We start from the raw sequence: 52,575 nt of genomic DNA, 5'->3' as shown, positions 1-52,575 counted from the left end.
GTTCTGGCTCGGCCTGAATCCGACGCTGCCGAACGAGGCCTTCGCCGAGATCGTGATCCTGACGAAGTCGATCGAGGGCCGAGAGCGCGTCAAGTCGCGCCTCGATGCCGCGATCGGCGCCGGCGCCTTGACCCAGGCGCGCGCGCGCGTCGACCGCTTCTCCTTCGGACCGCCTGTCGGCTTTCCCGTCCAGTTCCGCGTGATCGGCCCGGACCCGATGAAGGTGCGCGAGATCTCCTACCAGGTCCGCGACGCCGTTCGCACCAACAGGAACGCGGTCAACCCGCATCTGGACTGGAACGAGATGTCGCCCTCGGTGAGGCTGGTGGTCGATCAGGAGCGGGCCCGTGCCCTTGGGCTGAACGTGCGGGATGTCTCGCAGACGCTGCAGACCCTCGTCTCCGGGGCGACCGTCACGACCGTTCGCGACGGCGTCGAGCAAGTCGCCGTGGTCGCGCGGGCCGGCGAAAGCGAAAGGCTGGATCTCGGCCGTGTCGGCGACCTGACCATCGTCGCCCGCAACGGCGTCGCCGTTCCGCTGTCCCAGGTGGCAAGGCTCGACTATGTCCATGAGGATCCGATCCTGCGGCGGCGCAACCGCGACACCGTCATCACCGTGCGCGCCGACGTGGTGGACGGGGTCCAGCCGCCGGATGTGACGGCGCAGATCCTGCCGCGCCTGCAGTCGATCAAGAACAACCTGGAGCCGGGCTATCGCATCGAGACAGGAGGCGCAGTCGAGGAGTCGGAGAAGGCGAACGCCGCGCTGTTCGTGCTCTTCCCCATCATGTTTCTCGCGATGCTGACCCTGTTGATGATCCAGCTGCAGAACTTTTCCCGCCTGGCCCTGGTCTTCATGACGGCGCCGCTTGGCCTGATCGGGACATCGGCAAGTCTCAATCTCGCCCATCAGCCCTTTGGCTTCACCGCGCTGCTGGGGCTGATCGCACTCGCCGGCATGATCATGCGCAATACGCTCATCCTCGTCGACCAGATCGAGAGCGATGTCGCATCGGGATCRCACAGCCGGCGCGAGGCGATCGTCGACGCGACGGTCAGGCGGGCGCGGCCCGTGGTGCTGACGGCGCTTGCGGCGATCCTGGCCATGATCCCGCTGTCGTCGAGCGCATTTTGGAGCCCGATGGCCGTCACCATCATGGGTGGGCTCTTCGTCGCGACCTTTCTCACGATCCTGTTCTTGCCAGCGCTCTACGCGCTATGGTTCCGCAAGTCGCTGGATGAGCGTGGCGCGCCGGCGGGGTCGGAGCCAGTCACGCTTGTGCCGAGCTTCGCGACCTCGGTTGCCCACCAGATCATCGGACCGGAATCGTATCCGGCTCGACGATCGAACCTCACGACTGTCTTGGAGTAGCCTTGGTGACACATCCATCGCGTTACACGGCGCGCGTGACTGCCCAGAGCGAGAATGCGAGCCGGCGGCAGGACGGCATCGAGCCGCTGCAGGAGATTCTCGCGGTCGCCCGGCGGCTCTTCACGACCATTGGCTACCAGAAGACCACGGTCGCCGAGATCGCGGCCGAACTCGGTAAGAGCCCGGCACATGTCTACCGCTTCTTTGACAGCAAGAGGGCCATCAACGAGGCCGTCGCCGAGCTTCTGCTGGGTCAGATCGGCGACGAGCTCGCGGTGATCGCCGCCGGACAATCGTCCCCTCCCGAGCGTCTTGCCGCCTTCCTGCTTGCGCTCTCGGAGCTCAGCGAGCGGCATTTCATGACCAATAGCCGCGTGAACGACATGGTCGAGGACGCGATGGCTGAAAGCTGGGGCGTCTGTCTTCGCTACATCCAGCGCGTCGAAGGCCTGATCAGGACAATCGTCGAGGACGGCCAGTCTTCAGGCGATTTCAGCATCGAGGATGCGGCAGCCGGGGCAGCCTGTGTGAAGACGACCATGGTCTGCTTCATGCACCCGACGATGATGGCGCTGAGCGCGGAGCATGCGAGGCCCGAGATCGAACAGGTCATCGCCTATGCATTGCGGGGGCTCGGGGCCAAGCCCCGGCGCTGAGGAACGAAGCCCGCGCCGACCTGAGCGCCCAGTGCGTCGCCCGCAGATTGCGCAGGCGGCCGGCCGATCAGCGCAGCCGCCGGACCTCTTCCACCGTTACGGTCGGCTTCTGGCCGCCCCAGTTCGCCCGCAGCCAGTTGGAGAGGTCGGCGACCTCCTGGTCGCTGAGCTGCGCGGCAAAGCCCGGCATGGGCTGCATCCGCTCGAGCCCGGGAAAGCGCTGGGCCGGGATGCCGGTCAGGATGACCCGGTTCAGGTTGCGCGCATCCGCCAGCCGCAATGAGGCATTGGTCGCCAGCGGCACCACGACATGCGGGATGCCCTGCCCGTCCACGCCATGACAGCTGGCGCAGACGTCGAGATAGGTGGCGCGGGCCGATGCTGCCGTCTCGGCCGGAACGGCAACGGGCTGCGGCGGCACTGGGGGCGTCGCGCGCTCCGGCAGTGTGTCGAGATCGAACAGATAGGCCGACATCGCCGCAAGGTCGTCGGCGCTCAGATATTGCGTCGAGAAATGCACGACCTCGAACATCTGGTTGGTCATGGCGCCCTGCGCCGAGATGCCGGATTTCATGAAGCTTGCGAAGACCAGCGGATCAAAGCCCATGCGCGTCAGCCCGGCCTTGGTGATGTCGGGCGCTATGATGCCTTCCAGCTCCGAGCCCTGGAGATAGGCGCTCTCCTTCATGCCCATCGTCAGGTTGCGTGGCGTATGGCATTCGCCGCAATGGGCGAGCGCGTCGGTGAGATAGCGGCCGCGGTTCCAGGCCTCCGACCGCCCGGCCACCTCCGTCCTGGTGTCGCCCGACAGGTTGACGAGGTTCCAGAAGGTCAGCCCTTGCCGGATATTCATGGGGAAAGGCAGGTGGTTGGTGCGGTTTGCCACCTTCATCGGCTCGCGGCTCATCAGGAAGGCGTAGACCGCGTCGACATCCCCAGCCGTCAGCTTGCGATAGGAGGCGTAGGGCATCGCCGGATACAGATGGCCGTTCTTGCCGACGCCGTCGCGCACCGCGCGGTGGAACTCGGCGCGCGTCCAGGCGCCGATGCCGTGCTCCTTGTCGGGCGAGATATTGGTCGAGTAGATCGTCCCGAACGGCGTCTCGAAGGGCAGCCCGCCGGCCCAGGGCGCGCCGCCCTTGGTGACATGGCAGGCATAGCAATCGGCGGCGACGGCGACATAGGCGCCGCGCTTGACGAGCCCCTTCATCTGCTCCGCCGTCAGCGGTTGCTCGATCTCCTTGCCCACGACGCTGCGCTCCAGCAGGCCGAGGAAGACGGCTCCCGCCGCGAGCGCACCGATGAAGGCGACCGTCAGCACGGCCAGAAGCAGCTTCCTCGCCATGCGCGCTACGCCTTCACCAAGCCGGGTGTCCTGAGGACGAGATCGCGCACCGCCTCGAAATAGCGGACATAGCCGGTGCAGCGGCAGATATGCCGGTCGAGCGCCTCGCCGATCACCTGCTCCAGCGCCTCGCGCCGGACCGGGTTGCGCTTCAACTGGTCGAGCAGCACCGTCGCACCGGTGACGAAGCCGGGGGTGCAGTAGCCGCATTGGAAGGAGAAATGCTCGATGAAGGCCTGCTGAACCGGCGAGAGCTGCGTGATCGCGCCAGTGGCGTCGCGCTGGGCCTGCCCCTCCACMGTCCTCACCTTGCGGCCAGTGAACCAGTGGGCGCCGGTGATGCAGGTGCGCATTTCCTCGAGCGAGCCGTCGCCCTTCTCGACGATCACGGTGCAGGCATGGCAGATGCCCTGGCCGCAGCCCATGCGCGAGCCGGTCAGGTTGAGATACTCGTAGAGGAAATCCTGCATCATCATCGTCTCCGGCACGTCGATGGGACCGACGGCCTCGTCGTTGATGGTCAGGGAGAGCGTGCGGGTCGCGATGGTCATGCCAGCGCCTCTCGGATTTTCTCGGGCGTGATCGGCAGGCTGTAGAAGCGCTTGCCGATGGCGTGGGCGACCGCGTTCACGATCGCCGGCACGACCGCGATCATCACCACCTCGGCCATGCCCTTGGGCGGATCGGTCTCCGACAGCGGCGGCAGGATTTCGGCCGTCTGCGACCAGACCGCGACATCCCTGGATGTCGGCAGCTCGTAGCGGTTCCAGTTCCAGGTGCCGTTGCCCGGCCCGTCCTCGTAAAGCGGCAGATACTCCTTCAGGGCGTGGCCGATGCCCATGGCGAGCCCGCCCTGGATCTGGCCGGAGACCAGCTCCGGCACGATCTGGTTGCCGCATTCGAGGATGGAGTGATGCGACAGCAGGCTGACCTCGCCGCTGCCGGTATCGACGGTGATCTCGGCCAGCGTCGCCATCGGCGCGTAATAGGTGACGCCGGCATTGTTGCGCTGCGTCGGCGGGTAGGAGACCGAGGCCCGGTCGACGAAGTGCCAGCCTCCCTCCGTCATCAGGGCCTTGCGCTCGACTGGTGCTCCTTCGCCGTATTGCACCGCCAGCGCATCGATGGCGAAGCGGCGGCGCCCAGTGCCCGGCAGTTCGAACTCCGCTTCGGCCCATTGCCAGCGGTTAAAGCTGTGCACGGTGACGCCGGTGACGAGGCCGAGCCGGTGCGCCTCGGCCGCGACCTCGGCAAAGGACAAAGGCTGCATGGCCGCCGCATTGACCGTGCCGCGGATGATGCGCAGATCCTCGCGGCGCACCACTTCGGGCGCCAGCTGGCCGCCGCCGATGCCGCGCGACCAGAGCGAGCGCGCGGCGGGCCAGAGCGCGAGGTCGACAAGCGCGCGGGCCGCCTCGCGCGTCGCATGGCCGAGATAGTAGACGCTGTTGGAGGCGCTCATCGGCGAGGTGAAACTCGGCGTCCAGCGCGGGTTCGCCATGCGCCGGTCTTCCTCCTCCTGGGAGAGCGTATAGGGCTCGTCGCTGGTCTCGAGCGGCATCTGCGGCCAGCGCAGCTTGCCGAATTCGGTCTCGTCGGGTTGCCGGCCGAGGATGCCGGCGGCCATCACCGCCTGCGAGGTCGTGGCGCCCGTGCCGATCTCGTGCGCGACATGCGAGAGCTTAAGGCGGCCGCTCGCGTCGAATGCGAGCGCGCAGAGCGCCGCTTCGGCGCCGGTGCCGTAATCCTTGTGCACATGGCCGTAGCCGACGCCGTATTTCTTGCCGGGATTGGCGGCCTCGAAGGCGGCCTTGCGCTGGTGCCGGCCGGCCCAGAGCGGGTGCTTTTCCGCCCGCGCCAGGATCTCGTCATGCCGCAGCGCGCCTGAGGGAATCGCGCCCTGCGAGTTCTTCATGCCCGATTTCAGCGCATTGCGCCGCCGGAACTCCATGGCATCGAGGCCGAGCGCTTCGGCAGCCTCGTCGACCATCATCTCGGTCGCCGCCATGGTCTGCAAGGTGCCGTAGCCGCGCATCGAGCCGGCATCGACGGCGCGCGACGACAGGATCGCCGCGGAGAAGTCGCTCTTCGGCAGGTAATAGATCGACTGCGCCGCCGTCGCGCCGACCGTGCCGACCGAGACCGAAAAATTCTCGCGCCCGCCGCCATCATTGCGATAGCGCCCGGTCATCGCCCGGAACTTGCCGGTCTTGCGGTCGATGACCATGACCTTGTCCATCTGGAAGGCATGGCGCTTCAGCGCGGTCTGGAACTGCTCGTAACGGTCATTGGCGAGCCGGACCGGCCGGCCCTCGGCGTAAAGCCCGGCGAGCACGCAGTAGAACGGGAAGATCGCGTGGTCCTTGGTGCCGTAGCCGACGGTGTAGCCGATCTTCAGATCGATGCTCTTCAGCGGGAACGACGACTTCGAGACCATATGGGCCGCCATCTCGGCGACCTCGTGCGGGGATTGCGTGGCGATCAGGGCGTGCAGCATGCCGCTCGAACGCTCGTACCAGACATTGCCATTATCGGCCTCCATCGCCGAAGCATCGGCCGACTGGCTGGTAAAGCTGCGCCGCAGGACCAGCACGTCGTCACCGGCATTGGCGATCTCGCGCTCGATCTCGGCCGCCGCGGCCATGCCGCGCGCCATGGCGTCCCCGTCTCCGGCGGCGGGCCATTGCGGCTCCTCGCCCTTGAAGCCGGTGCGGATCGTCGTGTCCTTGAGCGCGGAATAGYGGTCCTCGGCCTCGGGCGTGCCGCCGTCGATCCGGACATAGCGCGCCGCGCCATAGGGGCCGGGCGTGGTGGACGGGCCCTCCGTGCCGTAGCGCACGACCTTGTCGTTGAAGCGCAGCCTGCGCTTGGCCGCGTCATAGCGGGCAAAATCGTGATAGATCAGCAGCGCGACCGGCTGGCCGAGCAGGCGTGCGGTCTGGCCCTTGGGGACGAAGAAGACATCGCCGTAGAAGCCGGGCGCCGGGATCGCGACGCCGTCCGCGACGAGGTCCTCGTGCAGCACCAGCCGATCCGGCCGGAGGTCTTCGCCGAGCAGGCTGAGATCGACGCTGTCGAAGACGCGGTCGACCCGCGTCGCATGGAGCATGAAGGCATGCGCCTGCTGCTTCGGCCAGCCTTCGAGGTCGCGGGCCCGGTAATCGCGCGTAAACGTCTTGCCGCCGGTGACCTTGGCGATGGCGTCGAGCCGGTATTTCGGCTTGCCGCCGGGGCCAAGCCAATCGGCTCCGGGATGCGGCGGCGTCTCGATCAGCTCCGCCTGGGTGGCCGAGGGCAGCAGCGAAATCCGGATGGCGACGCCGGCCACTGCGGCCTTGAGGACGGTTCTGCGGGATAGACCTGTCTTCATGCCGACACCCCGCTCGCTGACGAGCCGACTCTGCTCTCTCGCCGATAATATGGGCACAGCGCGGGCGCGTATATCGATATTCGAATTGGTCTGGTTTCAAGGATGGGGGATGTTTTACTGATCGGGAGTCGGCGGGCCGCGCTCGCGCGCGCGTCTGGCGCGATAACCGCATTCGTCGGCGGAGACTTTGGCCGGCGCCGACCGCTGCAGGGCGAACGATCACGCAGCCCCTTTCAAGTTCCGGTGGATGAAACCGGCGCCTGGCAGCCCCCAAGACCGTCGTTCCGGCTCCGGGAATAGCGGCGCAGCCCTTTCGGAGGCGCGAACGCTGGCTGCAGCTTCGCGCCACTTGCCGACATTCGACGCCCGCCGGAAAGCGGATGCTTGACGGCATTCGCTATGGGCGTCTGTCTGAGGCCTTAGAGGAGCGCGGCTATCCACTATCTAGCGTTTTGCACGGTGGGTGGTGCCGGCATTCCGGCCGAGCGGTGGTCAATCACGAACTGAGGCGGACATGGCGAAACTAGGCGGCAGGAGGGGAAACGCTTTGCGCACCCCGCTCATTCATAGTGCGGATGCCGTTCGCGGATTCTTCGCCCGGTCCGATGCGCTGGACTATCTGTGCCTGCGTCCACTGGACCATATCGCCTCGTCCTGGGAGGTCGTGTGGGACCGCGACGGCCTGCGCTGCGTCTCGGAGGAAGACAGTTTCGCGGCTGATCTCAACCTCTTCATCGACGAGATCGCAGGAGCTGTGCGACCCACTCGCTACCATGAGGACGAAGACGCGCTGATCGAGGCCTATCTGGGAGCAACCAAGTGGCCTCAGCAAAAGAAAGGCAACCGCTGGATAGTCGCTGACTACGCGTCGTTATTGGAGCAGGCGGCATCGGCCGATCTGCATGAAGCCCGACTTGTCAGTGCCGCGACCGGACGCGTTCATGCCGCGCTCGACTTCGGCCAGATGCATTTCGACAACATGGAAGAAGGGCACCGGCGCATCCTAGCGCAGGTCGTGACCATCATTCTCTACCAGCGCTATTGCGTTGGGACGTCGCTCTTCAACGATCGCGAACAAAGTGAAGCGCTATAGTGATCGTATGGTCGCCGATTATGCGTAGGTTCATGGATTAAGATCGCGTATGGCCCGATCGGCACGGCGTTCCAGCCGGCGTATCTGCCGCACGATGTCGCCCGCGCCGAAGGCTTTCTCCGCCCTGCGGCCATAGGCGGAGAAGTTCCTTACACCGACAGGATAGAACCGGCGCCTCAATCGTTTCGTGTAAATCTTATCGGCACGCCCATCGGCAATCGCCTGCTCGCCGAGCAGACGGGTCTTCTTGACGCTGTATTTCAACTTGCGGAATTGCCGCGCGAATGAGCTCGGCCGGATCGATGCTCCCTTCTCGGTGACATTGAATCCGAGATACTGGAAGCACGCCGTGCCGCTGGCATCGAATGCGGCCCGCTCGGTCTTCGTGCTGTTGATCTCCAGCTTCACGGCCTTGATGGCGTCAGTCAGGGCGTACTGGATCATCGCCTCGCACTCGGGCTTGCAGATCACGAGGATGTCGTCGGAGTAGCGCTGGTACAGCGCATCATTGTCACGGCAAAGGAACGCCATGGCCCGGTCGACATCGACCATGTAGAGGTTCGAGAACACGCTGCTGATCGGCGTGCCCTGCGGGATGCCGAAGGCGTTTGGATTCGAGGTGATCGCAATGCCAGCGGCCTTCACCTCGGCGATCGAGGCGACGGGTTCGGGCTTGCGCGACCTCAGTCGCGGCCCGATGTCCGGATTGGCCGCGAGGGCCGCGCGACTAACGTAGCGGAAGCGTGTCACGTGCCGAAATACGCCATACCAATCCTGGCTCAGCTCAGCGCTGCCGAGCAGTCGCTTCAACTGCTCCTTGAGCAGGCGGTGGTCGAGATTGTCGAAGAAGCCCGAGACATCGAAGCACAGCACGATACAGGAGGCATTGGCCTTCGCAAAACGAGCGGCGGCGGCGGCGAAATCGTAGTTCGACTTGCCAAGGCGGCGATAGCCGATGACGTGGTCCGTCAGGCCTTCGCGGTGGTAGAAATCATCAAGCCGCTGGGTCAGGTCCGCAGCGTATTTCGACAGGATGCAGGCGTCGCGGTGGGACGCGTACATGATCGGCCTGGGCTTGTAGACCGTCTTGCCGTCATCGCGCTTGTAGCGCTTGACCCGTTTTTCATAATGTATGAGCGGCGACCAGGCGTGCCGCTTGATACAGGCTCCAGCCTCAAGGTTCTTGGCATAGGCTTCGCCTACCGGCGCGTCGAAATGCTTGTATCCGCGCTTGCTGAACCAGGCCGGCCGCATCGCAATCCCATTCTAGCAGAGTCCGGGGAGCTAGCTCCGACCCAGAGCCCCGGTTTTGGCCGGACGCTCCCCAGACGCACGCCTCAATCCGTCAGCATCTTCCCGTTCTCGTCAGACCAGGTGTCCCCCAACGCGGGTCAAATAACGCTAGGCAGTATAGTGTAGTCGTGGAGGTCCGAGCGATGCTCGAAGTCTCGTCGATACAGATCGCGGCGATGATGCTGACGCTCGTCGGCATCGTCGATGCGGGCCTGTATGAGGTTGACAGTTTCAACGACCGTACCGACGGCCAATTCCGGCGGCCCGGCAGAGATGGAGGTCGCTAGCCTGTTCCGCAAGGGCATCTCGCGGCCTCTTCCCACTTTTCCCTTACGCAGGGGCCTGCGAGTTGCGTTTACTCGAACAACGAGCGTCGGCCGCTGCAGAGATCAGATCGGCGCTGAAAGCGGCTTCCTCTCTAGACAGCCGACCGCTCCGAGTAGCTGATCGATGCTATCAGCAAAGCAGTTTGTTGTTGATGGCCTGCGGTCCGGCTAGACCTGTAGCATGCACGAGATTCCCGACAACTTATTCGCGACCCAACAGATGCTGACCGAATTGATAGGGTCGAAGGCAGAGAGTCTCGGGTCGGTTTTTCACCCGTATGATTTGCGGGTCAGCGTTGCCGCTGCAGGCGGTCTGCTTACGGTTCCAAAACTTCAGGCGAACACGGTCAGACTTGAGGCAATTGCGCACCTGATTATCGCCAGCGCTTCTGGAAAGAAGAAGGCGAGCAAGCAGGATGCCGCCCGCTGGTTTAAGCAGGTGGGGCAAGCCTTCGCGCACATGGAGGATCCGGCTGAGGATGTGTTCGTTGGCAGCGTGCATGTCGAGGGACGTAATTACCGCGTGCTTGAGGGATTGGCAGAAGCAAACTGCCATCACTTGCAGCATATGCTCACGGCCGTCGAGAACATGCCCGACCGTGGCGTCTATGCCGCGCTTAAACAGTCTTGCCGCGCGATGCTTACGCTGTCCGACCTCGTCTGTGCTCGCTCAGGGTTGGAGGCCTTTTGCCGCGGTGGCGAATATGGTCTCGATGCGTTGCCGGTTAGTGACCTTCCGACGCTCAAGACGCTGGCTGCGCGTGTGACCTTTTCGCATGACGACCTGGTGCGTACTGGCATAAATCGCCGGTCGCTTGGTCGGTTTTGCTTACCACCGTCACAGCGCAATGTAGGTTTTGGAGGATATGGCGATAGCTGGCTGGAGAGGCAGCCGTTGATCGATTTTCAGGATGAGATCGTTGTTGCGCTGCCATCGGCCATAGGAACGGCCATACGGCGAGCAGTGATTGAGGCCTGTCACGGCGCCGGGGCAGGCTTCGCCTTGTGGACTGGCCTGCTTATTGCCCAAACCGAAGAACTTGCTTTGAACCCCGCTATTTCGCGTATCGGCATCCCTCCCACGGAGATGAAACGGGATTCCAATGTGGTTCCCTCCAAGCCGGTCGAGTTTCAGCCAGGCTTGTGGTTCCATCTCGTCCTTCTGACCGATGACTTCACCGGATTCAATGAGACAGGCTTCAGTAGGCCCAGCTCATCTAGCGACAAGATGAGGGCTGAACTACAGCAGGCCATAGATGCCGCTGCTGCAGACACCAAAGCCCAGCCCGGATTCAAACTCGGAATTTCGCTCATCGTCCTTTGCGGCTTCGGCAGGGCGCAAATGGTCGAATTTACCCGTCCCGCACATTGGCTGGCCGAAGGCATAAGCAGCTATGATCTCGATGTGTTGGGCTGGCGCCACGACTTCAATATCGCCGAACTGCTCAAGTTCCTTCTTGCCGAAGGCGCCGCGGGGCATATGGGTTTTCCATTGATGGCGATCAACGGGCTTCTGGCTCGTATCGGCTTTGCCTACGAGAACAATGGCCATGTGGTGCCCCATGAAGCCATGCCGGATGGCGCTGATGGTGYCACCCTCATGGTGCCCACCAACGCACATCTGCGGCTCAGGGCCGAGCACCATGCCCGCTTCGACAAGCACGCGGTAGGCGATCCGGCAGGCAAGGTGCTCGTTGTCCGCCGTAAGGATGGGGGCAAGCGTTCGCCGCAGAATACGCAGCGGGTTTATGTCTCGCATCTCGATGCTCGATCACTCCGCTATCGTGGAGTGTGGAGGTCGGGTAGCCGAACATGGTGGCTTGAAACCGTACCCTTGGAAGAACGCTCCGACCTCTACCCCGTCTTTGAAATGCAGATGGTCTGGATGGAGCGCCTTGCCCCTATATTGGTGGAGCACGTGCCGAGCCTCCCGGATTTTCTGACCTGGAAAATCGTCACGCCTGCATGGCCCGCTATCCGACCGGAAGAGCTCAATCCACCGCCCGTGGAAGAACTGAAGACAGCCATCAGGGCATCCTGCGATCAGGGCGCACGCGTTGTTGCCACGGAAATAGGGTTGCCGTTCTTCCACGGGCTTTCCCATCCCGACAACATCTCTGAAGTCACCTTGGTAGAGGTCTTCCTTGAACAGGTTGTTACGCTCGTAGAAGGCAAGGCGGTCGATGTTGACGCGCTTATGCGCAAGATCGTTCCCTCGGCCGAGGCTCGGCAGCTCCACGCGTTCGCGCCGCAGGATTTCCGCGATCATGTTCGCGACTCGGTTCCGAACGACGTCGTTGAGATAAGTCGGTTTGATGATGCCTCCCAGCGGCTKGGATTAGGGTGGCATGGGCTTCCCCGGCCCGGTGGTACGGTTCACGGACGTGATGAATGCACTAAGGTGCTCAATGCGATCACTACTGCCGCGGAGAAGATGTTCTGCGGGCATCTCAGGCAGTTTGAGAGACACGCCCTGATCCGCCGCGTGGTGGAAAATCACGAGGCATCGATTATCGGCAAGTCACGGTGGGAGCGAACCTCAAGTGCTGTTCTTGACCTTTCGGCCAACCCTCAGGAAGCCCACGAAGAAGTCTCCAAGAGCATTCAAAAGGCCAACGCCACCGGTTTAGCGAGCCGGATTATTCTAGAGGCGGCATTGTGCGAATGCCCGGTAGGTGCCGGCTTTGAGGTTGCAGATTTCGACCTATCCAATCTGATGGCCCTGGCGATGATGATCCATCATCTCGGCGGTTACTCCGATGCCATCCGTTACGAAGGCATGCGCCCCGAAATACGCATCTCGCCGGCCGGTGAGGTGCAGATTGATGTGTCGTTCTTCGAGGCCATCGTGACACCTGTGGGAGAGTCCTTTGTTACCGGGCAGATCGACAGAAGCCGCCGCGACTATTCGGAATTACTGCATAATCCCGAACCACTCACCGAAGAACAGGCGACCAGTCGAACTGACGCCCGCTTCGCCACCGCGTGGGAAGCGGAAATGGGCATTTCGCTCGGGAACTTTCGCACGGCGCTTGAAGCGCTGGAAAATCGACTGTTCAAGACCGGGAAGGCATCGGAGGTATTGCCCAGACCGGCATTGCTTCAATACCTCTCCAAGTCCGTCGATTGCGCCGAGCAGTTTATTGCCTCGCTCGAATTTCTGCCGCGAGACGGCTGGAAGAACGTCCCGCCGCCCTACACCGATCAGGATCGGCAGCCGTGGCGGTTCAGGCGGCGTTTGTCTGTCGCACAGCGTCCCATTCTTCGGCTCGAACCGTCCCCTAGTTCAGATGTCGTGATTGCGCCCGGCATGATCCGGGACGCTTTTCGTATTCAGCTTCATAATTTTTACTACGGCCAGTATGATCTCAGTTCGATTGCATCAAAAGAGATGCGAAGCTGGAGAGAGTACATCGTTGCGAAGGAAGCAGCGGAGTTTGAAGAACGTGTCGTTACGCGCTTAAAGCAACTCGGATGGCAGGCAAAACGAAGCGCAAAGTTCCCTCATATTCTTGGCCGCAAGCTATCCGAAGATCCCGGCGATATTGATGTACTTGCGTGGCATTCTGACGGACGTGTCATGCTCCTCGAATGCAAGGACCTCCAATTCGCCAAGACTTCCAGTGAAATTGCCAAGCAACTCTACAAATTTCGGGGCAAAACGGACGAAAAGGGACGCCCGGACCTTCTTCGTAAGCATCTTAAACGGATGGAGCTCGCACGAGAGAACGCGACCGCGTTTCAATCCCATCTTCAACTGCTTGAGGCGAAGATCGATGGCGCTCTGGTCTTCGCGCACACCGTCCCGATGAGCTTTGCAGCCGAGCGGATAGGCCACGACGTCAAACTGTTCACCCTTGCGCAGCTGGAATCGGCTCTTGAAAGCCCCGCACAGACGTAATGCCGCGCGACAGCTTGCGCGCTGCAAGGCCATGCGGCGGGCATCAGGTAGCTCTATTGCAAGCCTCTCTCCCGTCTGGCAGGAGCCCCCTAACCTGCCAGTCCGATCTCGGCCCCATATCGGCAGGCCCACCTGCGATGGTGAGTTTGCCGAAAGCGGACATGTGCCGCGTCAGCGAAGGGCCAACTCCGGCACCCAGACACCGTTCCTCAAGAGTCTCAAATCGAACTTCCCATTGCCCTCCCCCTAACTCAGCCCCGCTCGCCCCGGATCGAACGCCCCCACCGCCGCCTTGATCTCCAGCATCCTCGCCATCGCCGGCGGCTTCTTCAGCCTGCCGCTCGCATCGTCGCCTACGGTTCCGCAGACCGGCAGGATGCTGATCTCGTCGTCCATGGCGACCGCGGTGAGGCCGAAGCTGTAGTCGGGGAAGCGGGCCTTGAGATGAGCGAGCAGGCGAGGCTTGGCCGCGCCGAACTCCGCCTCGCGGCCGAGCGGCGGGAAGATGACGAACTGCGTGGCTTGCTCGAGCCCGTCGGTCCAATGGCGGTTCATGCGCTCCACCTGAAGGTCGGCACGAGGGTGATGGTCTTGCCGAGCCCGCCGCGCTCGCGGCAGACCGAGCAGGAGAGCCGATTGTCGGGGCGCATCAGGGTGCGCGTCCCCTGCCCGATCCCCTCCTGGCTCGCGCCCGGCCACATCCGCTTCGCGCGCCCGCCATCCTCGCATCGGATGTCCAGCAACGCCCTCGCCGCCGCTCTGATCTCCAGCAGCCGCGCCAGTGCCGGCGGCGTCTTCAGCCCTCCGCTGGCATCCCCGCCCGCGGGACTGACGCTGTTCTGGATGCACTCACGGATGGCGTTTCGCGCCTCGCCGGACAGGCCGATCGTCTCGGGCACGAAGCCCCCGAAGAACGGCGCGAACGCGACGGGGGTCTGATCGATCGGCGGGATGCTGCAGCATAGCTGCGGCATATGCCGGGGCACATGCTGCAGCATGTGCTGGGGCATTGCCGCGGCAGATGCTGCAGGCATGCCAATCACAATCACAATCACATACAACAGTATCTAACGATCCTGTTGTAGGGCGCGCCAGGGCGCCGCCGGCCATGTTCCGCTTCTGGACGGCCTGCAGTCGGTTCGCTGGAATAGTCATGCGCTCCTCCTGAAGATCGGCACGAGGGTGATGTTCTTGCCGAGCCCGCCGCGCTCGCGGCAGACCGAGCAGGAGAGCCGGCTGTGCAGGCCCATCAGGGTGCGCGTCCCCTGCCCGATCACCTCCTGGATTGCGCCCGGCCACATCCGCTTCGTGCGCCCGCAATCCTCGCATTGGATGTCCAGCGACGCGACGTAAGACAGTTCGGGCCGCTCACCACTTCCCGAATAGGCCAGGCTCATCACACATCCCTTTCGTTCCTGTTTCGTTCTCATTTAAGCCAGAGGGCGGAGGACAAGTCGAGTCGGTTTCGACGGCTCGCCCCCCGCCGATTTCGATAACCTTCATTATTGACATGGCGATAATTTAAGTTATCGTTTCGACATCGAACGGAGAGGCGCGCCGCCCATCGGGCAGGCAGCGCCCTCCCCGGAGGAGAGCGGGATGATGGGGATGAGCGAGATCAATTTGGTCACCACGGACGGCGAAGGGGCGCGCATCGGGCGGCTGGCGGCTGATCTCTCGCCGCGCTGCGCCAGCCTCGTCGCCGCACCGGTCGGGGCCTGAGATGGCCCGCAGCTTCCCGGTGAGTATCGAGACGCTGGAGCTCGGCCATGACGACCGGTCGGAGGGGTTTTACGAGCTGGTCATCGGCACCGACGCGGACGCCACCTTCTTCGATCTCCAGGCGATGACCAGCGACGGCAAGACTGTCCGAGCCGAGGACTGGCGCTGGGGCATGGCGCAGGAATGGATCGCGATCCAGGCGCTACGAAAATTCAGCCAGCTGCATGAGGCGATGATCGAGGCGACGAGCCCCGATGCCCGCGCCGCAGCTTACGCCGATTTCACCCGCGCCCGGCGCCTTGAGGCCGCGGAGTGAGCGCCATGGCGATGACGAGCCTTCCAGCCCTTCCCCCAGAGGATTCGCAGATGACGCCGATCGCCATCAGGAGCGCTTTACGCACCATTGCGGGGGAAGCCGGGCCTGCGGCCTGGGCCGATCTCTCGGTCAGCACCGAGCACCCGGATGAATCGGCCGTGCGCGGCGTGCTCTACCCCGAGGGGATCGCTGCCGGCCACTGCATCCATGGCCGTGGGCCAAGTTTTGCCGAGGCGCTGGAGGATCTCCGCAGCAACTGGGCGCAGGCCCGTTCGCTCGCGGACACAAACAGCATCCGCAGGATGGCGCTCGCGATCATCGAGATCACCGGCGACCAGGGCGAATGCGCTGATGCGGCGCTGCGCGGCGCCGGCTTCGACCAGCAGCAGATCGCGCGCCTTGGCGCCCTCGCCTGCTCGGAGGCGACGCGGCTCGCCGCCGGCGGGCCGTTCCGGATCATCACCATGACGGGTGCGAATGCGCAGGCCGCCGGCCTGCCCGTGCCGTTCCGCGCCGACATCCCCCACGCTCTGCCGCTTGGAGGCTGACCGATGGCACCGACCATCCTGGAATATCTGATCGCCGCGCTGGTCGCCCTGATCCTCCTGGGGGCGCTGCTGATGCTGTTCATCCGCGTGCTGTTCTGGAAGCCGATCCCCGACGAGGACTGGTCGCAGCACAGCGACGAGCGGCGGTTCGACCAGCGCTATCGCGACGCGGGTGAATGAGCGCCGCGCGATAGCGCAATCCTCCCGGCTATCCCCGCGCCCTGCCGCAGCCTCAGAGCCGGCAGAGCTTGCTACCCAACGGCGCGTCGAGGCGTATGATGGGGAGCCGCCGGTGTCCGGCATATCATTCGACGAGTGGCCTTCCTCTGTTCAAGTCCGAGACCTGGCGGGCGCGGCGCCGACGGGGCTCTGTGGAGTGACCGATGAAGCCAAGCTGGCGTCTCGCTTTCAGCCCCGTCCTCCTGGCCGGCCTTGTTCTGTTGGTCAGCCTCGTTCTTCCCGGCAATTCCGCCCATGCGCAAACGGGGCGCAAGCCCGCCCGGATCGGCTGGATTTCCCTGTTTCCGCTGGCTCAGGTCGAGAGCTATCTTGGCGCCTTCCGAAGCGGCCTCGCGGCCGAAGGCTATATCGAGGGCCGGAATATCGAAGTCCTCGCGCACTCGGCCGACGGGAATCCGGAACGGCTGTCGGCCGTCGTCGACGAGCTCATCGGCCTCAGGCCCGATGTGATCATCGCTCAAGGCACGGCCATTTTCGGCCTGCGGGGGCTGACCGAGATCCCCGTCGTCTATGGCTTCAGCGGCGACCCCGTCGCGGCTGAACTCACCGACAGCCTGGCCCGCCCGAGCCGGAACCTGACCGGTGTCAGCTTCATGGCGATCGAGTTGAACGAGAAGCGGCTCGATCTGCTGCGGATGGCTGCGCCACAGGCCAGGAGTGTCGTCCTGATGGGCGACCCCGTCCATCCCGGCGCCGCGCTCGAAATCGCCGCGTCCCAGGCCATGGCACGCCAGCTCGGGATGGAGCTTCGGTGGGTTCCGACGCGCAATGTCCAGGAGGTCGGCGACCTGCTTGCAAGCCTCGCCGGGCATCCGCCGGACGCGCTCGTGGTGCTGCCTGACAGCGTCATGCTGCAGAGCCAGAAGCAGATTGCCGCGTTCGCCTCGGCGCACCGGATCCCGGCCCTATCCGGCTGGAGCACGTTTGCCCGCAGTGGCGGGCTCCTGACCTTCGGTCCTCGCCTCGAGGAGAGCTTCAAGAGGCTGGCCTATTATGCCGCTCGCATCCTCAAGGGAGCCAAGCCCTCCGAGCTGCCGGTTGAACGATCCTCCGAGTTCGAACTCGTGCTCAACCTCAGGACGGCAAGGCAGATCGGTCTGATCATACCCGATGCCTTGATCGCCCTGGCCGACGAAATCATCGACTGATCTCGCAGCGAGGCTGCCACGCAGGTGAGGCCGACCCGAAGCGGGCACGTGCCGATGCGCGTGGCAAGACTGCAACGGCTCCCGGCCGTATCAAGGGCCGCGTCGTATATCCCCTGAAGCCGCTTTGAAAATCGACAGTTGCACCGGACTATGCTGAGCTTGTCGCTGTCGGGTCGCGGGGGCTTGAGTCGCCATGAGAAGTCAGGCCTTGCTCGCGCTGGCGCTGGGGGCGGCCCTGTCGGGCTGCGCCAATTCCGTGCTGATCGATATTCCCGACGGCATCAATGCCCCGACCGGGCCGATCAAGTACTCGGTCGAGAAGCTCGGCCTCTACAGCCATCTCCTGAAGATCCATACCAAGCGCGAATTCGACGAGCCGCGCGCCTCGGTGGTGCTGCGCATGGATTCCTTCGCGAACCGCTATGCGTCGACGATCTGTCCATACGGTTTCGACTTCAACGACAATTCCGATCCGCCGGGCGGCCTGACCGACCGCCTGCTGCAGACCCAGAAAACCTATACCTTCACCTGCTTCTGAGGCGGAGCGGAGGGCGGCTGCCCCCCTGCCCCGCGGACAGGGCCCGCTGCTCAGAGCGTTCTCGTGCTCTTCACCCCAAAATAGCAGATGCCTTCGCCGGGCTTGGCCGTCGTGCTCGGGAAGATGATGTAGCCGTCCTCCGGCGCCGTCACGGCCTCGCCATTGGCGCGGCGCGCGATCACCTGGCCCTTGGCGAGCGCGTCGCCGGTCTTCCAGTCGCCCTCGACCTTGTCGCCCTCGGCTTCGCAGATGATCACCTGCGTGATGTGGATGACGGTTCGGCCCGCGGTGGTCGGTGCCGGGGCATCGATCAGGCCGAGATGGGCGAGCGCGTTCAGGATCGCGGCATAGCCGATCTCGATCGAAGCCGGGTCGTCATGCGAGCCGCATTCGAGCGTCACGCCATAGCCGCCGGCAAAGCGCATATATTCGGTCGTGCCATAGCCCTCGGTGACCGAGAGGCGCGGCAGGTTCAATTCCTCGCGCGCCGCGATCAGCCTGGCGTAATTGTCGAGCCAGCCATGGATCACCACCGGCACGCCGAGGCAGGCGGCAAAGGCGCCTTCGGCCTGCGCCTGGCGGAACGGCTCGAGCTCTCCCCGGTTATCCTCTGGTCCGAAGAAGACGAAGGGCTCGCCCTCGCCCCGGAAGGAATGGACGTCGAGCAGGACCTCATGCTGGCGCAGCAGCGCGCAGATGTGGTTGCCGATCCGGTCCTCGTAATTCGCCGGCAGCGGCTTCTCGCGCATGTCGCGGTTGAGGTTGCGGTCGCCTTCGCGGGTCTTCAGGCGGTAGGCCTTGGGATTGGCGATCGGCAGGAAGGTGACCTCGCCACGGCGAATGACCAGCTTGCCGGAGCGGCACTCCTCGATGACGCGGCGGATGGCGTTGGGGCCGCAGGTCTCGTTGCCATGGACGGCGCCGAGCACGATCAGCTTTGGGCCGGCGTTGAGGCCGGTGAAACGGATGCTCTCGAGCGGCCCGTCATCGAGGCCCGCAGTCGCCTGAGGCGCGGAATGGTTCGGCATGGGTTTCGCCATGGTTCTTATGTCCTTCGGATGATCAACGATGCCGTCGCGGTTGTTTGCATCGGCTTTGTCCCGAAAACCGCAATCCACTTTTCGGGCCGATGCTTTAGGGCCGCTCAGACGAGTTCTGCGGCCCTGATGCAGCGGACCTCATGCCCGCCTCCGATCGGGGCCAGCGGCGGCGTCGGCTGGGCGCGGCAGCCCTCGCGCATCTCCGGGCAGCGCGGGTGGAAGCGGCAGCCGGAGGGCGGCTCCAGCGGGTTCGGTACCTCGCCCGACATTTTTACCGCCAGCCCGTGGTTGAACGGGTCGGGGATCGCGGCGATCAGCGCGCGGGTATAGGGGTGGCGCGGCTCAGTGAAGATCGTGTGCCAGTCGCCGGTCTCGACGATCCGGCCGAGATACATCACCGCGACGCGGTCGCTCATATGCTCGACGACCCCGAGATCATGGCTGATCATGATGTAGGAGAGCGAGAGCGTGTCCTTGAGCTCGAGCAGCAGGTTGATGATCTGCGCCCGGATCGAGACGTCGAGCGCCGAAACCGGTTCGTCCAGCACCACGATCTTCGGCTTCAGGATCAGCGCACGCGCGATGCCGATGCGCTGGCGCTGGCCGCCGGAGAATTCATGCGGATAGCGCTCGGCCTGCTCCGCCCGCAGGCCGACATGGCGCATGATCTCGGCGATGCGGTCGTCGACCTCGCTCTTCGTCGTCACGCCGTGCATGCGCAGCGGCGTTTCCAGCGTCCGCCGCACCGACTGGCGCGGGTTCAGCGAGGAATACGGGTCCTGGAACACCATCTGCGCGATGCGGGCGCGGGCCTTGCGGTCGACGCCGGGCGCGGCGATATCCTGCCCGTCGAGAATGACGCGGCCACGCGTCGGCGCCTGCAGGCCGAGGATCGAGAGCGCCAGCGTCGATTTTCCGCAGCCGGATTCCCCGACGAGCCCGAGGCACTCGCCCTTGCGCAGCACGAGATCGACACCGTCGACGGCATGGACCGTGCGGCGCTTGCCGCCGAACAGCCCGCCGCCGAGATCGAACTTCACCTCGAGGTCCTCGACCTTGAGGATGGTCTGGTCGCCCGTGTCACTCATGATGATGGCACCTCACCAGGCCGTCATGCGGCAGCGGCGTCTCTCCGGGATCCTGCGCCACGCAGATCTCGGTCCTGGCATAGCAGCGCGGATTGAAGCGGCACCCGTCCGGGAAAGCCGTCACCGCCGGCACGACGCCGGTGATCTCCTTGAGCTTGTGGCGGCCATGGCGGGCGCGCGCGCCCAGCAGCGGCAAGGAGGCGACGAGGCCCTTGGTATAGGGGTGGCTCGGCGTGCGAAAAACCTCCTGCGCCGGGCGCTGCTCGACCAGGCGGCCGGCATACATCACGCCGACGCGGGCGCACATATTGGCGATCAGGCCGAGATCATGGCTGATCATCAGCACCGCCGTGCCCTGCGCCGCCGAGAGATCGCGGATCAGGTCGAGGATCTCGGCCTGGACGGTGACGTCGAGCGCCGTCGTCGGCTCGTCGGCCAGGAGCAGGTCCGGCCGGCAAGCGAGCGCGATCGCGATCATCACGCGCTGGCGCATGCCGCCCGAGAGCTGGTGCGGGAAATCCTTGACGCGCCGGTCCGGCGCCGGGACGCGGACATTGGCGAGCGCCTCGACAGCCTTGCGCTCGGCCTCGTGCCAGGTCGCGCCCTTGTGCAGCACGAACATCTCGGCGATCTGGCGCCCGACCGGCGAGAGCGGGTTCAGCGCCGTCATCGGTTCCTGGAAGATCATCGAGATGGCGTTGCCGCGCAGCTTGCGCATTTCATTGGCCGAGAGGTTCTGGATCTCGCGGCCCTTGAAGCGGATCTTGCCGCCGCCGATGGCCAGCGGATGCCTGAGCAGGCCGATCAGCGAGAGCGCGGTGATGCTCTTGCCGCAGCCGGATTCGCCGACGAGGCCGAGCGTCTCGCCGCGGCCGATGGTGAAGGAGACATCCTTCACCGCCGGAAAGCGCCTGGTGCCGACGATCAGGTCGAGCCGCAGGTTCTCGACTTCGAGAAGCGCCTCGCCACTCATGCCCGTCCCATTCATGCGCGTCGCGCCCGTGACTGCGGATCGAGGATGTCGCGCAAGCCGTCACCGAGCAGGTTCAGCCCGAGCACGGTGACGAAGATCGCCAAGCCCGGGAAGACCGAGATCCAGGGCGCGGTGGTGATCTGGTCGCGGGCATCCGACAGCATGCTGCCCCAGCTCGGGAAGGGCGGACGGATGCCGAGCCCGAGGAAGGAGAGCGACGCTTCCGCCAGGACCGCGCCGCCCATGCCAAGCGTGCCGATGACGATGATCGGCCCCAGGATATTCGGCAGGATCTGCGTCACCATGATGCGGATATCGCTGTAGCCCAGCACCTTGGCCGCCTGGACATAGCCCTGGTTCTTGAGCGAGAGCGTCGAGGCGCGCGAGAGCCGGCAGGTATAGGACCAGTTGGTCAGGCCGAGCGCGATCAGGAGGCTGGTCAGGCCCGGGGTCAGGATCGCCATGATCGCCAGCGCGAAGATCAGCGAGGGGATCGCCAGCATCATGTTGGTCAGGCCGCTGACGAGATCGTCCCACCAGCCGCCCCAGTAGCCGGCCGACAGGCCAAGCGCGACGCCGATCACCGTGTTGATCAACTGCGAGACGATGCCGACCGTCAGCGAGATGCGCGCGCCGTGCAGCACGCGGCTGTAGATGTCGCGCCCCTGCGCATCGGTGCCGAACCAGAATTCGCTGCCGGGCGGGATCTCGGCATTCATCAGGTTGGCGTCCATGACCGGGTCGGTATGGGCGAGGAACGGGGCGAAGGTACCGGCGACGACGACGGCCGCGAACAGCACGCCCCCCAACACGAGATTGGCTCTGAATTTCATCGGCACCCTCAGGTGTATCTGATGCGGGGGTCGATGATCGCGGCGAGAACGTCCACGAGCATGTTGACCAGCAGGAAGAAGAGCACGATCACCAGGATGCAGCCCTGCACCACGGGGATATCGCGCAGCGAGACGCTGTCGACGAGCAGCGAGCCGAGACCCGGCCAGGCGAAGAGCTTTTCGACCACGACGGCCTGGCCGATCACCGAGCCGAATTGCAGGCCGACCGTGGTGAGCACGATGACGAGCGCATTGCGCGCCAGGTGCCATTGCACGACGCGGCGCTCGCTCATGCCCTTGGAACGGGCGGTGCGGACGAAATCGGCGTTCATGATCTCAAGCACGGAGGCGCGCGTGGTGCGCGCCAGCAGGGCGAGCGGCGCGACGCCGAGCGCGATCGAGGGCAGGATCAGGTTCTTCAGCGAACCGTCGCCATAGCCGAAGCTCGGCAGCCAGCCCAAGGTCAGCGCGAAGAGATACATCAGCATCAGGCCGAGCCAGAACTTTGGCAGGGAGAGGCCGGAGACGGCGGCGACCATCGAGACCATGTCGATCCAGCTGCCAGGCCGCAATGCCGCCAGGAAGCCCAAGGGGACGCCGATCGCGATCGCAAACAGCATCGAGGCGAAGGCGAGCTGCAAGGTCGGCCAGAGACGTTCGGCAATCAGGTGCCAGACCGGCTGGCGGGTGCGGAACGAGGTGCCGAGATCGAGCGTCACCAATTGCCCGATATATTTCACGAACCGGGTCGCGACGGGCTGGTCGAGCCCGAATTGCTGGTTCATGCGGGCGACGGCTTCCGCGTCCATGACGGTGCGCCCGTCAGCCATCTGGCTGGAGGCGAAGCTGCCAGGAATGACGCTGAACAGCAGGAAGATCAGCGCCGCGACAGCGAGCAGAATCGGGATCGCCTGCAGCAGGCGCCGAAAGACATAAGACAGCATGCAGAACTCCTGGCCACGAACCCTTGGCCGCGAACTCTTGGCCGCGAACTCTTGGCCGCGAACGCCCGGCAGCGAAGGCCGCCGGGCGCCGGGGTTTTAGAGATTACTTCGCGGCCGGGGACGACGCGTCGACCCAGAGATCCTCGTAGTACTGCAGGGCGAGTTCCGTCGCGTTGGGCTGCAAGCCCTTCAGCCAGGGCTGATAGGCCATGACTGCCTTGTTGTAGTTGAAGAACCAGACCGGGGCGTCTTCATAGACGATGCCGTTGGCCTTCTTCAGCAGGTCGATGCGCTTGGCCGCATCGTCCGTCGCGGCGGCTTCGTCGATCAGCTTGTCGACGGCCGGGTTCTTGTAGGTGGTGTAGTTGCAGGCGCTCTGCGGGGTCGCGGAGTAGAAGCACTTCATCTGCGTCAGCGGATCGGGACCAGAGGTGTTCGACCAGATATAGGCCTGGAAATCACCCTTCGAGACGATGCCGCCGAGCGCCGAGCCTTCGACCGGCTTGATCTTCACCTTGACGCCGACCTTGGCCAGCATCGGGATCACGGCCTCGACGATCGGAACGCCCCAGCTCTCGTTCGGGGAAGCGGTCCATTCGAACTCGAAGCCATCGGGATAGCCGGCCTCGGTCAGGAGCTTCTTCGCCTTCTCCGGATTGAAGTCGTAGGGCTTCATGTCCTTGTCATAGGCCGGCGAGGAGAGCGGCAGCCAGCCGGTGGCGCGATAGGCCTTGTCGCGGACGAGGCGCTTGATGATCAGGTCGCTGTCGATCGCGTGATTGATCGCCTGGCGCACCCGCTTGTCGGAGAAGGGCTTGAAGTTCGGGTTCATGCCCATGTTGCGGGTGAAGACTTCCGCGACTTCGAGAATGCCCTTCTTCAGGTTCGGATCGGCCTGGTAGGCGACATATTGCGTCGGTCCCAGGATCGAGACGTCGATCTCCTTGTTGCGGAAGGCGATGTCGCGGGCAGCCGCCTCACCCATCGGCGAGATCACGACCTTGTCGGCATAGGGCTTGCCGGCCTGGTAGAACTTCTCCCAGCGCTCCAGCACCATGCGCGAGCCCGGAACATGCTCGACGAACTTGAACGGACCCAGACCGATCGGCTTGTTGAAGAAATCGGGTTCCTGCGCTTCCTTGGCCGGGAAGATCGAGGTGATCGCGGTGCGGAACAGGAAGCCGGGATCGGCCTTCTCGATCAGCGTGATCTCGAGGGTGAAATCATCGATCTTCTTCAGGCCGGAGATTTCCTTGGCCTCGCCCTTCTGGAATTCCTGGGCGCCCTTGACGCGCCGGACAAAGGCCGCGCCGGGATAGTTCTTCGTGGGATCCATCAGCCGGGTGTAGGTCCAGATGATGTCGTCAGCCGTCATCTTGCGGCCGTTATGGAAAAGCGCGTCGTCGCGCAGCTTGAAGGTGTGGACCGTGCCATCGGCGGAGGCGGTCACGCTCTTGGCGAGCTCCAGCACCGGCTTGTTGTTGGTCGAGTCCCACTTGTAGAGCGCGCGGTGCAGCGCGTTACCATAGATCTCGTCCTGGATCTGGTTCGAGACATGGCTGTCATTGCTGACGAAGGATGCGGCATAGGGCGCCGTGAAGCGGATCGTGCCGCCGCGGCGCGGTTCCTGCGCCTGGGCCGAGAACGCCATCGTCAGCGTCAGGGCAGTGGTCAAAGCCAGTCGTTTCAACACGTCAAATCCTCCCAAATTTCCCGTTGATCTTTTTGGTGGCGCCCCCCTTTTCAAGGGCGGCGCCGGTCAGTCCCGTACGGAACCTTACTTGGTTTTTCCGGTCTGTCTCCGTCGTCTAGCCGGCTGTCCCCGAGCAATTATCCGGTCAGGCATTCTGCGCGGCGCGGTCGAACACGACCTTGCCGTTCAGGATGGTGAGATCGCAGCGCGTGTCCTTCAGGATCTCTTCGGGCGCTGCGGTCAAAAGGTTGCGTGAGAACACGGCAACGTCGGCGAGATAGCCCGGCACGAGCCGGCCCTTCAYGGCCTCCTGCTTCTGCGAGAAGGCGCCGAATTCGGTATAGGCCTGCAGCGCCTCGTCGATCGAGACGCACTGGGCCTCATCCATCACCGTGCCGCGCCAGGTCTTGCGGGTCAGCATGGTGTAGAAGTTCGGGAACGGATTGGGGTCGCAGACCGGTGCGTCGCTGCCCGTCGCCGGCTTCAGGCCGAGATCGAACCAGGTCCGCAAGGGGTAGCTCGACAGCGCCCGCTCCCGCCCGAGCACCTTCACATAGGCATCGCCGAAATCGTAGATGAAGACCTGCTGCGGGCAGGGATAGATGCCGGCCGCGACCATGCGTTCATGCTGCTCGGGCGTCGAGAAGCCGCAATGCTCGATGCGGTGGCGGCGGTCCGGATCGGGATGGGCGGCGAGCGCCTTCTCATAGGCCGTGATCAGCTGCTCGATCGCGGCATCGCCAATGGCGTGGCAGGCGAGCTGATAGCCCTTCACATGGGCGTCCATGACCTGGCGCTCGACATCCGCGTTCGAGCACATCTGCACGCCGGTGGTCTTGTCCTCGCCGAGATAGGGCGCGTTCATCCAGGCGGTGCGCCCGCCGGCCGAGCCGTCGAGGAAGAGCTTGACCGCGCCGACCATCAGCATGTCGTCGCCGGTGCCGGAGATCAGCCCGGCCTCGTAGCATTGCGGCACGACCGAGCGGCCTTCGTCGCCGAGCAGGGTCAGCCAGGTCCGCACCGGCAGGCGGCCGTCGCGCTTGGCGCGGTGATAGGCCGAGATCTCGCCGAAGGCGCCGCGCTGGCCGACCGCCGCATCCATGCAGCTGGTGATGCCGAGCGAGAGCAGGTAATTGCCGCCGCGTTCGATGCCGGTGACGAGGTCTTCCTCGGTCGGGCGCGGGATCGCGGCCCAGACCGGCGCGCGGGCGTTTTCCGCCAGCATGCCGGTGAGCCGACCGTTCTGCTGTTCGATCAGGCCGCCGGGCGGGGTCGGCGAGGCCTCGTCGATGCCCGCGAGCTCCAGCGCCATCGAATTGCAGATCGAGACATGGCCGCAGGTCCGGATCAGCATGACCGGATTGTTCGGCGCGGCGCGGTCGAGTTCCTCGCGATAGGGATGCCGGCCGGTATCGAGCTTGGTCTGGTCGTAGCCGCGCGACAGGATCCAGTCGCCGGGCTTGGTGCCGGCGGCACGCTTTGCGATGGCATCGAGCAGGGAGGCGAGATCGGGCGCGACCGCCGGGCGGGCGTCGACCCAGTCCATGGTCATGCCGAGCGAGACGAGGTGCAGGTGGGAATCGTTCAGGCCGGGCGTGGCGAGCCGGCCCTCGAGATCGATCACCTTGGTCCCGGGGCCGATCAGGGCGGCGATCTCGGCATCGCTGCCGGTGGCGAGCACCCTGCCCTGCCAGATCGCCAGGGCCTCGACGACCCCGTCCTCGCGGCCGCACCAGATCGGGCCGTTCCTGAGGACGAGATCGGCCTGCGGCCGGGCGCGGTGAGCCGGGGTTTGAGCGGAGAGCGTCATGGAAACTCCGAATTCATGTCAGGGCTTTAGTCCGAACGTCACGCCGGAGGCCAAAGCCCCCGGCTCGATCATCGGACCGGATTTCCTATTCGGTTCGATGATCTAACCTTCTGTGTTCGCATCGGTTTTCCCGAAAACCGCAATCCACTTTTCGGGCCGATGCTTTAGGCGCTAGATGTCGTCGAGCGGGAAGATCGGCCGGCGAACGCTCTTGTAGGGGCGCTCCTTGAAATTGCGCGTCGCCAGCGCGCCGGTATCGACCTCGACCACTTCGCGGGCGATCGGCTCGAAGGCGGCCCGGAAATGCTGCATCGACTTGACGATCACCGTCGATTTCCGCGTCGGGTCGACGCCGAGCGAGGTGAACTGCGCGAGGTCGGTCGCCTGGCCGTTATGGGTGATGATGACGAGCTCGACGCCGCCGATGCGCAGCATGACGCTGAGCCCGTAGCTGCGCCAGGCACCGCCGCCCATCGGGCCATAAGCGATGAAATGGCCGTCGGTGATCGAGACGACCCGGCCGGTGACCTCGAGCGGGCCGCCGCCCATGTTCGGATCGACCTTGCCGCCGAGCATCAGCGTCACGGTGTTGCCGACGCCGGCAGCCTGCGCCTGCAGCGCAGCCTCGCCGTCGCAGATCGCGTGGAAAGCGACATTCTCCAGGCCGGTGGCCAGGACCGCGCGCAGCAGGTTCGTGGCGTCGCCATAGGCGCCGGCGCCGGGATTGTCGGAATAATCGGAGATCACCAGCGGCTTGCCGGCCTTACCCTCGCCGTTCTGGCCCTCACCATTCTTCGCCTTCACCATGGCCTCGGCCACGGGCGTGAAATGGATCGAGGAGAAATGCCGCTGCTCCCAGGCATAATCCATCAGCTCTTCGGCGATGGCCTGGGCCTTGTTGCGGTCATTGGCGGTGACGACGACGGAGGGGCCGATATCGTGGACGTCGGCCGAGGAGAAGCCGGCCTGGACGCTGACGACCAGCGCCTCGCCCTTCGCCTCGAGCTCGTCGCCGCGGCGCAGCAGCTCCTTGAACGGGGGCGAGGTCGTGCGCCCGCCATCGAGAGCGTAGAGGATGGGCCGGCGGGCAACGGCGGCGGTCGGCGTGATCTCGCCATCCATCGCCTTCTGCAGCAGCTCGGCCGCCTGCCAGGTCCGCTCATACTGGTCGATATGCGGATAGGTCCGGTAGGAGATCAGCGCATTGGCGCTGTCGGCCATCAGCTGGGTGAGCGTCGCGTGCAGATCGAGCACCGCGACGACCGGAACGGAGGGGCCGACCTTGGCGCGGATGCGGGAGAGCAGCTCGCCCTCACCGTCATCGGAGCTTTCCGTCGCCATGGCGCCGTGGAGATGCAGCAGCACACCGTCGACGCCGGCGCAGGCCGCGACGATCTTGCCTGCGCATAGCTCGAAGGCCGCATCGGTGACGCGGCCTGAAGGGTTGGCATGGGCGACGATGGGGTGGGTCAGGCTCCAGCCGAACTTCTCGGCCGCCTCGAAGGCTGCGCCGAGCGATGTCCGCGTGCCGCTGAAAGCCGGGGGAATCTCGTTGTCGAGATAGAGGCCGGCGTTGCGAAAGACCTCTTCTCCGGTGAGCTGAACACTGAATGTGTTCGTCTCATGCATGAACTCTGCGACCAGARCGCGTCGTGCCATAATCCTCGTGTCCCTCCCGGACCCTTTTCGACTCTTTTTAACGGTCGTTCGGGTCTATGCCAGATGTGTATACAGCATGCGCTCCCTGCGTGGAGCGCCTGCCGTTCGTCGCAAGCGCGGCCTTAGGCCGCGCTGCGTCTGGACGAAATCGCCCAGACGCAGAAAACGTGATCGAACCTCATAGTCATGCGAAAAACCGTTGCCGCTTTTTCGCAGAATGCTCTAGGCCGCGCGGCTGCGCTCGATTTCGCCCTTGCCCGGGGTGCCGTCCTCGGCCCGCGCATAGGCCTTGCCGAAGCGGTTGGCGAGGAAGGAATCGAGCGTGATCTCTTCCTGGCGGACAAATCCCTGCTGCGGCAGCTTGCCCTGCGCCAGCATGTCCAGCACCGCGCAGATGCCCGAAGCGGTGGTGATCTGGATGGCGCTGCGCGTCACGCCGCCGACGGTCGCGCTGTAGACCTTGTTGGCATAGGTCTGCTGCAGCAGGCGGCCATCTTTCATGCCGCTGACGGTGACGAAGATCACCACGACGTCCTGCAGGGTGCTCGGCAGGGCGTTCTCAAAAATGTCCTTCAGCACGTCGCGGCGATCGGCCAGGCGCAGGTCCTGGAGCAGCGCCTTCATGATCGCGCAATGGCCGGGATAGCGAATCGTGCGGTAGTTCAGCGTCCGGACCTTGCCGGCCAGCGTCTCGCAGAGCGTGCCGAGGCCGCCAGAGGTGTTGAACGCCTCATAGGTGACGCCGTCGAGCGAGAATTCCTCGCGCTCTTCCATCGCCGGGACGAGGGTCAACTCGCCGTTGACGACCGCTTCGCAGGGTTCGCAATACTCGTTGATGACCCCGTCCGTGCTCCAGGTCAGGTTGTAGTTGAGCGCGTTGGAGGGGTATTGCGGCAGGGCGCCGACGCGCAGCCTGAGGCTGTCGAGCGTGTCGAAATCACGCGCCAGATCGGCGGCGACGATCGAGATGAAGCCCGGCGCCAGGCCGCATTGCGGAATGAGGGCTGCCTTCGCCGTCTTGGCGAGTTCCTTGACGCGCCTCGTGCTGGCGACATCCTCGGTCAGGTCGAGATAATGGACGCCAAGCGGGGCCGCGACTTCGGCGATCCGCGTCGTCAGATCGAAGGGGGCTGCGCTCAGCACGGCGAAACGGCCTTCGAGCAGGGCGGTCAGCGCCTCCTTGTCGGCGATATCGACCTTGCGGGTCGAAACCGTGGCGCTGGTGCGGATGCCGGCGAGCTGCGCCTCGGAGCGGTCGGCGACCGTGACGCGGTAATCCCCGCTGCTGCCGAGCATGTCGGCGATGGTCTGGCCGATCTTACCCGCGCCAATAACGACGATTTCCTTCATTGTGGCGCTCCGTGCGTTCGTTGATGTCCTATGCTGGCTGACGATTTCGTCGAATAGAAGCGGCCATCACGACGATTCATATGGGATTTTACGGCGATCTGCCGTAAGTACTCAGCATCATGCCGATCGACCGCACAGACAGACAGCTCCTTATCCTGCTGACCGAGAACGCCCGGGCGCCGGTGGCCGAGCTCGGCCGCCAGCTCGGCCTCTCACGCACGACGGTGCAAAGCCGGATCGAACGGCTGGAGCGGCGCGGCGTCATCACCGGCTACACGGCGCGGCTCTCCGACGAGCATGAGCGCGGGCAGGTCAAGGCCCATGTCCTGATCACCGCACTGACCAAGCTCGCTCCCAGGGTCGAGGCGGAACTGCGCCGCATTCCGGAGGTCCGGACCCTTCATTCGGTCAGCGGTCATTTCGACATGATCGCGATCGTGATCGCGCCGTCGATCGGCGAACTCGACGAGCTGATCGACCGGATCGGCGCGCTCGACGGTGTCGAGCGGACGATGTCGYCGATCATTCTCTCGACCCGCGTCGAGCGCTGAGCCCTCGCCTGCTCCCGGCAATCGCGCGCTCGTATCCCGCCACAATCAGGCGTACACTCACGACCAGGGGAAAACTGCGGTGGGAGAAGAAGATGGCAGGTGACGACCGTCGGCCACGCGTCTGGCATGACGTACACAGCGTGCAGGAGGCCCCGCGCGAAAGGCAGAAGGCCAGCGGGCGAATCGCAGCTGAAGAGGCTGCGGCACGCAAGAAGATCGAGGCCTTGCGGGCGCAGCGGCTGGCGAAGGAAGCAACTGAGCCGCCGCCCGAGCCCAAGCCGGCTGCACGCAGCAAGCCGAAGGCGACAGCGCCCTAGGACTGACTCGAACGGCAGCAGGGCCGTCATCCGGACGCCCGGGAGTTACGAGATTCGGCCCCGGATCCATCGAACGCCGCAGGGCGTTGCGACGGATCCGGGGTCTTTGTTTGTGCCGGAACGGCGCCCCCAATGCAGAGCGCCGATTCGCCGAGGCGTTCAGGCCTGGTCGAGCCAGGCGGTGAGCAGGCCGATATCGGCCTGCGACAGGCCATGGCCCGCCGGTAGGATGCGGTGCTCGACCGTCGCGCCATTGCCCGACAGAGTCGCGGCAAGCCGTGCGGCGTCGGCGGCCGGAATGATCGGGTCCTGCGCTCCCGACAGCATCAGCACGCGTTTGCCGGCGAGATCGGCCTTTGGTGGCTCCCGGAAGGGCGACATCGCCCGCAGCAGCGCCGCCCCGGCCAGCACCTCTGGGCGCAGCAACAGCAGGCTCGCCGCGATATTCGCCCCGTTCGAGAAGCCGACGGCAATCGGCGCGGCAAGATCATAGCGTCGGCGCGCATCCTCGATGAAATCCGCCAGCTCATGGGTGCGGCGGCTCAGATCGGCCTCGTCGAAGACGCCTTCGGCGAGCCTGCGGAAGAAACGGGGCATCGTGCCTTCCAGCACCTGGCCGCGCGGCGAGAGCAAGGCGGCGCCGGGCGCGACCATGCGGCCGAGCGGCAGCAGGTCATGCTCGTTGCCGCCGGTGCCATGGAGCAGCAGCAGGGGCTTGCGGGCGGTATCGCTGCCCGGCTCGAACGCATGGATGAAGGGTGTGGTCGCGACGGCGTCCAGCATGGGTCACTCCTCGATAATGCAGGGGACGGCCCTGCCCCGTCAGCGCGGCGAGGCAGGGCGTCTTGTTTGGTCAGGTGTCGTCAGGCGAGTTCCGGCAGCACGGCCTCGATACGGCTGCGCTGCGCCTCGTATTGYGGCGGCAGCTTCAGCGCCTGGCCGAGGCTCTCGCTCGCCTCGTCGATGCCGAAGCCCGGCGCGTCGGTGGCGATCTCGAACAGGACCCGGCCGGGCTCGCGGAAATAGACAGAGCGGAAATAGTTCCGGTCCCGCTGCTCCGTGGCGCGGATGCCATGGTTCTCCTTTAGGCGGCGCACCATCGCTTCCTGCTCGGCATCACCCGCCGCCCGGAAGGCGATATGGTGCACCGAGCCGGCCCCCTGGCGTGCCGGCAGGAAGCCGCCGGCGGTGCGCAGATCGACAATCCCGCCGCATGCCGCGCCCTCAGTCCGGAAGCGGGTCACGCTGCCTTCCCTCGCGATCTCGGCAAAGCCGAAGATGTCACTGAGGATCGCACCGGTCGGCGCCGCATCCTCGAGCAGCAGGCTGACGGAGTGGAAGCCGCGGATCGCATGCTCGGCCGGAATCGCGCCGCCCGTCCAGGCCGGCTCGGCGGCAATGCCGGGCAGGCCGATCAGGGCAAGCCGCATCCCGTCCGGATCCCGGAAGGGCAGCACGGTGTCGCCGAAGCGCTTCTGCGGCGCCTCATGGGCGACGCCAAGCTCGACGAAGCGATGCGTCCAGTAGCCGATTGCCCCCTCCGGCACGCGGAAGGCGGTTTCCTGGGTCTCGCCGACGCCGAGCCGGCCCGGAGCGGCGTGCTCCCAGGGGAAGAAGGTCAGGATCGTGCCGGGCGAGCCGCCCTCGTCGCCGTAATAGAGATGATAGCTGCTCGGATCGTCGAAATTGACGGTCTTCTTGACCAGGCGCAGCCCCAGCACGCGACCGTAGAAATCAAGATTGCGGCGCGCGGGGCCGGAAATGGCGGTGACGTGGTGGATGCCGTTGATCTGCATGGCCTGTCCTCCGAAAGGGCTTGAGGCGGGGCGCCTCGTTCCGGCCAAAGATCGGAGTGCGGCAGGCAAAGCACCAGCCCGGTATCATTGCACGGAAGCAATGAAAGTCTTGGCATCTAACAATTTGCATTGCGCCGGAGAGAGGGCATTTTCAGTGCCGAGACCAACCCGGTCCCCTGCTTCTGGAGATGCAATCATGATCGACAATCGCCTCGCCCCTTACGGCGCCCTCGGCCTGCGTGTCGCGCTCGGCCTGATGTTCATCGCCCATGCCTATCTCAAGCTCGCCGTGTTCACTCCCGCAGGCTTCGCCGGCTTTCTGGGCCAGGTCGGCTTGCCCGGCTTCCTCGCCTGGCCGATCATCCTGGCCGAGTTCATTGGCGGCGTCGCCATCCTGACCGGCTTCTACGGCCGTCTCGTCTCGCTGGCACTGCTGCCGGTCCTGCTGGGTGCCCTGATGGTGCATGCTCCGAATGGCTGGCTCTTCACCGCGGCCAATGGCGGCTGGGAATATCCCGCCTTCCTGGCGCTGACGGCGCTGGCCCACGGCCTGATCGGCGACGGCGCCCTGGCCCTGCGCCCTGTGCGCTTCAGCCCCCGCGCTGCGGTCGCCACCGCCTGAGCGCAGTCGACTATCGGTGAGCGCGGCCCAAGGGCCCGCGCCACGTCTTCCCGATCGCCGCCGCATGGCTTACAGCATCCGACCGGGCATCCGGCCGGATGCTGTAGCGCATTGTTCTTGCATCGGCTTCTTCCGAAAACCGGTATCCAATTCCCGGGCCGATGCTCTGGCGCCATGACGGCGGCGGACGCATGAAAGGACGAAAAGCGGATGAGCGGCACGAGCAAGACCCTCGCCTGGGACGATTTCCGGCTGATCAAGGCGATCGCCGAAGCCCGCGCCCTGCCGGCCGCCGCCAGCCTGATCGGCCTGAACCATTCCACGGTGTTTCGCCGCCTCGGCCAGATCGAGGACGGGCTCGGCCTGAAACTGTTCGAGCGGCACCGCAGCGGCTATGTGCCGACGCCCGCCGGCGAGGAAATGGTGCAGCTCGCCGGGCGGCTGGACGAGGACATTACCGCCTTCACCCGCAAGCTCGCCGGGCAGGAAATCCAGCCCGCCGGCGAATTGCGCGTCACCACCAACGACACCCTGCTGGTCGACCTGCTGACCCCGGTCTTCGCGGCCTTCCTGCAGCAATGTCCCGAGATCCGCCTCGACATCCTGCTCAGCAACCAGGCGCTCAACCTTTCCAAGCGCGACGCCGATGTCGCGATYAGGGCGACCGATAATCCGCCCGAGACCCTGGTCGGCCGGCGCGGCGCCCGCATCGCCTGGGCGCTCTACGGGCTGGCGAGCCGCTTCCCGCCCGATGCCGATACCAGCATGGAGACGCTCCGGGACCAGAACTGGATTTCGCTCGGCGACCAGTTCGCCTGGCTGAAGGCCGTCCGCTTCCTGCAGGATTACGTGCCGCCGGAGCGCATCGTCTACAAGGTCAACACGGTGCTCGGCCTGGCCGAGGCCGTCGAGGCGGGCATCGGCATYGGCTTCCTGCCCTGCTTCATTGCAGACACCAAGCCGGCCCTCGTCCGCCTGGCGGCGCCCGATCCCGAATTCGCGGCCGATCTCTGGCTCTTGACCCATCCCGATCTCAGGCACTCGCCGCGCGTGCGGCTGTTCCTCGATTTCATGGCGGCCGAGATCGGCCGGATGAAGCCGCTGATCGAAGGCGAGCGGGCCGTCGCGGCGCGCGGCGGCTGAGCCGCGTTCAGGAGCACAGTCGGGTTCCCTTACGGCGCAGCCGGCGCTAGGCTCTCGTCATGGAGATGCTTATCCCCCTCGCGATCGGGCTCAGCCTGATCTGGCTGATCGGCCGCGGCGCGCCCTGGAACGCCAAGCTGATCACATTGGCGATCACGCTCGCCGTGGTCCTGCTGATCGTGCTGCTCGAAAGAAGCGGCAACTGGCCTGACGCCTTCCGCAGATGACACCGGTCAGACGGTGACGCTGGCCAGAACGTGACGCTGGTCAGGAGACCAGCTTAAGCCCGACGATCCCCGCCACGATGAGCGAGATGCAGGCAAGCCGCAGGGCGCCTGCCGGCTCGCCGAGCAGCACGATGCCGAGCGCCGCCGTCCCGATCGTGCCGATGCCCGTCCAGACCGCATAGGCTGTGCCTACCGGCAGCGTCTTCAGCGCCAGACCGAGCAGGCCGAGGCTGACGACCATGCTGGCGAGCGTCAGCAGGGTCGGGACGAGGCGGGTGAAGCCTTGCGTGTATTTGAGGCCGATCGCCCAGCCGACCTCGAACAGGCCTGCGACGAAGAGATAGAGCCAGGCCATGGCAGCGCGCTCCGCATGAGAAGGGGCCAGTCGAAACAAGGCGAGGTCGTCCACGCCCCGGGACGCGGCAGGAGACGCCGCCCTTAGCCCAAACTAGGCCGCGCCTCTGCCGGTTGGGAAGGAGCGCGCCACCGCTGACCTCTGCATGGCTCTCATGGCCAGCTCCTTCGCGGGAGCCCGACCGACATACCCCTACGTTAGTCTTGTGCATAAGGCTCGTGCCGCCCCCAGGAGTTCCGCCTGCGGCATGGCGCCCCGTTCGGGCGCTGACTACGGGCATTGCACCGGCATTGCCGGTGGGGGCAACAAGGGGCCAAGCAAAGATGAATCTGGGGAAATGGGTGGGCTTGATTGCGGTCGCCGCGGCGTTGGGCGGCTGCGCCACCGTCACACGGGGTACGACAAGCCAGGTTACGATCGACAGCATTCCGCCGGGCGCAGACGCACGCACCTCGACCGGGCATAGCTGCCCATCGACGCCCTGCACGATCGAGGTCAGCCGCAAGTCGGAGTTCACGGTCAGCTACAGCAAGCGCGGCTTCCACGACGCCCAGATTCCGGTCGCGACCCGGGTCGCCGGGGCCGGGGCCGCCGGTTTCGCTGGAAACGTCATCGTCGGAGGCATCGTCGGAATGGGCGTCGACGCCGCGACGGGCTCGACGCTGGAGCACTATCCCAATCCCGTCGTCGCCACGCTGGTGCCGACCTCGAGGATCGAAAGCCGCACGCGCAGCTCGCGCTTCAGCCGCCGCCTGCGCGCGGCACGGGCCACGCCGGTTTCCTGATCTCTGGGAAGACAGCCAATCGCGATGCGGGCCTCTCAGCCCGCGTCGCCGCCGAGCTCCGGCTGCAGCACGCCGCGCAGGACGCGCTGGCATTCCGTCATTTCGACGAGCGCGGCTCTCAGCAGGACAAGATCCTCGCCGAACTCGGCCCGGTGATCGGGCTCCTCCGGCTGCGCCGGCTCCATATCGAGCTGCCAGGGCAATTCATCGTCGGAGCCTTCCGGTGCGTTCGCCGGCGCGGGCCGACGCGGCGCCGGCACGGGTGCGGCAACCGCGGCGGGAGCCTGCCCGCCGATCGGCCCGCCCCGGCCAATGGCCTGGACATGGCGCGGCCCCTGATCCTTCAGGATCCGCTGCAAGCCCTTGATGGTATAGCCCTCGCCGTAAAGCAGCCGGCGAATGCCCTTCAGGAGGGCGACATCGTCCGGCCGGTAATAGCGCCGGCCGCCACCGCGCTTGAGTGGCTTGATCTGGGTAAAGCGCGTTTCCCAGAAACGCAGGACATGCTGGGGGATGTCGAGGTCGTCTGCGACCTCGCTGATTGTCCGGAAGGCATCTGGGCTCTTGGTGTCCAATTCGGCCTCTACGTTGCCGGTGTGGAACTCCAGACTCACTCCTCGTCGCCCTCGCCCGCCTGCCCGTTGATGCGCGCCTTCATCACATTCGAAGGCTTGAACACCATCACGCGACGCGGCTCGATGGGGACCTCAACGCCCGTTTTCGGATTACGCCCGATTCGCTCGCCTTTGTCTCGCACGACGAACGAGCCAAAGGACGATAATTTCACATTCTCGCCGCGCGCGACCGCATCGCAGATCTCGTCGAGCACCGCTTCGACAAGTTTCGACGACTCTGTCCGCGACAGACCGATCTTCTGATACACAGCCTCGCACAAATCGGCGCGAGTGACCGTTTGCCCCGCCATTCATAGCCTCCAAGGCGTTCATGGGCCGGTGACCTCGTCACCAGCCTTGCGCCATTACGGACGCCGGACGCTATGCGTCCCGGACGGTCCGGTCAATCCTCGAGCGCCGTTTAGTAGCGCCCTCGGTCGAAATGGCAAAAAAAGGGAAGAGAAACTGTCCTAAGTGCCAGCGTTCTCAGCTGAAATGCTCACCAGCGGATCAAGGCCGACCCCCAGGTGAAGCCGCCGCCCATCGCCTCGATCAGGACGAGCTGGCCGGGCTGGATTCGCCCGTCGTGATGGGCCTCCGCCAGAGCCAGCGGAATCGAGGCGGCCGAGGTGTTGCCGTGCCTGTCGACGGTCACCACGACGCGGTCATGCGCGATGCCGAGCTTGTCGGCGGTGGCATCGATGATGCGCCGGTTGGCCTGGTGCGGCACGAACCAGTCGATGTCGTTGCCGCTGAGCCCGGTCGCGGCGAAGGTGTGGCGGACGGTATCGGCGAGGTTCTGCACCGCATGGCGGAAGACCTCCTTGCCCTCCATGCGCAGGAAACCGACCGTCTTGGTCGAGCCTGCGCCGCCATCGACATAGAGCTTGTTCTTGTAGCGCCCGTCGGAGCGGATATGCGTTGTCAGRACACCGCGGTCGGCCAGCGTGCCCTCCCCCTGCTCCGCCTTGAGCACGACGGCACCGGCGCCATCGCCGAACAGGACGCAGGTGGTGCGGTCTTCCCAGTCGAGAATCCGGGAGAAGGTCTCGGCGCCGATCACGAGCGCGGCGCGGGCACTGCCCGTCTTGATGAAATTATCCGCGGTCGCGAGGCCGAAGACGAAGCCGGAGCAGACCGCCTGCAGGTCGAAGGCCGCGCCTTCGGTGATGCCCAGCGCCGCCTGGATCTGGGTCGCGGTTGCCGGAAAGGTATGGTCCGGCGTCGCGGTCGCGACGATGATCAGGTCGATCTCGGAGGCATCCATGCCGGCATCGGCCAGGGCCGCCTGCGCCGCCCTGAGGCCGACGACCGAGGTCGGCTCGTCATCGGCCGCAATATGGCGCTGGCGGATACCGGTGCGCTGGACGATCCACTCGTCGGTCGTGTCGACGCGCTCGGCAAGCTCGGCATTGGTGACGATGCGCTCCGGCAGATAGGAGCCGCATCCGCAAACCACAGATCGCAGAATGGACAAGTCAGAGATCCCTATTCGACGGCAGCGGCCTGAGGCGCCGTCTCCGGCTGCACCGAGGCAGCCACCATCTCGCGCAGCTTGGCCATCAGGTCATCGCGCGCCATCTCATAAGCCAGTTCGGTCGCGCTGGCGAAACCGATCGCGTCCGTCCCGCCATGGCTCTTGATGACGATGCCTTCGAGCCCGAGGAAGACGCCGCCATTGACCTTGCGCGGATCCATCTTGTCCTTCAACGCGGCAAATGCGCCACGTGCGAAGAGATAGCCGATCTTGGCCATCAGCGACCGGCTCATCGCGGCGCGCAGATACTCGCCGATCTGCCGGGCGGTGCCCTCGGCCGTCTTCAGGGCGATGTTGCCGGTGAAGCCCTCGGTCACCACGACGTCGACCGTGCCCTTGCCGAGGTCGTCGCCCTCGACGAAGCCGCGATAGTCGAGATGCGGCAGGTTGCCCTCGCGCAGGATGCGACCGGCCTCCTTGACGGCCTCGACGCCCTTGATCTCCTCGACTCCGACATTGAGCAGGCCGACGGTCGGCCGGTCGAGATCGAAGACGACGCGGGCCATGGCCGCGCCCATCACCGCGAGATCGACGAGATGGCGCGCATCGGCGCCGATCGTCGCGCCGACATCGAGCACCACGCTCTCGCCGCGCACCGTCGGCCAGAGCGCCGCGATCGCCGGGCGGTCGACCTGCGGCATCGACTTCAGGCAGAATTTCGACATCGCCATCAGCGCGCCGGTATTGCCGGCCGAGACCGTGACATCGGCCTCTCCGGTCTTGGTCGCGTCGATGGCACGCCACATCGAGGACTTGTAACGGCCATAGCGCAGGGCCTGGCTCGGCTTGTCGTCCATCTTCACCGACACTTCGGTGTGGTGGAAGGTCGTCACCGCCTTGAGCTTCGGGTGGGCCTCCAGAAGCGGCAGGACCTGGGCCTGATCGCCGAAGATGACGAAGCGCGCGTCGGGCCGCCGCTCGAKGGTCAGCGCCGCGCCTGGCACGACGACGGCAGGGCCATGGTCCCCGCCCATCGCATCGAGCGCGATTGTAACTGGTCGTTTCATTGGGTGCTGATTGTTCCCGAGGGGCTCGGCCGCTGTGGCGCAAAATAGGGCGGCGGCGGASAATAGCGACTTGGCGAGCCGCCGCAAGCCACTGCGCGTGCCGGTAAAGCCGTCATTCGCCGCGTTTCAGTTTGGCCAGGGCCGCAAAGGGCGATGCAAGCGCCGGGTCGTCGACCTGCGCTTCGAAATTCACTCCGGGCTTGCGCGGATAGGGATCGAGCCCGAGCGCCAGGAACTCGAGGGTGATCGCGCCAAGGTCGATCATGCCGTCGATGATCGGCTCCGGCGGGTCCTCCTCGTTGAGCATGACCTCGATGTCGATCTCGCCCTTCTTCTCGTCCTCCTCCTCGCGGCGGGCGGCGGCGAGAACCTCGGCCTCCGGCGCGAAATCGAGTTTCACGGGCAGCTTGATGCTGACCGGGAAGGCCTCGAGCGTGATGATGCAGGTCTGATGCAGCTGCGCCGCGATCTCGCCCTCCAGCTTCACGCGCTCGCCATTGCGGGCGAGTTCATAGCGCGCCTCGAGCGCTTCGATCGAAGGCAGGTCGAGCGCACGGGCGAGCCCGACGAGCGCAGAGCCCTCGGGCCTGACCACGATATGGGTGCCACGCGGCTTGATCGTCTCGACGCGGACGGGCTGGCTCAGCGGCAAGGCACGAGCGGAATCAGACACTGGGGGTACTTTCGTGAACCGGGAATGCAGGAAAGAGAGTCTCCTGCCCCAAAATTGCGTCAAGATCGAGCTGCGACAGACGTTCCAGCGCCTGGCCGACATAATCGGCCAGGGCTGTCGCCCCCTCGCCCGGGCTGACATTGCGGCGCAAGGCCTCGGCCAGCGCGCCCGGCTCAGGCGCAGCGAGCGCACTCTCATAGGCCTTGATGCGGCCGTAGAAGCTCTGCCCGATCTTCTTCATGCGCTTGGGCACGGCGATGTCGCTGATCCCGCCCTGGCGGAAGCCGAGCTCAAGATAGGCGAAGCAGGCATCGACGAAATCCTGCGCCAGATCGCTGGCCGGCGCCGGAAGTTCGCGCAGGCGCCGCAGAATCAGGAAGGCATGCAGCGTCAGCGATTCGAAGCGCCCTTCGAACGTGTCGGGGATGCCGCCGCCGATATAAAGACCGGGCTGGCGCGACGCGTCAGCCACGCGGGCCAGCAGCGCCTCGACCGGCGCGAGCCTTTTTGCGCGTTTTCCGAACAAGCCGAAGATCACCAGCGCATCTCCGCTCGCCGCCACTGCCTTGCCAAAGCCATTCTCGGGCGTTACGCCAACCTCTACCCGTTTGACAAGCGGCTTCGGATACCTCCTTGCCCACTCTGCTCCTGGATTCTCCCGCATGATCGACATGACCCGCCGCGCGGCCCTCTTCGGCCTTCTCGCGACCTCGTCACTCGCTCTAGCCGGATGCGGAGCAGATCGGGGCGGATTCGTCCTGCCGACATCGGCGGGGCTGAACGAACAATACACCCGCGGCTTCGTCATGGACGAGCGCCTGGTCGCGCAGATCAAGACCGGCATGGACGTGCAGCAGGTGCTGACCATACTGGGCACGCCCTCGACGACCTCGACCGTCGGGAACCGGACCTTCTACTATATCAGCCAGACGGTGCGCCGGCGCTTCCAGTTCCAGGAACCCAGCGTCATCGACCAGAAGGTGCTGGTGATCTATTTCAACAAGTCCTTCAAGGTCGAGCGCATCGCCCAGTACGGCCTCCAGGACGGCGTGATCTTCGACTTCATCAGCCGCACCACCGTCACCGGCGGCGAGGAGCAGAGCTTCCTGCGCAACCTCTTCCGCGGCGTCACCAAGTTCTCGCCGCTCGGCGGCCTGGGCGGGGCCAGCAACTGAGCCGACCCGACCGGAATGACCGAACACGAGAAACCCCTGCGGCCCACGCCGCAGGGGTTTTTCTTTGGGTTGCGGCATTCGCCAGAGCATCGGACCGAAAGGTGGAATCCGGTTTTCGGAAAAATCCGATGCTTGACCAAAGAGCTCGATCGCCGCTCCTGCGTCCGAATGGACGCACGGCGATCTGGGCCGGCTGCGCCAGCTTGCGCTCGGGCAGCGTCATCGCGATCACGCCCAGGATGACCAGGGTGAGCCCCACCCAGGCCGTCGGGCTCAGGCGCTCGCCGAGGAAGACGATGCCGATCGCGACGCCGACCGGCACGCGCAGATAGGACACCGCCGTGGTGCCGACGGGACCAAGCGTCCGGATCAGCCGGAAATAGATGGCGAAGGCGAGCGCGGTCGAGACCGCCGCCAGCGCCAGGAGCGCGATCAGCGAATCCTGCGAAGGGCTCAGCGTCCAGGGCCGGTCGACGACCAGCGCGACCGGCGTGAGCAGGGCTGCCCCGCAGATCAGCGAACCGGCGGCGGGGATGAGCGGATCGAAGCCGGTGAAGTTGCGGCCGAACAGGGCAGCGCAGGCATAGCAGACCGTGGCAAGTACGATGGCGATCTGCGCGGCCAGTTCGCTGCCGAACCCGCCCAGCGTCTGCATGCCGACCACCAGGGTGATGCCAGCAAGCCCGGCTGCGACGCCGAAGGCCTTGCGCAGGTCGACCTCCCGGCTCCGCGTCAGCGCCAGCGTGATCAGGAAGACGAAGACCGGGGTCGTCGCATTCAGGATCGCGGCAAGGCCGGCATCGACGCTGCGCTCGGCCCAGGCGATCAGGGTGAAGGGAACGGCGCTGTTCAGGCAGGCCTGGAACAGGAACTTGCGCCAGCTGTCGAGGTCGCGCGGCAGCCTCAGGCCGCAGCAGCGGATGACCGCCAACAGGATCACGCCTGCGATCAGGGTACGCCCGGCAATCAGGGTCAGCGGCGGAATCGTCTCCACGCCGATCTTGATGAAGGTGTAGGAGCCGCCCCAGAGGGTGGCGAGCAGGACCAGCAGGGCAAGCTCGACGGCGTGCCCGGACTCGACCTCCCCGGACTTGACCTCGGCGGGTGCAGCAGCGGCCTGGATCGTCATGATGGCTCTCCTTCTGTTGGAGAGACCATGCCATCGCGGGCCGCCCGGAGCTTGCAGGAACGCTACGGTCCCGGCCGTAGCTTCAGATCCTGATTCAAGTGGTCGCCATCCTGATTCAAGACGGGCCGCCAAGCCGTTGCAACATCAAGGGAAAGCCCTTGAGCGATCAAAGAAGAACCCCGCGGATTGCTCCGCGGGGCAGTGTCTCCGTGCCGTGCCGACCGGCTCAGGAATGCGCCAGGATCGCCAGCAGCAGCAGCGCGATGATGTTGGTGATCTTGATCGCGGGGTTCACCGCCGGGCCGGCGGTATCCTTGTAGGGGTCGCCGACGGTGTCGCCGGTCACCGAGGCCTTGTGCGCCTCGGAGCCCTTCATGTGGCGCACGCCGTCCTTGTCGACGAAGCCGTCCTCGAAGCTCTTCTTGGCGTTGTCCCAGGCGCCGCCGCCCGAGGTCATCGAGATGGCGACGAAGATGCCGGTGACGATGACGCCCATCAGCATGGCACCGACCGAGGCGAAGGCCTGGTTGCGGCCGGCAATGGCGTTGATGGCGAAGAAGGTGACGATCGGCGCAAGGACCGGCAGCAGCGAGGGCACGATCATCTCCTTGATCGCGGCCTTGGTCAGCATGTCGACGGCGCGGCCGTAATCCGGCCTGTCCGTACCCAGCATGATGCCGGGCTTCTCCTTGAACTGGCGACGCACCTCCTCGACGACGGAGCCGGCGGCGCGGCCGACCGCGGTCATGCCCATGCCGCCGAAGAGGAAGGGGATGAGGCCGCCGAGCAGCAGGCCGACGACGACGAAGGGGTTGGACAGGCTGAAATCGACCGTGACGCCCYTGAAGTACTGGAAGCTGGTCGAGCCCGCCTTGTTGGCCTCGGCGATGAAGAAGTTCAGGTCCGAGGTGTAGGCTGCAAACAGCACCAGGGCGCCGAGACCGGCGGAGCCGATCGCATAGCCCTTGGTGACGGCCTTGGTGGTGTTGCCGACCGCATCGAGCGCATCGGTGGAGTGGCGCACCTCCTTGGGCAGGCCCGCCATCTCGGCGATGCCGCCGGCATTGTCGGTGACCGGGCCGAAGGCATCGAGCGCGACGACGACGCCGGCCAGCGCCAGCATGGCCGTGGTGGCGATTGCGATGCCGAACAGGCCGGCCAGCGTGTAGGAGACGATGATGCCGGCGATGATCACGATGGTCGGCGCCGCGGTCGATTCCAGCGAGACCGCGAGGCCCTGGATGACGTTGGTGCCATGGCCGGTGACCGACGCCTGGGCGATCGAGACCACCGGGCGCTTGCCGGTGCCGGTGTAGTATTCGGTGATGACGACGATGAAGAGCGTCACCGCGAGGCCGACCAGCGCGCAGCCGAACAGGTTGGCGGAGGTGAAGCTGACGCCCTGCCCCGTCGTGAACGCGGTGGAGAAGCTGCCGAACATCAGCCAGTTGACGATGGCGATCGCGCCGACCGACAACACGCCGGCGGCGATGAAGCCCTTGTAGAGCGCGCCCATGATCGACTGGTTGGCGCCGAGCTTGACGAAGAAGGTGCCGATGATCGAGGTTACGATGCAGGCCGCCCCGATCGCCATCGGATAGAGCATCATCGTGCCGAGCACCGGCTGGCCGGCGAAGAAGATCGCCGAGAGCACCATGGTGGCAACCAGCGTCACGGCATAGGTCTCGAACAGGTCGGCGGCCATGCCGGCGCAGTCGCCGACATTGTCACCGACATTGTCGGCGATGGTCGCGGGGTTGCGCGGATCATCCTCGGGAATGCCGGCTTCGACCTTGCCGACGAGATCGGCGCCAACATCCGCGCCCTTGGTGAAGATACCGCCGCCGAGGCGGGCGAAAATCGAGATCAGCGAGGCACCGAAGCCCAGCGCCACGAGCGAGTCGATGACGGTGCGGCTCGATGGGGAGAAGCCGAGGAACGAGGTCAGGACGCCGTAATAGACGGCGACGCCGAGCAGGGCGAGGCCGGCGACCAGCATGCCGGTGACCGCGCCCGCCTTGAAGGCGACATCGAGCCCGTCACCGAGCGACTTCATCGCCGCCTGCGCGGTGCGGACATTGGCACGGACCGAGACGTTCATGCCGATGAAGCCGGCCGCGCCGGAGAGGACGGCGCCGATCAGGAAGCCGATGCCGACCCATTGGCCGAGCAGATAGGTCAGGACCACGAAAAGCACCGCGCCGACCATGGCAATCGTAACGTATTGACGCTTCAGATAGGCCTGCGCGCCCTCGGCAACCGCGCCGGAGATTTCCTGCATGCGCTGGTTGCCGGCGTCGCGCTTCATGACATCGCCATAGGCCCAGATGCCGTAGGCTATCGATAGCGCACTCAAAACTATGATGATGAGCAAGGCTGACATTCGGGATTCCTGACCTCGAGCTTCCGTCCAACGGGGCTTCAGACCCCGAATTCATTCGGTTTCTTGGGTCCGGAGACGAAGAATACGGGTCGAGGGAATCGCGCCCGCGTCGCGCATCGCCAGTACCGGCCAACTTTCTGCCAAGCTTTCGACAGAATCGCAAACGCGGAGGCTGACAATTTTACGCAGATGTCAGGGCGAGCCGGCCCGCTTCGAGGCGCGGCCGGCCGTTCGGGAGGTCTATGCGGGCGTCAGAGCGCCACATCCCGGTTGACGTTCTTGTAAAGCAGATAGGCCGCATCGGCAAAGCCGGTCGGGTAGAATTGCTGCGGGCAGTAGCCGCCCATCCAGATGAAATCGCCGGCCCAGATCTCGTGCCATTCGGTGCCGAGGAAATAGAGCCCCTGCCCTTCCAGCATATAGAGCCCGTGCTCCATGACATGGGTCTCGACATCGGGGAAATGCGCGCCGGGCTTGAACCACATCAGGTTCATCTCGAAATCGAAGCGCATGTCGCCCCAGGGCAGCAGGAACTGGAAGCCGCGCCCTTCCGCCCCGGTATGGTTGGTGACCGGGATCTCGTCGCGATGCGACAGGATCGGCTCGGGCGCTGGCAGGCCGATCGCCTCGAAGCGCTTGCGCAGCCCGAGCACGCGCAAGGGCTCGAAACCGGTATTGCTCAGCGTGAAGGCGGTGCCAGGCGGGACATAGGCGAAGTGGCCCGGCCGCAGGTCAAGCGCCGGAGCATCCGCCATGACGAACCGGCCCTGGCCGGAGAGCACATAATAGAAATGCTGGATGCCCTCCTCGCGAAAGGCCTCGGGCGTGCCGCCGCCGGGTGCGATCTCGAGCAGGTACTGCGCGAACTGGGCGCCCAGCACCGGCGCAGCCAGGATCCGCACGATCGTCCCGCTGAAATGCGGCAGCCGGCTGATCAGCACGCCTTCGGGCGGCATGAACGCATAGTTCGGCCGCACCACACCGCGATTATGGCCAATGGCGCCGGGCGGAAACCGGCCTGTCGTGACGGGCAACTGGTGCGGGCGCATCGTATCTCCTGCCGGGTCCTGGGGGATGAAGCTTGTTCTGCGGAGCCTTGCGACCGGCCACGCGCCGGGCCGGCCCTCAGGCCAGCTGGACGCGCTTCTGCGTGGCCTGCCAGGCGACCAGCGCCAGCGCGACGGCCACCGGCGGGAAGACCAGCCAGTTGACGCTCTGCCAGCCGCCGGTGTTCAGCAGCCCGCCAGCCGAGAAGGAGGCGATCGCGACCGAGCCGAAGACGAGGAAGTCGTTGGCGGCCTGGACCTTGACGCGCTCCTCCGGGCGATAGCAGTCGGTGACCAGCGCCGTCGCACCGATGAAGCCGAAATTCCAGCCGATGCCGAGCAGGACCAGCGCGATCCAGAAATGCGCGACGCTGAGCCCGTTCAGGCCGACGACGGCGGCGCAGGCCAGCAGCAACAGGCCGGCCGCCGTGACCTTCTCCTTGCCGAAGCGGGCGATCAGCCGGCCGGTGAAGAAGCTCGGCCCGAACATCGAGAGCACGTGCCACTGAATGCCGAGCGCAGCATCGCCGATGCTGTGGCCGCAGCCGACCATGGCCAGCGGCGCAGCCGTCATCACGAAGCTCATCAGGCCATAGGAGACCAGTGCAGCCGTGACCGAGGCGATGAATTTGGGCTGGCGCATGATCTCGGAAAGCGGCCGGCCGCCGCTCGAACGCACGGCCGCAACCGGCGGGGCGCGCAGCATCATGACGACGCCGATCGCCAGCAGCGCGAGCAGCCCCTGCGCCATGAAGCTGGCGGCGAAGGGCGCGTCCGGCGTCAGGTCGCGGGTCCAGTAGACCGATTGCGGGCCGATGACGCCCGCGGCAAGCCCGCCGATCATGACCCAGGAGATGGCGCGCGGCTTGAAGCTCTCGCTCGCAGTGTCAGCCGCCGCGAAGCGGTAGCTCTGCACGAAGGCGCCATAGAGGCCGCACATGAAGGTGCCGAGGCAGAACAGCCAGAAGATCCGGCTCCCCGTGCCGGCGGCGGCGATGCTGGAGGCGATGACGCCGGTCAGCGCCCCGATGAGATAGCCGTTGCGGCGGCCGAGCCGGCGCATCAGCATCGCGGCGGGGATGACGCCGCAAGCGATGCCGAGCTGCATCAGGCTGACCGGTACGGTCGCGAAGGTCTTGTCGGTGACGAGCTGCGAGCCGACGATGCCGCCGAGCGAGACCACGATCGCCGGGTTCGCGCCGCCGAACGCCTGGGCGCAGGCGAGGACGAGGGCATTGCGCTTCGCCAGGGCATCGCCCTCGGCCACGGAAACATGCTGGTTCATCGCTGGGGCCGTCGTTCACATACCGGGCGGCCTGAGCGAGCGGCCCTCAGAAATGGGCGAAGGAGCCTTGCGCGAAGCTGCGCGCCCTGCCCCGTTCGAGATAACGCACCACGCCCAGCTCGGACGTGACCCGGCCGATGCAGGCGAGTCCAAGACCCGTCGCCTCGGCCGCAGCAGCCATAGCAGGAAATTCCCTTTCTGAGGCCGTGCAGAGAATTTCGTAGTCGTCTCCGCCGGTCCAGGCCAGTTCCGCCAGAGCGGGGTCAGCCATGATCGCGGCGCGGGCCGGGGCCGAGAGCGGAACGGTATCGAGATCGATCTCGGCCCCGATACCGGACGCCGCAACCAGCTTGGCGAGGTCGCCGACGAGCCCGTCCGAGACATCCATGGCGGACGAGGCATGATCCTGCAGGGCAGCCGCCAGCGCCAGGCGCGGGCGCGGATGCAGGTAGCGGTCGGCGAGATAGGCGCGATCGGGCTCGCTAAGTCCGGCGACCCAGTCCGGCTTGGCCGGCGCATGGACCTTGAGGCCGAGCGCGCCGTCGCCGATCGTGCCGGAGACGAGGACAAGATCGCCTGGCTTGGCGCCCGAGCGCAGCACCATGCGCCCGGCCGGAACGCTGCCGAAGGCAGTGATCGAGAGCGTCAGCGGCCCCGGCGTCGAAACGGTATCGCCGCCGACGAGCGGACAGGCGCTCTCGGCCGCGATCTCCCCCAGCCCCTGGGCGAAGCCCGCGAGCCAGGGCTCGGTCCAGCCCTTGGGCAGGACCAGCGAGAGCACGAAGCCCAAGGGAGATGCCCCCTTGGCCGCCAGGTCCGACAGGTTGACCGCGAGCGCCTTGCGGGCGATCGAGGCTGGCGGATCGTCGGGCAGGAAATGCACGCCTGCGACCAGCGCATCCGTCGTGACCACAAGCTCGAAGCCGCGCGCCGGGCGCAGCAACCCGGCATCGTCGCGCAGGCCAAGGCCGCCCGCACCGGCGATCGGCGCGAAATAGCGCGCAATCAGTTCGAACTCGCCGGGTCGTTGGGGAGCGCCGGCCATCAGCGCGTCAGGCGGCCGGCGTGTCGAATTCGTCGGCGCGGAAGTCGCGGGCCATCTTGTCGAGCACGGCGTTGATCATGCCGATCTCCTCGCCTTCGTAGAAGGCACGGGCGACCGCGACATATTCGGAGATCACGGCGCGCGCCGGCACATCCTTGCGGAAGGCGAGTTCATAGGCGCCGCCGCGCAGGATGGCGCGCACCACGGCTTCGACGCGCTTGAGCGGCCAGCCCGCGGCGAGAACGTCATCGACCRAGCGGTCGATCAGGCGCTGTTCGCGGACGACGCCGCCGAGCAGGTCCCGGAAGAAGGCGATCTCAGCCTTGGGAAGCTCGATATCCTCGACCTCCTTGCCGATCCAGAACGCCTCGAACTCGGCCATCGCCTCGATGACGCCGCGTCCGCCGATCTCCATCTCATAGAGCGCCTGCACGACGGAGAGCCGTGCACCGCGACGCAGTTCCGCGCGGCTCATGAGGATTTGTCCGCGAGCGAGCGCTTGTAACGCAGGACGGCGAGCGCCGCTTCCGCCGCGCCGCCGCCCTTGTCCATGTCGGCACGATTGGCGCGGGCCCAGGCCTGGGCATCGTTCTCGACGGTCAGGATGCCGTTGCCGAGCGGCATGGCATAGGCCACCGAGACATCCATCAGCGCGCGCGAGCTTTCGCCGGCGACGATGTCGTAATGGCCGGTCTCGCCACGGATGACGGTGCCGAGCGCGACAACCGCCTCATAGGGGTCGATTGCCTCGTCGGCGGCCCGCAGGCCGATGACGATCGCGGTCGGGATTTCGAGCGCGCCGGGCACGGTCACGACGTCGACGCGGCACTCGGCCTTGTCGAGCACCGCGAGCGCGCCTTCGAGCAGCTCGTCAGCCAGCTTGTCATAGAAGCGCGCCTCGACGACGAGCACGCGTGCGCCGTCCAGGGGAGCGGCGGGAGTTGCGGCCTTATCGGCCGAGATCTGCCGGGGTCCGGCCATCGTTCTTATCCTTGTTGGATTTCAAGTCGGCTGGTTACCCCCCCGGGCTCGCCTCCGCAAGCCGCGCGGCATACCGCGCCATCAGATCGACCTCGACATGAATGCGGTCCCCCTGCTTGCGCTCGCCCCAGGTGGTGACGCTGAAGGAGTGCGGAATCAGCAGGACGGTGAAGACATCGTCCTCGACGCTGTTGACCGTGAGCGAGGTGCCATCGAGGCAAATCGAGCCCTTGGTCGCGATGAAACGCGGCAAACCCTGCGGCGCGCGGATATGGAAGCGCGCGGTTGCGCCCCAGGGCTCGTCGGGATCGGCCGCGATCGGCTCGATCTTCAGGATCGTGCCGACGCCGTCGACATGACCGGTCACCAGATGGCCGCCCAGCTCGTCGCCCATTTTCAGCGAGCGTTCGAGATTGACCTTCGTGCCCGCCTCCCACTCCCCGGCGAGGGTCTTGGACAAGGTCTCGGCAGCGGCCTCGACCTGGAAGATGCAGCCCCCCTCGCCATCTTCGCGGGGCTTCAGAGCCGTCACCGTCAGGCAGATGCCGGCGCAGCAGATCGATGCGCCGATCTCGATTCCCGCGGCCTCGTACGGGCTCGCAATCGCAAGCCGCTTCAGGCTCGGCCCCTTGTTCTGGGCCTCCACGATCGTGCCAATGGCGGTGACGATGCCGGTGAACATCAGGCAATCCTCTCATAACGCTCGAAACGGTCGTGGCCGATCAGGCCACTCTCCGCAAGCCGGTACAGATCGGGGTCGGCCAGCAATCCGGCAAGGGCCGGACGGACGGCGACGATTCCGGGCGAACCCAGCATACGCGGCGAGGTCGAAACGATGACCTCATCAGTCAGGCCCGCCAAAGCCAGTTTCTCGCCGATCGTCGGGCCGCCTTCGGAAAAGACCCGGTTGATGCCGCGCGCGCCGAGCAAATGCAGGGCCTCGCGGAGATCGAGATGACCGTCCGGTCCGGCTGAGACGCGCATGACCTCGACACCTGCCGCGACCAGCTCGGCCTCGTTCGCAACAGGGGCCGTTTCCGCCGCGATCACCCAGACCGGAACCTCGCCTGCCGACTGCACGAGCCGGGAGCCCGGCGGCAGGCGCAGATGCGAATCGAGGATGACCCTGATCGGCGAGCGATGCGCCATTCCCGGCAGGCGGACCGTCAGCATCGGATTATCGGCGAGCACCGAACCGACGCCGAGCATGATCGCGTCGTGATGCGCCCGCTGGAGATGGACCCAGCCATTCGCAGCCTGGCAGGACACCGCGATGGGGCCGCCTGCCGCGCTGCCCGCATAGCCGTCGGCCGTGCGCGCCACCTTGAAGGTCACCATCGGCCGCCCCTCGGTGATGCGCAGGACATAGCCGCGATGGGTGTGCCTGGCCTCGTCTTCGAGAACGCCGGTGGTGACGCTGATGCCAGCGCTGCGCAACAGCGCGAAGCCGAGCCCGCGAAAGCGCGGATTCGGATCGGCCATCGCCACCACGACCCGCTTCACGCCGGCCCGAATGGTGCGCTCGACGCAAGGCGTCGCGGCGCGGATGGTGCGGTGGGAGCAGGGTTCGAGCGTGACATAGAGCGTGCCGCCCGTCGCGGCAGCGCCTGCCCGGTCGAAGGCATGGGCCTCGCCATGGGGCCGGCCACCGATCTGGGTGTGGCCGCGTGCGATCACGACGGGGCCGTCCGGCATGTCCTGCGTGATCAGCGCGCCGACGCTAGGGTTCGTGCCGGTGGTGCCCAGCCCGCGCGCGCCATAGGCGAGGGTCTGCTGCATGAAGGCGCGGTCGAGCGCGCTCTGCTCAGTCATCGCCACGAATGGGCGGAACCACGCCGGCAGCCTCGATCTCGTCGCCGCTGAGCTGGCCGAGCAGCTCCTCGAAATCGCGGGCCTCGCGGAAATTCTTGTAGACCGATGCGAAGCGGACATAGGCGACATCGTCGAGGGATTTCAGCCCCTCCATCACCAGTTCGCCGATGGTGGAGCTCGAAACCTCGCCCTCGCCCGAACTCTCGAGCTGGCGGACGATGCCGTTGACCATGCGCTCGACGCGCTCCGGCGCGACCGGGCGCTTGCGCAAGGCGACCTCGATCGAGGTCTGCAGCTTGTCGCGGTCGAAGAGTGTGCGCCGGCCGGAGCGCTTCACCACGGTGAGCTCGCGCAGCTGCACGCGCTCGAAGGTGGTGAAGCGGCCGCCGCAGTCAGGGCAGACGCGGCGGCGGCGGATCGAGGCGTGATCGTCGGTGGGACGCGAGTCCTTCACCTGGGTCTCGAGGGAGCCGCAATAGGGACAGCGCATCGCGGCTCTTCTCCTTCAGGCGACGGGGTCGCCTTGTCTTCAATAGATCGGGAAACGTGCCGTCAGCTCGTGGGCCTTGGCCTTCACCGCCTGCTCGACGGCGTCATTGCCTTCCTCGCCATGCGCGGCGAGCCCGTCCAGCACCTCGGCGATCAGCTCGCCGACACGCTGGAACTCGGCGACGCCGAAGCCGCGCGAGGTCGCAGCCGGCGTGCCCAGGCGGATGCCGGAGGTGACCATCGGCTTCTCCGGATCGAAGGGAATGCCGTTCTTGTTGCAGGTGATATGGGCGCGACCAAGCGCTGCTTCCGCAGCCTTTCCGGTAATCTTCTTGGAGCGCAGGTCGACCAGCATGAGGTGGTTGTCGGTACCGCCGGTGACGAGGTCGAAGCCCTTGGTCTTCAGCGTCTCGGCCAGCGCCTTGGCGTTCTCGACGACGGCGCGGGCGTAGATCTTGAACTCCGGCTGCAGCGCCTCGTGGAACGAGACCGCCTTGGCGGCGATGACATGCATCAGGGGGCCGCCCTGGATGCCGGGGAAGATCGCCGAGTTGATCTTCTTCGCCAGCGCCTCGTCATTGGTCAGGATCATGCCGCCGCGCGGACCGCGCAGGGTCTTGTGCGTGGTGGTGGTGACGACATGGGCGTGCGGGAACGGCGAGGGATGCGCGCCGCCCGCCACCAGGCCGGCGAAATGCGCGATGTCGACCATGAAATAGGCGCCGACCTTGTCGGCGATCTCGCGGAAGCGGGCGAAATCCCAATGACGGGCATAGGCCGAGCCACCGGCGACGATGACCTTGGGCTTGTGCTCGACGGCGAGGCGCTCCATCGCATCATAATCGATGGTCTGGTCGACGACGCAGACGCCGTAGGGCACGACCTTGAACCACTTGCCGGACTGGTTGACCGGGGCGCCATGGGTGAGATGGCCGCCGGCAGCGAGATCGAGGCCCATGAAGGTGTCGCCGGGCTGCATCAGCGCCATGAACACGGCCTGATTGGCCTGGCTGCCGGAATTCGGCTGGACATTGGCGAACTGGCAGTCGAACAGGCGGCAGGCGCGCTCGATCGCCAGCTTCTCGGCGATATCGACGAACTGGCAGCCGCCGTAATAGCGGCGGCCCGGATAGCCTTCCGCGTATTTGTTGGTCATCACCGAGCCCTGCGCCTCGAGCACGGCGCGCGACACGATGTTCTCCGAGGCGATCAGCTCGATCTCGTCGCGCTGGCGACCGAGCTCGAGACCGATGGCACGCGAGATCTCCGGATCGGAATCGGCGAGCGAAGCGCCGAAGAATGAGTTCGAGAGATGCTTCTCGGCAGCGGCGTCACGACTCATGGGATGCTCCATCGGCGCTTCGGATTGCCGCAGGGGCCGGCAAGGGCCATGCGGCAGCCACGCAGTTCTGGCTGTTGCGGAATCTCGCGGCCGAGCCCGCTATCGCGCGCTCCGTAGCACGGTGGGGGCCGCCATTCCAAGGGCCGATGCGGGGTGACATGAGCGCGCGCCGCCTGCACAAAGGGCGGCGACAGCAGCCAGCAAGGAATTGAACGTGACGCAAGACATCGCCGGGAATGCTCCACCTGCCAGGCGCTCGCCATTGAAGGCCCTGCTGGCGAGCGAAGCGGCCGGCGGTCTCCTGCTCATGGGCGTGGCTGCGATAGCCCTGCTGATCGCCAATTCGCCGGCCGCGCCCGCCTATTTCAAGCTGCTCGGCAGCTATGTCGGCGGCCTCAGCGTGCTGCACTGGGTCAATGACGGGCTGATGGCGATCTTCTTCCTGCTCGTCGGGCTGGAGATCAAACGCGAATTCATCGAGGGGCAGCTCTCGACCTGGTCGCGACGCGCCCTGCCCGGCATTGCGGCGCTCGGCGGCATGATCGCGCCCGCCCTGATCTATCTTGCGCTGACGCGCGGAGACCCGGTCGCGATGCGCGGCTGGGCGATCCCGGCGGCAACCGATATCGCCTTCGCGCTCGGCGTGCTCGCCCTGCTCGGGCCCCGCGTGCCGGTCTCGCTCAAGGTCTTCCTGACCGCGCTCGCGATTCTCGACGATCTCGGCGCCGTCCTGATCATCGCCTTGTTCTATACCAGCGAGATCTCGCTGCCGATGCTCGGCATGGCGGGCTTGTGCCTTGCCGTCCTGATCGTTCTCAACCGGACGAACGTGACGCGAATCTGGCTCTATCTCGCCATCGGCGCGTTGCTCTGGTTCTTCCAGCTGAAATCGGGCGTGCACGCGACGCTGGCGGGCGTCATCCTGGCGCTGACGATCCCGATCGGCGACGGCAGCGGCAGCGACGAGCCCGAGCATTCCCCACTGCACATGCTCGAGCACAAG

At 65.6% G+C, this 52,575-nt stretch carries 53 protein-coding genes and 1 pseudogene; 18 read left to right on the top strand and 36 right to left on the bottom strand.

What is annotated here, in order from left to right:
* Together AC1DRP_RS07180 and AC1DRP_RS07175 are read left to right on the top strand one after the other, a co-directional pair.
* Positions 1-1,372, top strand: a 1,372-nt coding sequence (locus AC1DRP_RS07180) for an efflux RND transporter permease subunit (protein WP_476768191.1), incomplete at its 5' end; no start/stop codon positions are given.
* A 5-nt stretch (positions 1,373-1,377) separates the two neighbouring features.
* Positions 1,378-2,028 carry a TetR/AcrR family transcriptional regulator gene (locus AC1DRP_RS07175; RefSeq protein ID WP_476768190.1) on the top strand — a complete coding sequence of 217 codons (651 nt, stop codon included), beginning with the start codon at positions 1,378-1,380 and terminating at the stop codon, positions 2,026-2,028.
* Positions 2,029-2,095: 67 nt separating this feature from the next.
* On the opposite strand, the gene AC1DRP_RS07170 is transcribed toward AC1DRP_RS07175, so the two are convergent.
* The 3 genes from AC1DRP_RS07170 to AC1DRP_RS07160 are packed head-to-tail and all read right to left on the bottom strand — an operon-like array spanning position 2,096 to position 6,743.
* Positions 2,096-3,373, bottom strand: a complete 1,278-nt coding sequence (locus AC1DRP_RS07170; RefSeq protein ID WP_476768189.1) for a c-type cytochrome — start codon at positions 3,371-3,373, stop codon at positions 2,096-2,098.
* A 5-nt stretch (positions 3,374-3,378) separates the two neighbouring features.
* Positions 3,379-3,924 carry a (2Fe-2S)-binding protein gene (locus AC1DRP_RS07165; protein WP_476768188.1) on the bottom strand — a complete coding sequence of 182 codons (546 nt, stop codon included), beginning with the start codon at positions 3,922-3,924 and terminating at the stop codon, positions 3,379-3,381.
* Positions 3,921-6,743, bottom strand: a complete 2,823-nt coding sequence (locus AC1DRP_RS07160) for a xanthine dehydrogenase family protein molybdopterin-binding subunit (protein ID WP_476768187.1) — start codon at positions 6,741-6,743, stop codon at positions 3,921-3,923. The genes AC1DRP_RS07165 and AC1DRP_RS07160 overlap by 4 nt, the downstream gene beginning before the upstream one ends.
* A gap of 514 nt (positions 6,744-7,257) precedes the next feature.
* Here AC1DRP_RS07160 and AC1DRP_RS07155 point away from each other — a divergent pair.
* A complete protein-coding gene (locus tag AC1DRP_RS07155; RefSeq protein ID WP_476768186.1) occupies positions 7,258-7,836 on the top strand; it encodes a hypothetical protein in 579 nt (192 codons plus the stop codon).
* 30 nt (positions 7,837-7,866) lie between these two features.
* On the opposite strand, the gene AC1DRP_RS07150 is transcribed toward AC1DRP_RS07155, so the two are convergent.
* Positions 7,867-9,090 (bottom strand): reverse transcriptase domain-containing protein, encoded by a 1,224-nt coding sequence (locus tag AC1DRP_RS07150; protein ID WP_476768185.1) that lies wholly within the window; start codon positions 9,088-9,090, stop codon positions 7,867-7,869.
* 182 nt (positions 9,091-9,272) lie between these two features.
* On the opposite strand from AC1DRP_RS07150, the gene AC1DRP_RS07145 reads away from it, so the two are divergent.
* Both AC1DRP_RS07145 and AC1DRP_RS07140 read left to right on the top strand, forming a co-directional pair.
* Positions 9,273-9,416: a hypothetical protein gene (locus tag AC1DRP_RS07145; protein WP_476768184.1), complete on the top strand. Its 144-nt coding sequence runs from the start codon at positions 9,273-9,275 to the stop codon at positions 9,414-9,416.
* A gap of 220 nt (positions 9,417-9,636) precedes the next feature.
* A complete protein-coding gene (locus tag AC1DRP_RS07140; protein ID WP_476768183.1) occupies positions 9,637-13,356 on the top strand; it encodes a hypothetical protein in 3,720 nt (1,239 codons plus the stop codon).
* Between the two features lie 246 nt (positions 13,357-13,602).
* Here the strand turns inward: AC1DRP_RS07140 and AC1DRP_RS07135 are convergent, their stop codons facing one another.
* From AC1DRP_RS07135 to AC1DRP_RS07125, 3 genes are all read right to left on the bottom strand, one after another.
* Positions 13,603-13,911, bottom strand: a complete 309-nt coding sequence (locus AC1DRP_RS07135; RefSeq protein WP_476768182.1) for a hypothetical protein — start codon at positions 13,909-13,911, stop codon at positions 13,603-13,605.
* A complete protein-coding gene (locus tag AC1DRP_RS07130) occupies positions 13,908-14,390 on the bottom strand; it encodes a hypothetical protein (RefSeq protein WP_476768181.1) in 483 nt (160 codons plus the stop codon). The genes AC1DRP_RS07135 and AC1DRP_RS07130 overlap by 4 nt, the downstream gene beginning before the upstream one ends.
* 117 nt (positions 14,391-14,507) lie before the next feature.
* On the bottom strand, positions 14,508-14,753 hold the full coding sequence (locus AC1DRP_RS07125; protein WP_476768180.1) for a hypothetical protein: 246 nt from the start codon (positions 14,751-14,753) through the stop codon (positions 14,508-14,510).
* A gap of 326 nt (positions 14,754-15,079) precedes the next feature.
* Here AC1DRP_RS07125 and AC1DRP_RS07120 point away from each other — a divergent pair, with 326 nt between their 5' ends.
* From AC1DRP_RS07120 to AC1DRP_RS07100, 5 genes are all read left to right on the top strand, one after another.
* Positions 15,080-15,394 (top strand): hypothetical protein, encoded by a 315-nt coding sequence (locus AC1DRP_RS07120; RefSeq protein WP_476768179.1) that lies wholly within the window; start codon positions 15,080-15,082, stop codon positions 15,392-15,394.
* Positions 15,395-15,444: 50 nt separating this feature from the next.
* The gene (locus AC1DRP_RS07115) at positions 15,445-15,942 is read left to right on the top strand and encodes a hypothetical protein (protein WP_476768178.1); all 498 of its coding nucleotides are present in this window, start codon (positions 15,445-15,447) and stop codon (positions 15,940-15,942) included.
* Between the two features lie 3 nt (positions 15,943-15,945).
* A complete protein-coding gene (locus AC1DRP_RS07110) occupies positions 15,946-16,122 on the top strand; it encodes a hypothetical protein (protein ID WP_476768177.1) in 177 nt (58 codons plus the stop codon).
* Positions 16,123-16,325: 203 nt separating this feature from the next.
* Complete coding sequence (locus tag AC1DRP_RS07105; RefSeq protein WP_476768176.1) at positions 16,326-17,330, top strand: ABC transporter substrate-binding protein; 1,005 nt, start codon at positions 16,326-16,328, stop codon at positions 17,328-17,330.
* Positions 17,331-17,523: 193 nt separating this feature from the next.
* On the top strand, positions 17,524-17,868 hold the full coding sequence (locus AC1DRP_RS07100) for a hypothetical protein (RefSeq protein WP_476768175.1): 345 nt from the start codon (positions 17,524-17,526) through the stop codon (positions 17,866-17,868).
* 50 nt (positions 17,869-17,918) lie between these two features.
* Here the strand turns inward: AC1DRP_RS07100 and AC1DRP_RS07095 are convergent, their stop codons facing one another.
* The 9 genes from AC1DRP_RS07095 to AC1DRP_RS07055 form a co-directional block, all read right to left on the bottom strand.
* Positions 17,919-18,908: a succinylglutamate desuccinylase/aspartoacylase family protein gene (locus AC1DRP_RS07095; protein ID WP_476768174.1), complete on the bottom strand. Its 990-nt coding sequence runs from the start codon at positions 18,906-18,908 to the stop codon at positions 17,919-17,921.
* A gap of 104 nt (positions 18,909-19,012) precedes the next feature.
* A complete protein-coding gene (locus AC1DRP_RS07090; RefSeq protein WP_476768173.1) occupies positions 19,013-19,996 on the bottom strand; it encodes an ABC transporter ATP-binding protein in 984 nt (327 codons plus the stop codon).
* Positions 19,989-20,969 carry an ABC transporter ATP-binding protein gene (locus AC1DRP_RS07085; RefSeq protein WP_476768192.1) on the bottom strand — a complete coding sequence of 327 codons (981 nt, stop codon included), beginning with the start codon at positions 20,967-20,969 and terminating at the stop codon, positions 19,989-19,991. Before AC1DRP_RS07085 ends, AC1DRP_RS07090 begins: the two co-directional genes overlap by 8 nt.
* An 11-nt stretch (positions 20,970-20,980) precedes the next feature.
* Positions 20,981-21,802, bottom strand: coding sequence for an ABC transporter permease (locus AC1DRP_RS07080; protein WP_476768172.1), 822 nt, complete (start codon positions 21,800-21,802; stop codon positions 20,981-20,983).
* A gap of 8 nt (positions 21,803-21,810) precedes the next feature.
* Positions 21,811-22,746, bottom strand: a complete 936-nt coding sequence (locus tag AC1DRP_RS07075; RefSeq protein ID WP_476768171.1) for an ABC transporter permease — start codon at positions 22,744-22,746, stop codon at positions 21,811-21,813.
* A gap of 103 nt (positions 22,747-22,849) precedes the next feature.
* Positions 22,850-24,436 carry an ABC transporter substrate-binding protein gene (locus tag AC1DRP_RS07070; protein ID WP_441504857.1) on the bottom strand — a complete coding sequence of 529 codons (1,587 nt, stop codon included), beginning with the start codon at positions 24,434-24,436 and terminating at the stop codon, positions 22,850-22,852.
* A gap of 148 nt (positions 24,437-24,584) precedes the next feature.
* Positions 24,585-26,249: an amidohydrolase gene (locus AC1DRP_RS07065; protein ID WP_476768170.1), complete on the bottom strand. Its 1,665-nt coding sequence runs from the start codon at positions 26,247-26,249 to the stop codon at positions 24,585-24,587.
* A 171-nt stretch (positions 26,250-26,420) separates the two neighbouring features.
* Positions 26,421-27,908 carry a M81 family metallopeptidase gene (locus AC1DRP_RS07060; protein WP_476768169.1) on the bottom strand — a complete coding sequence of 496 codons (1,488 nt, stop codon included), beginning with the start codon at positions 27,906-27,908 and terminating at the stop codon, positions 26,421-26,423.
* A gap of 222 nt (positions 27,909-28,130) precedes the next feature.
* Positions 28,131-29,258 (bottom strand): saccharopine dehydrogenase family protein, encoded by a 1,128-nt coding sequence (locus AC1DRP_RS07055; RefSeq protein WP_441488674.1) that lies wholly within the window; start codon positions 29,256-29,258, stop codon positions 28,131-28,133.
* Positions 29,259-29,377: 119 nt separating this feature from the next.
* On the opposite strand from AC1DRP_RS07055, the gene AC1DRP_RS07050 reads away from it, so the two are divergent.
* Together AC1DRP_RS07050 and AC1DRP_RS07045 are read left to right on the top strand one after the other, a co-directional pair.
* The gene (locus AC1DRP_RS07050) at positions 29,378-29,809 is read left to right on the top strand and encodes an Lrp/AsnC family transcriptional regulator (protein ID WP_476768168.1); all 432 of its coding nucleotides are present in this window, start codon (positions 29,378-29,380) and stop codon (positions 29,807-29,809) included.
* A 92-nt stretch (positions 29,810-29,901) separates the two neighbouring features.
* Complete coding sequence (locus tag AC1DRP_RS07045; RefSeq protein ID WP_441488675.1) at positions 29,902-30,126, top strand: hypothetical protein; 225 nt, start codon at positions 29,902-29,904, stop codon at positions 30,124-30,126.
* Between the two features lie 159 nt (positions 30,127-30,285).
* Here the strand turns inward: AC1DRP_RS07045 and AC1DRP_RS07040 are convergent, their stop codons facing one another.
* Both AC1DRP_RS07040 and AC1DRP_RS07035 read right to left on the bottom strand, forming a co-directional pair.
* Positions 30,286-30,909, bottom strand: a complete 624-nt coding sequence (locus AC1DRP_RS07040) for an alpha/beta hydrolase (RefSeq protein ID WP_441504737.1) — start codon at positions 30,907-30,909, stop codon at positions 30,286-30,288.
* An 80-nt stretch (positions 30,910-30,989) separates the two neighbouring features.
* On the bottom strand, positions 30,990-31,922 hold the full coding sequence (locus AC1DRP_RS07035; RefSeq protein ID WP_441504738.1) for a ring-cleaving dioxygenase: 933 nt from the start codon (positions 31,920-31,922) through the stop codon (positions 30,990-30,992).
* A gap of 196 nt (positions 31,923-32,118) precedes the next feature.
* Here AC1DRP_RS07035 and AC1DRP_RS07030 point away from each other — a divergent pair, with 196 nt between their 5' ends.
* The 3 genes from AC1DRP_RS07030 (at position 32,119) to AC1DRP_RS07020 (ending at position 33,914) form a co-directional block, all read left to right on the top strand.
* A complete protein-coding gene (locus AC1DRP_RS07030) occupies positions 32,119-32,544 on the top strand; it encodes a DoxX family protein (RefSeq protein ID WP_113518213.1) in 426 nt (141 codons plus the stop codon).
* A 210-nt stretch (positions 32,545-32,754) separates the two neighbouring features.
* Positions 32,755-33,687, top strand: coding sequence for a LysR family transcriptional regulator (locus tag AC1DRP_RS07025; protein WP_441488678.1), 933 nt, complete (start codon positions 32,755-32,757; stop codon positions 33,685-33,687).
* 59 nt (positions 33,688-33,746) lie between these two features.
* Positions 33,747-33,914: a hypothetical protein gene (locus AC1DRP_RS07020; RefSeq protein ID WP_176733240.1), complete on the top strand. Its 168-nt coding sequence runs from the start codon at positions 33,747-33,749 to the stop codon at positions 33,912-33,914.
* A 40-nt stretch (positions 33,915-33,954) separates the two neighbouring features.
* Here the strand turns inward: AC1DRP_RS07020 and sugE are convergent, their stop codons facing one another.
* A complete protein-coding gene (sugE, locus tag AC1DRP_RS07015) occupies positions 33,955-34,269 on the bottom strand; it encodes a quaternary ammonium compound efflux SMR transporter SugE (protein ID WP_069876975.1) in 315 nt (104 codons plus the stop codon).
* Positions 34,270-34,592: 323 nt separating this feature from the next.
* Between sugE and AC1DRP_RS07010 the strand changes: the two genes are divergently transcribed.
* Positions 34,593-35,054 carry a translation initiation factor 2 gene (locus AC1DRP_RS07010; protein WP_441504739.1) on the top strand — a complete coding sequence of 154 codons (462 nt, stop codon included), beginning with the start codon at positions 34,593-34,595 and terminating at the stop codon, positions 35,052-35,054.
* 35 nt (positions 35,055-35,089) lie between these two features.
* Here the strand turns inward: AC1DRP_RS07010 and AC1DRP_RS07005 are convergent, their stop codons facing one another.
* The 6 genes from AC1DRP_RS07005 to AC1DRP_RS06980 form a co-directional block, all read right to left on the bottom strand.
* Positions 35,090-35,668 carry a MerR family transcriptional regulator gene (locus AC1DRP_RS07005; RefSeq protein ID WP_441488680.1) on the bottom strand — a complete coding sequence of 193 codons (579 nt, stop codon included), beginning with the start codon at positions 35,666-35,668 and terminating at the stop codon, positions 35,090-35,092.
* Complete coding sequence (locus AC1DRP_RS07000; protein ID WP_069876977.1) at positions 35,665-35,979, bottom strand: integration host factor subunit alpha; 315 nt, start codon at positions 35,977-35,979, stop codon at positions 35,665-35,667. Before AC1DRP_RS07000 ends, AC1DRP_RS07005 begins: the two co-directional genes overlap by 4 nt.
* 188 nt (positions 35,980-36,167) lie before the next feature.
* Complete coding sequence (locus AC1DRP_RS06995; RefSeq protein WP_441504740.1) at positions 36,168-37,145, bottom strand: beta-ketoacyl-ACP synthase III; 978 nt, start codon at positions 37,143-37,145, stop codon at positions 36,168-36,170.
* Between the two features lie 11 nt (positions 37,146-37,156).
* Positions 37,157-38,212 (bottom strand): phosphate acyltransferase PlsX, encoded by a 1,056-nt coding sequence (plsX, locus tag AC1DRP_RS06990; protein ID WP_476768167.1) that lies wholly within the window; start codon positions 38,210-38,212, stop codon positions 37,157-37,159.
* Between the two features lie 112 nt (positions 38,213-38,324).
* Entirely contained in the window at positions 38,325-38,885 is a 561-nt protein-coding gene (locus AC1DRP_RS06985; protein ID WP_441504741.1) for a YceD family protein, read from the bottom strand.
* Positions 38,878-39,693, bottom strand: a complete 816-nt coding sequence (locus AC1DRP_RS06980) for a ubiquinol-cytochrome C chaperone family protein (RefSeq protein WP_476768166.1) — start codon at positions 39,691-39,693, stop codon at positions 38,878-38,880. Before AC1DRP_RS06980 ends, AC1DRP_RS06985 begins: the two co-directional genes overlap by 8 nt.
* Between AC1DRP_RS06980 and AC1DRP_RS06975 the strand changes: the two genes are divergently transcribed.
* A complete protein-coding gene (locus AC1DRP_RS06975) occupies positions 39,692-40,060 on the top strand; it encodes an outer membrane protein assembly factor BamE (protein WP_476768165.1) in 369 nt (122 codons plus the stop codon). The two genes, AC1DRP_RS06980 and AC1DRP_RS06975, sit on opposite strands and share 2 nt — an antisense overlap.
* A 193-nt stretch (positions 40,061-40,253) precedes the next feature.
* Here the strand turns inward: AC1DRP_RS06975 and AC1DRP_RS06970 are convergent.
* The 11 genes and pseudogenes from AC1DRP_RS06970 to glyA form a co-directional block, all read right to left on the bottom strand.
* Positions 40,254-41,189 (bottom strand): annotated as a pseudogene (locus AC1DRP_RS06970) (DMT family transporter); the annotation flags it as partial.
* A gap of 226 nt (positions 41,190-41,415) precedes the next feature.
* Entirely contained in the window at positions 41,416-43,572 is a 2,157-nt protein-coding gene (locus AC1DRP_RS06965; protein ID WP_476768164.1) for a sodium-translocating pyrophosphatase, read from the bottom strand.
* A 251-nt stretch (positions 43,573-43,823) separates the two neighbouring features.
* Complete coding sequence (gene allE, locus AC1DRP_RS06960) at positions 43,824-44,621, bottom strand: (S)-ureidoglycine aminohydrolase (protein ID WP_441504744.1); 798 nt, start codon at positions 44,619-44,621, stop codon at positions 43,824-43,826.
* A gap of 76 nt (positions 44,622-44,697) precedes the next feature.
* Positions 44,698-45,903 carry an MFS transporter gene (locus tag AC1DRP_RS06955; RefSeq protein ID WP_441488689.1) on the bottom strand — a complete coding sequence of 402 codons (1,206 nt, stop codon included), beginning with the start codon at positions 45,901-45,903 and terminating at the stop codon, positions 44,698-44,700.
* Between the two features lie 46 nt (positions 45,904-45,949).
* Positions 45,950-46,948, bottom strand: a complete 999-nt coding sequence (thiL, locus tag AC1DRP_RS06950) for a thiamine-phosphate kinase (protein WP_441504745.1) — start codon at positions 46,946-46,948, stop codon at positions 45,950-45,952.
* A 7-nt stretch (positions 46,949-46,955) separates the two neighbouring features.
* The gene (gene nusB, locus AC1DRP_RS06945) at positions 46,956-47,423 is read right to left on the bottom strand and encodes a transcription antitermination factor NusB (RefSeq protein ID WP_476768163.1); all 468 of its coding nucleotides are present in this window, start codon (positions 47,421-47,423) and stop codon (positions 46,956-46,958) included.
* Positions 47,420-47,929, bottom strand: a complete 510-nt coding sequence (ribH, locus tag AC1DRP_RS06940) for a 6,7-dimethyl-8-ribityllumazine synthase (protein WP_441504746.1) — start codon at positions 47,927-47,929, stop codon at positions 47,420-47,422. The genes nusB and ribH overlap by 4 nt, the downstream gene beginning before the upstream one ends.
* A gap of 34 nt (positions 47,930-47,963) precedes the next feature.
* On the bottom strand, positions 47,964-48,611 hold the full coding sequence (locus tag AC1DRP_RS06935) for a riboflavin synthase (RefSeq protein WP_441504747.1): 648 nt from the start codon (positions 48,609-48,611) through the stop codon (positions 47,964-47,966).
* A complete protein-coding gene (gene ribD / locus AC1DRP_RS06930) occupies positions 48,611-49,741 on the bottom strand; it encodes a bifunctional diaminohydroxyphosphoribosylaminopyrimidine deaminase/5-amino-6-(5-phosphoribosylamino)uracil reductase RibD (RefSeq protein WP_476768162.1) in 1,131 nt (376 codons plus the stop codon). Before ribD ends, AC1DRP_RS06935 begins: the two co-directional genes overlap by 1 nt.
* On the bottom strand, positions 49,734-50,231 hold the full coding sequence (nrdR, locus tag AC1DRP_RS06925; RefSeq protein WP_441488694.1) for a transcriptional regulator NrdR: 498 nt from the start codon (positions 50,229-50,231) through the stop codon (positions 49,734-49,736). The genes ribD and nrdR overlap by 8 nt, the downstream gene beginning before the upstream one ends.
* 39 nt (positions 50,232-50,270) lie before the next feature.
* Positions 50,271-51,572: a serine hydroxymethyltransferase gene (glyA, locus tag AC1DRP_RS06920; protein ID WP_441504749.1), complete on the bottom strand. Its 1,302-nt coding sequence runs from the start codon at positions 51,570-51,572 to the stop codon at positions 50,271-50,273.
* A 214-nt stretch (positions 51,573-51,786) separates the two neighbouring features.
* On the opposite strand from glyA, the gene nhaA reads away from it, so the two are divergent.
* On the top strand, positions 51,787-52,575 hold a 789-nt coding region (gene nhaA, locus AC1DRP_RS06915; RefSeq protein WP_476768161.1), incomplete at its 3' end, for a Na+/H+ antiporter NhaA.

The sequence above is a fragment of the Allobosea sp. 01N443 genome (assembly GCF_056399325.1).
The sequence above is the reverse complement of the archived record's forward strand: the minus strand, read 5'-3'. Positions and strand labels throughout refer to the sequence as shown.

What these genes read in the sequence shown, in the direction of transcription:
- AC1DRP_RS07170 (WP_476768189.1), bottom strand. Translation starts at nt 3,373, where the DNA reads ATGGCGAGGAAGCTGCTTCTGGCCGTGCTGACGGTCGCCTTCATCGGT.
- AC1DRP_RS07155 (WP_476768186.1), top strand. Translation starts at nt 7,258, where the DNA reads ATGGCGAAACTAGGCGGCAGGAGGGGAAACGCTTTGCGCACCCCGCTC.
- AC1DRP_RS07150 (WP_476768185.1), bottom strand. Translation starts at nt 9,090, where the DNA reads ATGCGGCCGGCCTGGTTCAGCAAGCGCGGATACAAGCATTTCGACGCG.
- AC1DRP_RS07145 (WP_476768184.1), top strand. Translation starts at nt 9,273, where the DNA reads ATGCTCGAAGTCTCGTCGATACAGATCGCGGCGATGATGCTGACGCTC.
- AC1DRP_RS07135 (WP_476768182.1), bottom strand. Translation starts at nt 13,911, where the DNA reads ATGAACCGCCATTGGACCGACGGGCTCGAGCAAGCCACGCAGTTCGTC.
- AC1DRP_RS07130 (WP_476768181.1), bottom strand. Translation starts at nt 14,390, where the DNA reads ATGCCTGCAGCATCTGCCGCGGCAATGCCCCAGCACATGCTGCAGCAT.
- AC1DRP_RS07125 (WP_476768180.1), bottom strand. Translation starts at nt 14,753, where the DNA reads ATGAGCCTGGCCTATTCGGGAAGTGGTGAGCGGCCCGAACTGTCTTAC.
- AC1DRP_RS07120 (WP_476768179.1), top strand. Translation starts at nt 15,080, where the DNA reads ATGGCCCGCAGCTTCCCGGTGAGTATCGAGACGCTGGAGCTCGGCCAT.
- AC1DRP_RS07115 (WP_476768178.1), top strand. Translation starts at nt 15,445, where the DNA reads ATGACGCCGATCGCCATCAGGAGCGCTTTACGCACCATTGCGGGGGAA.
- AC1DRP_RS07110 (WP_476768177.1), top strand. Translation starts at nt 15,946, where the DNA reads ATGGCACCGACCATCCTGGAATATCTGATCGCCGCGCTGGTCGCCCTG.
- AC1DRP_RS07105 (WP_476768176.1), top strand. Translation starts at nt 16,326, where the DNA reads ATGAAGCCAAGCTGGCGTCTCGCTTTCAGCCCCGTCCTCCTGGCCGGC.
- AC1DRP_RS07100 (WP_476768175.1), top strand. Translation starts at nt 17,524, where the DNA reads ATGAGAAGTCAGGCCTTGCTCGCGCTGGCGCTGGGGGCGGCCCTGTCG.
- AC1DRP_RS07095 (WP_476768174.1), bottom strand. Translation starts at nt 18,908, where the DNA reads ATGGCGAAACCCATGCCGAACCATTCCGCGCCTCAGGCGACTGCGGGC.
- AC1DRP_RS07090 (WP_476768173.1), bottom strand. Translation starts at nt 19,996, where the DNA reads ATGAGTGACACGGGCGACCAGACCATCCTCAAGGTCGAGGACCTCGAG.
- AC1DRP_RS07085 (WP_476768192.1), bottom strand. Translation starts at nt 20,969, where the DNA reads ATGAGTGGCGAGGCGCTTCTCGAAGTCGAGAACCTGCGGCTCGACCTG.
- AC1DRP_RS07080 (WP_476768172.1), bottom strand. Translation starts at nt 21,802, where the DNA reads ATGAAATTCAGAGCCAATCTCGTGTTGGGGGGCGTGCTGTTCGCGGCC.
- AC1DRP_RS07075 (WP_476768171.1), bottom strand. Translation starts at nt 22,746, where the DNA reads ATGCTGTCTTATGTCTTTCGGCGCCTGCTGCAGGCGATCCCGATTCTG.
- AC1DRP_RS07055 (WP_441488674.1), bottom strand. Translation starts at nt 29,258, where the DNA reads ATGAAGGAAATCGTCGTTATTGGCGCGGGTAAGATCGGCCAGACCATC.
- AC1DRP_RS07045 (WP_441488675.1), top strand. Translation starts at nt 29,902, where the DNA reads ATGGCAGGTGACGACCGTCGGCCACGCGTCTGGCATGACGTACACAGC.
- AC1DRP_RS07040 (WP_441504737.1), bottom strand. Translation starts at nt 30,909, where the DNA reads ATGCTGGACGCCGTCGCGACCACACCCTTCATCCATGCGTTCGAGCCG.
- AC1DRP_RS07030 (WP_113518213.1), top strand. Translation starts at nt 32,119, where the DNA reads ATGATCGACAATCGCCTCGCCCCTTACGGCGCCCTCGGCCTGCGTGTC.
- AC1DRP_RS07020 (WP_176733240.1), top strand. Translation starts at nt 33,747, where the DNA reads ATGGAGATGCTTATCCCCCTCGCGATCGGGCTCAGCCTGATCTGGCTG.
- sugE (WP_069876975.1), bottom strand. Translation starts at nt 34,269, where the DNA reads ATGGCCTGGCTCTATCTCTTCGTCGCAGGCCTGTTCGAGGTCGGCTGG.
- AC1DRP_RS07010 (WP_441504739.1), top strand. Translation starts at nt 34,593, where the DNA reads ATGAATCTGGGGAAATGGGTGGGCTTGATTGCGGTCGCCGCGGCGTTG.
- AC1DRP_RS07000 (WP_069876977.1), bottom strand. Translation starts at nt 35,979, where the DNA reads ATGGCGGGGCAAACGGTCACTCGCGCCGATTTGTGCGAGGCTGTGTAT.
- AC1DRP_RS06975 (WP_476768165.1), top strand. Translation starts at nt 39,692, where the DNA reads ATGGACGAGCGCCTGGTCGCGCAGATCAAGACCGGCATGGACGTGCAG.
- AC1DRP_RS06980 (WP_476768166.1), bottom strand. Translation starts at nt 39,693, where the DNA reads ATGACGAAGCCGCGGGTGTATTGTTCGTTCAGCCCCGCCGATGTCGGC.
- allE (WP_441504744.1), bottom strand. Translation starts at nt 44,621, where the DNA reads ATGCGCCCGCACCAGTTGCCCGTCACGACAGGCCGGTTTCCGCCCGGC.
- AC1DRP_RS06955 (WP_441488689.1), bottom strand. Translation starts at nt 45,903, where the DNA reads ATGAACCAGCATGTTTCCGTGGCCGAGGGCGATGCCCTGGCGAAGCGC.
- thiL (WP_441504745.1), bottom strand. Translation starts at nt 46,948, where the DNA reads ATGGCCGGCGCTCCCCAACGACCCGGCGAGTTCGAACTGATTGCGCGC.
- ribH (WP_441504746.1), bottom strand. Translation starts at nt 47,929, where the DNA reads ATGGCCGGACCCCGGCAGATCTCGGCCGATAAGGCCGCAACTCCCGCC.
- AC1DRP_RS06935 (WP_441504747.1), bottom strand. Translation starts at nt 48,611, where the DNA reads ATGTTCACCGGCATCGTCACCGCCATTGGCACGATCGTGGAGGCCCAG.
- ribD (WP_476768162.1), bottom strand. Translation starts at nt 49,741, where the DNA reads ATGACTGAGCAGAGCGCGCTCGACCGCGCCTTCATGCAGCAGACCCTC.
- nrdR (WP_441488694.1), bottom strand. Translation starts at nt 50,231, where the DNA reads ATGCGCTGTCCCTATTGCGGCTCCCTCGAGACCCAGGTGAAGGACTCG.
- glyA (WP_441504749.1), bottom strand. Translation starts at nt 51,572, where the DNA reads ATGAGTCGTGACGCCGCTGCCGAGAAGCATCTCTCGAACTCATTCTTC.